The organism is Streptomyces sp. NPDC096079 (assembly GCF_040303145.1).
GTDB lineage: Bacteria > Actinomycetota > Actinomycetes > Streptomycetales > Streptomycetaceae > Streptomyces.
This window is the reverse complement of the sequence record NZ_JBEOST010000015.1, coordinates 105,219-158,572: the sequence shown is the minus strand read 5'-3', so window position 1 is coordinate 158,572 and position 53,354 is coordinate 105,219. Positions and strand designations below refer to the sequence as shown.

Annotated in this window: 60 protein-coding genes and 2 pseudogenes (1 of these 62 only partly in view); 29 read left to right on the top strand and 33 right to left on the bottom strand. The window is 71.8% G+C overall.

Annotation, left to right across the window (positions count from 1 at the left end; translation table 11 throughout):
- The 11 genes from pstB to mshD form a co-directional block, all read right to left on the bottom strand.
- Nucleotides 1–532, bottom strand: the 5' portion of a protein-coding gene (gene pstB / locus ABTY59_RS27080; protein WP_352021645.1) for a phosphate ABC transporter ATP-binding protein PstB. 245 nt of this gene lie to the left of the window's left edge; only the first 532 of its 777 coding nucleotides appear in the window; its start codon is at nucleotides 530–532; the stop codon falls past the left edge of the window.
- 26 nt (nucleotides 533–558) lie between these two features.
- Nucleotides 559–1,632, bottom strand: a complete 1,074-nt coding sequence (gene pstA / locus ABTY59_RS27075; protein ID WP_352021644.1) for a phosphate ABC transporter permease PstA — start codon at nucleotides 1,630–1,632, stop codon at nucleotides 559–561.
- Nucleotides 1,629–2,603, bottom strand: coding sequence for a phosphate ABC transporter permease subunit PstC (gene pstC, locus ABTY59_RS27070; protein ID WP_352021643.1), 975 nt, complete (start codon nucleotides 2,601–2,603; stop codon nucleotides 1,629–1,631). Before pstC ends, pstA begins: the two co-directional genes overlap by 4 nt.
- Before the next feature lie 123 nt (nucleotides 2,604–2,726).
- On the bottom strand, nucleotides 2,727–3,869 hold the full coding sequence (gene pstS / locus ABTY59_RS27065) for a phosphate ABC transporter substrate-binding protein PstS (RefSeq protein WP_352021642.1): 1,143 nt from the start codon (nucleotides 3,867–3,869) through the stop codon (nucleotides 2,727–2,729).
- A gap of 318 nt (nucleotides 3,870–4,187) precedes the next feature.
- The gene (locus ABTY59_RS27060) at nucleotides 4,188–4,595 is read right to left on the bottom strand and encodes an NUDIX hydrolase (RefSeq protein WP_352021641.1); all 408 of its coding nucleotides are present in this window, start codon (nucleotides 4,593–4,595) and stop codon (nucleotides 4,188–4,190) included.
- The gene (locus tag ABTY59_RS27055; protein WP_352021640.1) at nucleotides 4,592–5,584 is read right to left on the bottom strand and encodes a CHAD domain-containing protein; all 993 of its coding nucleotides are present in this window, start codon (nucleotides 5,582–5,584) and stop codon (nucleotides 4,592–4,594) included. The genes ABTY59_RS27060 and ABTY59_RS27055 overlap by 4 nt, the downstream gene beginning before the upstream one ends.
- A complete protein-coding gene (locus tag ABTY59_RS27050) occupies nucleotides 5,571–7,826 on the bottom strand; it encodes an RNA degradosome polyphosphate kinase (RefSeq protein WP_352021639.1) in 2,256 nt (751 codons plus the stop codon). Before ABTY59_RS27050 ends, ABTY59_RS27055 begins: the two co-directional genes overlap by 14 nt.
- Before the next feature lie 211 nt (nucleotides 7,827–8,037).
- Nucleotides 8,038–8,967, bottom strand: coding sequence for an ABC-2 membrane transporter-related protein (locus tag ABTY59_RS27045; protein ID WP_352021638.1), 930 nt, complete (start codon nucleotides 8,965–8,967; stop codon nucleotides 8,038–8,040).
- Nucleotides 8,964–9,800: an ABC transporter ATP-binding protein gene (locus ABTY59_RS27040; protein WP_352021637.1), complete on the bottom strand. Its 837-nt coding sequence runs from the start codon at nucleotides 9,798–9,800 to the stop codon at nucleotides 8,964–8,966. The genes ABTY59_RS27045 and ABTY59_RS27040 overlap by 4 nt, the downstream gene beginning before the upstream one ends.
- Entirely contained in the window at nucleotides 9,797–10,180 is a 384-nt protein-coding gene (locus ABTY59_RS27035) for a GntR family transcriptional regulator (RefSeq protein ID WP_352021636.1), read from the bottom strand. Before ABTY59_RS27035 ends, ABTY59_RS27040 begins: the two co-directional genes overlap by 4 nt.
- Before the next feature lie 88 nt (nucleotides 10,181–10,268).
- Complete coding sequence (gene mshD, locus ABTY59_RS27030) at nucleotides 10,269–11,195, bottom strand: mycothiol synthase (RefSeq protein WP_352021635.1); 927 nt, start codon at nucleotides 11,193–11,195, stop codon at nucleotides 10,269–10,271.
- A 152-nt stretch (nucleotides 11,196–11,347) separates the two neighbouring features.
- Here mshD and ABTY59_RS27025 point away from each other — a divergent pair, with 152 nt between their 5' ends.
- Nucleotides 11,348–13,180: a bifunctional metallophosphatase/5'-nucleotidase gene (locus tag ABTY59_RS27025; protein WP_352021634.1), complete on the top strand. Its 1,833-nt coding sequence runs from the start codon at nucleotides 11,348–11,350 to the stop codon at nucleotides 13,178–13,180.
- A 152-nt stretch (nucleotides 13,181–13,332) separates the two neighbouring features.
- Entirely contained in the window at nucleotides 13,333–14,196 is an 864-nt protein-coding gene (locus ABTY59_RS27020) for a phosphatidylinositol-specific phospholipase C (RefSeq protein ID WP_352021633.1), read from the top strand.
- An 11-nt stretch (nucleotides 14,197–14,207) separates the two neighbouring features.
- On the opposite strand, the gene ABTY59_RS27015 is transcribed toward ABTY59_RS27020, so the two are convergent.
- The 5 genes from ABTY59_RS27015 to ABTY59_RS26995 form a co-directional block, all read right to left on the bottom strand.
- A complete protein-coding gene (locus ABTY59_RS27015; RefSeq protein ID WP_352021632.1) occupies nucleotides 14,208–15,602 on the bottom strand; it encodes a sensor histidine kinase in 1,395 nt (464 codons plus the stop codon).
- On the bottom strand, nucleotides 15,599–16,324 hold the full coding sequence (locus ABTY59_RS27010) for a response regulator transcription factor (protein ID WP_352021631.1): 726 nt from the start codon (nucleotides 16,322–16,324) through the stop codon (nucleotides 15,599–15,601). Before ABTY59_RS27010 ends, ABTY59_RS27015 begins: the two co-directional genes overlap by 4 nt.
- A 20-nt stretch (nucleotides 16,325–16,344) precedes the next feature.
- Nucleotides 16,345–17,436 (bottom strand): S1C family serine protease, encoded by a 1,092-nt coding sequence (locus tag ABTY59_RS27005; protein WP_352021630.1) that lies wholly within the window; start codon nucleotides 17,434–17,436, stop codon nucleotides 16,345–16,347.
- 118 nt (nucleotides 17,437–17,554) lie between these two features.
- A complete protein-coding gene (locus ABTY59_RS27000) occupies nucleotides 17,555–18,583 on the bottom strand; it encodes a LacI family DNA-binding transcriptional regulator (protein WP_352021629.1) in 1,029 nt (342 codons plus the stop codon).
- Between the two features lie 24 nt (nucleotides 18,584–18,607).
- The gene (locus ABTY59_RS26995) at nucleotides 18,608–19,417 is read right to left on the bottom strand and encodes a response regulator transcription factor (protein WP_352021628.1); all 810 of its coding nucleotides are present in this window, start codon (nucleotides 19,415–19,417) and stop codon (nucleotides 18,608–18,610) included.
- A gap of 237 nt (nucleotides 19,418–19,654) precedes the next feature.
- On the opposite strand from ABTY59_RS26995, the gene ABTY59_RS26990 reads away from it, so the two are divergent.
- The 8 genes from ABTY59_RS26990 to ABTY59_RS26955 all read left to right on the top strand — a co-directional run bounded on the left by ABTY59_RS26990 (nucleotide 19,655) and on the right by ABTY59_RS26955 (nucleotide 24,799).
- Nucleotides 19,655–20,500 (top strand): alpha/beta hydrolase, encoded by an 846-nt coding sequence (locus ABTY59_RS26990; protein ID WP_352021627.1) that lies wholly within the window; start codon nucleotides 19,655–19,657, stop codon nucleotides 20,498–20,500.
- Between the two features lie 45 nt (nucleotides 20,501–20,545).
- Nucleotides 20,546–20,800 (top strand): MoaD/ThiS family protein, encoded by a 255-nt coding sequence (locus ABTY59_RS26985; protein WP_041130403.1) that lies wholly within the window; start codon nucleotides 20,546–20,548, stop codon nucleotides 20,798–20,800.
- A gap of 10 nt (nucleotides 20,801–20,810) precedes the next feature.
- A complete protein-coding gene (locus ABTY59_RS26980) occupies nucleotides 20,811–22,001 on the top strand; it encodes a hypothetical protein (protein ID WP_352021626.1) in 1,191 nt (396 codons plus the stop codon).
- A 107-nt stretch (nucleotides 22,002–22,108) separates the two neighbouring features.
- Nucleotides 22,109–22,795 carry an LmeA family phospholipid-binding protein gene (locus tag ABTY59_RS26975; protein WP_352021625.1) on the top strand — a complete coding sequence of 229 codons (687 nt, stop codon included), beginning with the start codon at nucleotides 22,109–22,111 and terminating at the stop codon, nucleotides 22,793–22,795.
- A gap of 194 nt (nucleotides 22,796–22,989) precedes the next feature.
- Nucleotides 22,990–23,070 carry an Ms5788A family Cys-rich leader peptide gene (locus ABTY59_RS26970; protein ID WP_352021666.1) on the top strand — a complete coding sequence of 27 codons (81 nt, stop codon included), beginning with the start codon at nucleotides 22,990–22,992 and terminating at the stop codon, nucleotides 23,068–23,070.
- 167 nt (nucleotides 23,071–23,237) lie between these two features.
- A complete protein-coding gene (locus tag ABTY59_RS26965; protein ID WP_352021624.1) occupies nucleotides 23,238–24,077 on the top strand; it encodes a sulfurtransferase in 840 nt (279 codons plus the stop codon).
- Between the two features lie 52 nt (nucleotides 24,078–24,129).
- Nucleotides 24,130–24,417: a DUF1416 domain-containing protein gene (locus tag ABTY59_RS26960; RefSeq protein ID WP_017242395.1), complete on the top strand. Its 288-nt coding sequence runs from the start codon at nucleotides 24,130–24,132 to the stop codon at nucleotides 24,415–24,417.
- Nucleotides 24,418–24,499: 82 nt separating this feature from the next.
- Entirely contained in the window at nucleotides 24,500–24,799 is a 300-nt protein-coding gene (locus ABTY59_RS26955; RefSeq protein ID WP_403540832.1) for a DUF3099 domain-containing protein, read from the top strand.
- A 144-nt stretch (nucleotides 24,800–24,943) separates the two neighbouring features.
- Here the strand turns inward: ABTY59_RS26955 and ABTY59_RS26950 are convergent, their stop codons facing one another.
- Complete coding sequence (locus ABTY59_RS26950; RefSeq protein ID WP_352021623.1) at nucleotides 24,944–25,306, bottom strand: DsrE family protein; 363 nt, start codon at nucleotides 25,304–25,306, stop codon at nucleotides 24,944–24,946.
- A 203-nt stretch (nucleotides 25,307–25,509) separates the two neighbouring features.
- Here ABTY59_RS26950 and ABTY59_RS26945 point away from each other — a divergent pair, with 203 nt between their 5' ends.
- From ABTY59_RS26945 to ygfZ, 6 genes are all read left to right on the top strand, one after another.
- On the top strand, nucleotides 25,510–26,214 hold the full coding sequence (locus tag ABTY59_RS26945) for a hypothetical protein (protein WP_352021622.1): 705 nt from the start codon (nucleotides 25,510–25,512) through the stop codon (nucleotides 26,212–26,214).
- On the top strand, nucleotides 26,211–27,002 hold the full coding sequence (locus ABTY59_RS26940; RefSeq protein WP_352021621.1) for a hypothetical protein: 792 nt from the start codon (nucleotides 26,211–26,213) through the stop codon (nucleotides 27,000–27,002). The genes ABTY59_RS26945 and ABTY59_RS26940 overlap by 4 nt, the downstream gene beginning before the upstream one ends.
- Nucleotides 26,999–27,838, top strand: coding sequence for a hypothetical protein (locus ABTY59_RS26935; RefSeq protein ID WP_352021620.1), 840 nt, complete (start codon nucleotides 26,999–27,001; stop codon nucleotides 27,836–27,838). Before ABTY59_RS26940 ends, ABTY59_RS26935 begins: the two co-directional genes overlap by 4 nt.
- Before the next feature lie 225 nt (nucleotides 27,839–28,063).
- A complete protein-coding gene (locus ABTY59_RS26930; RefSeq protein ID WP_352021619.1) occupies nucleotides 28,064–28,636 on the top strand; it encodes a heme-binding beta-barrel domain-containing protein in 573 nt (190 codons plus the stop codon).
- 40 nt (nucleotides 28,637–28,676) lie between these two features.
- Entirely contained in the window at nucleotides 28,677–29,114 is a 438-nt protein-coding gene (locus ABTY59_RS26925) for a Fur family transcriptional regulator (protein WP_352021618.1), read from the top strand.
- A 10-nt stretch (nucleotides 29,115–29,124) separates the two neighbouring features.
- On the top strand, nucleotides 29,125–30,090 hold the full coding sequence (gene ygfZ, locus ABTY59_RS26920) for a CAF17-like 4Fe-4S cluster assembly/insertion protein YgfZ (protein ID WP_352021617.1): 966 nt from the start codon (nucleotides 29,125–29,127) through the stop codon (nucleotides 30,088–30,090).
- Here ygfZ and dtd read toward each other — a convergent pair whose 3' ends face one another.
- Nucleotides 30,091–30,516: a D-aminoacyl-tRNA deacylase gene (dtd, locus tag ABTY59_RS26915; RefSeq protein WP_352021616.1), complete on the bottom strand. Its 426-nt coding sequence runs from the start codon at nucleotides 30,514–30,516 to the stop codon at nucleotides 30,091–30,093.
- A gap of 138 nt (nucleotides 30,517–30,654) precedes the next feature.
- On the opposite strand from dtd, the gene ABTY59_RS26910 reads away from it, so the two are divergent.
- The 4 genes from ABTY59_RS26910 (at nucleotide 30,655) to ABTY59_RS26895 (ending at nucleotide 35,393) form a co-directional block, all read left to right on the top strand.
- Nucleotides 30,655–31,287 (top strand): RsiG family protein, encoded by a 633-nt coding sequence (locus tag ABTY59_RS26910; RefSeq protein WP_352021615.1) that lies wholly within the window; start codon nucleotides 30,655–30,657, stop codon nucleotides 31,285–31,287.
- Nucleotides 31,288–31,425: 138 nt separating this feature from the next.
- The gene (locus ABTY59_RS26905) at nucleotides 31,426–32,670 is read left to right on the top strand and encodes a GNAT family N-acetyltransferase (RefSeq protein WP_352021614.1); all 1,245 of its coding nucleotides are present in this window, start codon (nucleotides 31,426–31,428) and stop codon (nucleotides 32,668–32,670) included.
- Between the two features lie 18 nt (nucleotides 32,671–32,688).
- Nucleotides 32,689–33,339 carry a TetR/AcrR family transcriptional regulator gene (locus ABTY59_RS26900; protein ID WP_403540748.1) on the top strand — a complete coding sequence of 217 codons (651 nt, stop codon included), beginning with the start codon at nucleotides 32,689–32,691 and terminating at the stop codon, nucleotides 33,337–33,339.
- A 68-nt stretch (nucleotides 33,340–33,407) separates the two neighbouring features.
- Nucleotides 33,408–35,393: a HelD family protein gene (locus ABTY59_RS26895; RefSeq protein WP_352021612.1), complete on the top strand. Its 1,986-nt coding sequence runs from the start codon at nucleotides 33,408–33,410 to the stop codon at nucleotides 35,391–35,393.
- Between the two features lie 144 nt (nucleotides 35,394–35,537).
- Here ABTY59_RS26895 and ABTY59_RS26890 read toward each other — a convergent pair whose 3' ends face one another.
- From ABTY59_RS26890 to ABTY59_RS26870, 5 genes are all read right to left on the bottom strand, one after another.
- The gene (locus tag ABTY59_RS26890) at nucleotides 35,538–36,965 is read right to left on the bottom strand and encodes an MFS transporter (protein ID WP_352021611.1); all 1,428 of its coding nucleotides are present in this window, start codon (nucleotides 36,963–36,965) and stop codon (nucleotides 35,538–35,540) included.
- Between the two features lie 88 nt (nucleotides 36,966–37,053).
- A complete protein-coding gene (locus ABTY59_RS26885) occupies nucleotides 37,054–37,539 on the bottom strand; it encodes a MarR family winged helix-turn-helix transcriptional regulator (RefSeq protein ID WP_352021610.1) in 486 nt (161 codons plus the stop codon).
- A 128-nt stretch (nucleotides 37,540–37,667) separates the two neighbouring features.
- The gene (locus ABTY59_RS26880) at nucleotides 37,668–38,270 is read right to left on the bottom strand and encodes a DinB family protein (protein WP_403540758.1); all 603 of its coding nucleotides are present in this window, start codon (nucleotides 38,268–38,270) and stop codon (nucleotides 37,668–37,670) included.
- 55 nt (nucleotides 38,271–38,325) lie between these two features.
- Nucleotides 38,326–38,742 (bottom strand): VOC family protein, encoded by a 417-nt coding sequence (locus tag ABTY59_RS26875; protein WP_352021609.1) that lies wholly within the window; start codon nucleotides 38,740–38,742, stop codon nucleotides 38,326–38,328.
- Between the two features lie 10 nt (nucleotides 38,743–38,752).
- Nucleotides 38,753–39,214 carry a helix-turn-helix domain-containing protein gene (locus tag ABTY59_RS26870; protein WP_352021608.1) on the bottom strand — a complete coding sequence of 154 codons (462 nt, stop codon included), beginning with the start codon at nucleotides 39,212–39,214 and terminating at the stop codon, nucleotides 38,753–38,755.
- A gap of 92 nt (nucleotides 39,215–39,306) precedes the next feature.
- On the opposite strand from ABTY59_RS26870, the gene ABTY59_RS26865 reads away from it, so the two are divergent.
- The 3 genes from ABTY59_RS26865 to ABTY59_RS26855 all read left to right on the top strand — a co-directional run bounded on the left by ABTY59_RS26865 (nucleotide 39,307) and on the right by ABTY59_RS26855 (nucleotide 40,741).
- Nucleotides 39,307–39,705, top strand: a complete 399-nt coding sequence (locus ABTY59_RS26865) for a helix-turn-helix domain-containing protein (RefSeq protein ID WP_352021607.1) — start codon at nucleotides 39,307–39,309, stop codon at nucleotides 39,703–39,705.
- A gap of 31 nt (nucleotides 39,706–39,736) precedes the next feature.
- Nucleotides 39,737–40,306 carry a hypothetical protein gene (locus ABTY59_RS26860; protein ID WP_352021606.1) on the top strand — a complete coding sequence of 190 codons (570 nt, stop codon included), beginning with the start codon at nucleotides 39,737–39,739 and terminating at the stop codon, nucleotides 40,304–40,306.
- Between the two features lie 90 nt (nucleotides 40,307–40,396).
- Entirely contained in the window at nucleotides 40,397–40,741 is a 345-nt protein-coding gene (locus tag ABTY59_RS26855; RefSeq protein WP_352021605.1) for a DUF2516 family protein, read from the top strand.
- 51 nt (nucleotides 40,742–40,792) lie between these two features.
- Here ABTY59_RS26855 and ABTY59_RS26850 read toward each other — a convergent pair whose 3' ends face one another.
- The 3 genes from ABTY59_RS26850 to ABTY59_RS26840 all read right to left on the bottom strand — a co-directional run bounded on the left by ABTY59_RS26850 (nucleotide 40,793) and on the right by ABTY59_RS26840 (nucleotide 44,700).
- Nucleotides 40,793–42,028: a PP2C family protein-serine/threonine phosphatase gene (locus tag ABTY59_RS26850; RefSeq protein ID WP_352021604.1), complete on the bottom strand. Its 1,236-nt coding sequence runs from the start codon at nucleotides 42,026–42,028 to the stop codon at nucleotides 40,793–40,795.
- A 497-nt stretch (nucleotides 42,029–42,525) separates the two neighbouring features.
- Nucleotides 42,526–43,575, bottom strand: coding sequence for a C40 family peptidase (locus tag ABTY59_RS26845; protein ID WP_352021603.1), 1,050 nt, complete (start codon nucleotides 43,573–43,575; stop codon nucleotides 42,526–42,528).
- Nucleotides 43,576–43,905: 330 nt separating this feature from the next.
- A complete protein-coding gene (locus ABTY59_RS26840; RefSeq protein WP_352021602.1) occupies nucleotides 43,906–44,700 on the bottom strand; it encodes a class I SAM-dependent methyltransferase in 795 nt (264 codons plus the stop codon).
- Nucleotides 44,701–44,831: 131 nt separating this feature from the next.
- Here ABTY59_RS26840 and ABTY59_RS26835 point away from each other — a divergent pair, with 131 nt between their 5' ends.
- The 3 genes from ABTY59_RS26835 to ABTY59_RS26825 are packed head-to-tail and all read left to right on the top strand — an operon-like array spanning nucleotide 44,832 to nucleotide 46,814.
- On the top strand, nucleotides 44,832–44,957 hold the full coding sequence (locus ABTY59_RS26835; RefSeq protein ID WP_352021601.1) for a hypothetical protein: 126 nt from the start codon (nucleotides 44,832–44,834) through the stop codon (nucleotides 44,955–44,957).
- A complete protein-coding gene (gene mshA, locus ABTY59_RS26830; RefSeq protein ID WP_352021599.1) occupies nucleotides 44,954–46,321 on the top strand; it encodes a D-inositol-3-phosphate glycosyltransferase in 1,368 nt (455 codons plus the stop codon). Before ABTY59_RS26835 ends, mshA begins: the two co-directional genes overlap by 4 nt.
- Nucleotides 46,314–46,814, top strand: coding sequence for a type III secretion system chaperone family protein (locus ABTY59_RS26825; protein WP_352021598.1), 501 nt, complete (start codon nucleotides 46,314–46,316; stop codon nucleotides 46,812–46,814). The genes mshA and ABTY59_RS26825 overlap by 8 nt, the downstream gene beginning before the upstream one ends.
- Before the next feature lie 45 nt (nucleotides 46,815–46,859).
- On the opposite strand, the gene ABTY59_RS26820 is transcribed toward ABTY59_RS26825, so the two are convergent.
- Entirely contained in the window at nucleotides 46,860–48,206 is a 1,347-nt protein-coding gene (locus ABTY59_RS26820; protein WP_352021597.1) for an MDR family MFS transporter, read from the bottom strand.
- A gap of 125 nt (nucleotides 48,207–48,331) precedes the next feature.
- Here ABTY59_RS26820 and ABTY59_RS26815 point away from each other — a divergent pair, with 125 nt between their 5' ends.
- On the top strand, nucleotides 48,332–49,093 hold the full coding sequence (locus ABTY59_RS26815; protein ID WP_352021596.1) for a phosphoglyceromutase: 762 nt from the start codon (nucleotides 48,332–48,334) through the stop codon (nucleotides 49,091–49,093).
- A gap of 78 nt (nucleotides 49,094–49,171) precedes the next feature.
- On the opposite strand, the pseudogene ABTY59_RS26810 reads toward ABTY59_RS26815, so the two are convergent.
- Nucleotides 49,172–49,603: pseudogene (locus ABTY59_RS26810) on the bottom strand (tyrosine-type recombinase/integrase); the annotation flags it as partial.
- A gap of 189 nt (nucleotides 49,604–49,792) precedes the next feature.
- Between ABTY59_RS26810 and ABTY59_RS26805 the strand changes: the two are divergent.
- Nucleotides 49,793–50,287, top strand: a complete 495-nt coding sequence (locus tag ABTY59_RS26805) for a hypothetical protein (protein WP_352021595.1) — start codon at nucleotides 49,793–49,795, stop codon at nucleotides 50,285–50,287.
- A gap of 149 nt (nucleotides 50,288–50,436) precedes the next feature.
- On the opposite strand, the gene ABTY59_RS26800 is transcribed toward ABTY59_RS26805, so the two are convergent.
- From ABTY59_RS26800 to ABTY59_RS26780, 5 genes and pseudogenes are all read right to left on the bottom strand, one after another.
- Nucleotides 50,437–51,102, bottom strand: coding sequence for a hypothetical protein (locus ABTY59_RS26800; RefSeq protein ID WP_352021594.1), 666 nt, complete (start codon nucleotides 51,100–51,102; stop codon nucleotides 50,437–50,439).
- A 270-nt stretch (nucleotides 51,103–51,372) separates the two neighbouring features.
- Entirely contained in the window at nucleotides 51,373–51,573 is a 201-nt protein-coding gene (locus ABTY59_RS26795) for a hypothetical protein (protein WP_352021593.1), read from the bottom strand.
- Nucleotides 51,574–51,596: 23 nt separating this feature from the next.
- Nucleotides 51,597–51,800 (bottom strand): annotated as a pseudogene (locus ABTY59_RS26790) (site-specific integrase); the annotation flags it as partial.
- 56 nt (nucleotides 51,801–51,856) lie between these two features.
- A complete protein-coding gene (locus ABTY59_RS26785) occupies nucleotides 51,857–52,303 on the bottom strand; it encodes a hypothetical protein (RefSeq protein ID WP_352021592.1) in 447 nt (148 codons plus the stop codon).
- Between the two features lie 40 nt (nucleotides 52,304–52,343).
- On the bottom strand, nucleotides 52,344–52,658 hold the full coding sequence (locus ABTY59_RS26780) for an SCO4225 family membrane protein (protein ID WP_352021591.1): 315 nt from the start codon (nucleotides 52,656–52,658) through the stop codon (nucleotides 52,344–52,346).
- Between the two features lie 231 nt (nucleotides 52,659–52,889).
- Between ABTY59_RS26780 and ABTY59_RS26775 the strand changes: the two genes are divergently transcribed.
- Nucleotides 52,890–53,354: tachylectin-related carbohydrate-binding protein (locus tag ABTY59_RS26775; RefSeq protein ID WP_352021590.1), on the top strand; the 465-nt coding region annotated here is incomplete at its 3' end.

The following is a 53,354-nucleotide window of genomic DNA, read 5'->3' as shown; positions in this document are numbered from 1 at the left end:
CCGAGCAGGGCTCGTCCATCAGCAGGACGTCGGGCTCGACCGCGATGGCGCGGGCGATGCACAGACGCTGCTGCTGACCGCCGGAGAGGCCGGAGCCCGGCTTGTTGAGGCGGTCCTTGACCTCGTTCCAGAGGTTGGCGCCCTTGAGCGACCGCTCGACGATCTCGTTGAGCTGGGACTTCTTGTACGAGCCGTTGAGCCGCAGGCCCGCCGCCACGTTGTCGAAGATCGACATGGTGGGGAAGGGGTTCGGGCGCTGGAAGACCATGCCGACCGTGCGGCGCACGGCGACCGGGTCGACGTTCGTCCCGTACAGGTTCTCGTCGTCCAGCATCACCTTGCCCTCGACGCGGCCACCGGGGGTGACCTCGTGCATGCGGTTCAGGGTGCGCAGGAAGGTGGACTTGCCGCAGCCGGAGGGGCCGATGAAGGCCGTCACGGAGCGGGGCTCGACGGTCATCGAGATGTCGTCGATCGCCTTGTGGGCGCCGTAGTAGGCCGAGAGGCCGCTGACGTCGATTCGCTTGGCCATGTGAATCACTTCCAGGGTAGCCGCGGTCAGCGGCTGGTCTTCGGGGCCTTCCAGCGGGCGATGCCGCGGGCCACCAGGTTGAGGATCATGACGAAGGCGATCAGGACGAGCGCGGCGGCCCAGGCGCGGGCCACGGCGGCGTCGGTGCCGACCGCGTACTGCTCGTACACGTAGAGCGGCAGGGAGGACTGGGCGCCTTCGAAGGGGTTCGGGTTGATGAGCTTCGTACCGAACACGAGGAGCAGGACCGGGGCCGTCTCACCGGTGATGCGGGCGACCGCGAGCATGACGCCCGTGGTGATGCCGCCGATCGCGGTGGGCAGGACCACCTTCAGGATGGTGCGCCACTTGGGGATGCCGAGGGCGAGGGAGGCCTCGCGGAGCTCGTTCGGGACGAGCTTGAGCATCTCCTCGGTGGAGCGGACCACGACCGGCATCATCAGGATGGCGAGGGCCATCGCGCCGGCGAAACCGGAGGGGCCGAAGCCCAGCATCAGGTTCCAGGTGGCGAGGATGAAGAGGCCGGCGACGATCGACGGGATGCCCGTCATGACGTCGACGAAGAAGGTGACGGCCTGGGCGAGCTTCCCGCCGCCGTACTCGACGAGGTAGACGGCGGTGAGGAGGCCGATCGGCGCGGCGATCAGGGTCGCGATGCCGACCTGCTCGATGGTGCCGAGCAGCGCGTGGTAGACGCCGCCGCCGGCCTCGGCGTCGAGGACGCCGTTCATCGAGTGGCTCAGGAAGTAGCCGTCGAGGACGTCGAGGCCCTTGCTGATCGTGACCCAGGCCAGGGAGAGCAGCGGGACCACGGCGAGGACGAACGAGACCCAGATCAGGCTGGTGGCGACGCGGTCCTTGGCCTGGCGGCGGCCCTCGACCTTGGTGGTCACGGCGAAGGTGACGAGGACGAAGAGCAGCGCGGCGATCAGGCCCCACTGGACCTTGCTGTGCCAGCCGGCGCCGAGGCCGATGCCGATTCCTCCGGCGATGGAGCCGGCGGCGATGGCGGCCGGGGTCCAGCGGGGGAGCCGGGCGTGCGAGAGCGATCCGCGGCGCGGGGCCGCCGTGACCGGACGATCCTGTATGGCGTGGCTCATGCCGCGGCCCCCGAGTACTCCTTGCGGCGGCCGATGATCCAGCGGGCGGCGCCGTTGACCAGCAGGGTGATGACGAAGAGGACGAGACCGGAGGCGATCAGGGCGTCACGGCCGAACTCGTTGGCCTCGTTGAACTTCGCGGCGATGTTCTGCGCGAACGTGCCGCCGCCCGGGTCGAGCAGGTGGCCCGAGAGGACGAAGCTGGGGGAGAGGACGACGGCGACGGCCATGGTCTCGCCGAGTGCGCGGCCGAGGCCCAGCATGGAGGCGGAGATGATGCCGGAGCGGCCGAAGGGCAGCACCGACATGCGGATGACCTCCCAGCGCGTGGCGCCGAGGGCGAGGGCGGCTTCCTCGTGCATCCGGGGGACCTGGAGGAAGACCTCGCGGGTCACGTTGGTGATGATCGGAAGGATCATGATCGCCAGGAGGATGCCCACGGTGAAGAGGTTGCGGGCGACGCCGTCCTGGGCCTTGTCGAAGATGTACGTCCAGCCGAAGTACTCGTCGAGCCACTGGTTGAGGCCGTCGAGGTACGGGACGAGGAAGATCGCGCCCCAGAGGCCGTAGATGATGCTGGGCACGGCGGCGAGCAGGTCGACGACGTACGCGAGCGGCTTGGCCAGCCTGCGCGGGGCGTAGTGCGAGATGAAGAGGGCGATCCCGATCGCGACGGGCACGGCGATGAGCATCGCGATGATCGACGAGACGACCGTGCCGAAGGCGAGGACGGCGATGCCGAAGACCGGCGGGTTGTTCGCCGGGTTCCACTCGAAGGTGGTGAAGAAGTTGGTGCTGTCCTTCGAGATGGCGAGGACGGCACGGTAGGTCAGGAAGACCGCGATCGCGGCCATGATCACGAGGAGGGTGATGCCGGAGCCTCGGGACAGACCGCTGAAGATGCGGTCACCGGGGCGGGTCGCGCTCTTGGCGCGCCGGTTCCTCTGTATGTCTGGTGTGGTGGTAGCCATCTGTTCTTCTCCGGTCTGCGGGTCCCGTACGTCCCTTGCGGGGTGACGGGGCCCTGGCGGCGGTGCACCGGATGCCGGGGCCGGCCCCTCCACGGGAGGTGAGGGGCCGGACCCGGCCGGGGGTCAGGACAGGGTGGGGACGATCGCGCGGACCTTGGCCGCGATCTCGGCCGGGAGCGGGGCGTAGCCGGCGTCGGCGAGGACCTTCTGGCCCTCCTCGCTGGCGGTGTAGGTGAGGAACGCCTTCAGGGTCGGCAGGGTGTCCGCCTTGTTGCCCTTGTCGCAGGCGATCTCGTAGGTGACGAGGGTGAGCGGGTAGGCGCCCTCGGCCTTGGTGGTGTAGTCGAGCGAGAGGGCCAGGTCGCTGCCGGTGCCCTTGACCTTGGCGGCGGCGATGGCCTTGGAGGCGTTCTCCGTGGTGGCGGCGACCGGGGCGGCGGCACCGGTGTTGATGCTGACCGTGGAGATCTTGTTGGCCGTGGCGTAGGAGAGCTCGAAGTAGCCGATGGAGCCCTCGGCGTCCTTGACCGCGGTGGCGACACCGGAGGAGCCGTTGGCGGCCTGGCCACCCGGGGCGGGCCACGACTTCGTCTTCGGGTCGTACTTCCAGTCGGCCTTCGCGGTGGCCGAGAGGTACTTGCCCAGGTTCTGGGTGGTGCCCGACTCGTCCGAGCGGTGGAAGGCCTGGATGGTGGTGTCGGGGAGCTTCGCGCCCGGGTTCAGCTTGGCGATCGCCGGGTCGTTCCACTTGGTGATCTTCGTGTCGAAGATCTTGGCGAGGGTGGGGGCGTCCAGGACCAGGTTGTCCACGCCGTCCAGCTTGTAGCCGATGGCGATGGGGCCGCCGACCATGGGCAGGTTGACGCCCTTGCCGCCCTTGCAGATCTTCTGCGACTCGGCGACCTCTTCGTCCTTGAGGGCGGAGTCGGAGCCGGCGAAGGTGACCTGGCCCTGGTTGAACTTGGTGATGCCGCCGCCGGAGCCGATGGCCTGGTAGTTGACCTCGACGCCGGAGCACGCGGCCTGGAAGTTCTTGACCCACAGGTCCATCGCGTTCTTCTGCGCGCTGGAGCCGGCGGCGAGGAGCTGGCCCTTGGCGCCGTCGCACGCGATGTTCGACGCGGCGGCGGAGGTCTTCGTGCCGCTGTCCTTGGTCGGCGTCTCCGTGTTGTTGTCCGACCCACACGCCGAGAGGACGAGCGCACCGGAGACGACGAGGGCACCGATCGCGGAGGCGCGAAGCCCGTTCTTGCGCGAAAGCTTCACTTTCGGGTGTTCCTTCCAGAAGCCGCCTTGTCGCGGACCGTGTGTCCTGAACGTTCTACGGCGGCGTGTGTCGGTTGGTGGGTGCATCGCTGTGCTCCGTGCACCGTGTAAGGCCGAAATTAGGCAGAACAGGTGAAGCCGTCGACGGGGGAGGGTGAACGGGAAGTGAACCGTGCCGGAAGCCACGGTGCGGGGCGTTGCCGTTTCGTTGTGAACGTCGCCCCCGGCCCGCGGGGGCCCGGGCCCCGCCCGCGACGGGCCGGGCGCGGGTCCGCGGCGGTTCAGGGTGAAAGGGTCGTCAGGGCGGTTCAGGGCGGTTCAGGGCGACAGGGTCGTCAGGGCCGTGTCCAGGAGGGTGCGGTCCCGGGGCTGGGTGAGGCGGTGGCGGGCCGCCGTCGGGGGGAGCCAGAGCAGCGCGTCGATCTCCCGCGTGGGGACGAAGCCGCCGTCCAGGGCCCGGGCCCACCAGTAGGCGACCTCCTTGGGGCGGCCGGCCACCCAGTAGTGCGCCGTGGGCAGGCGGGCGCCGAGCTCGCAGCGCCGCCCCGTCTCCTCCAGGACCTCGCGGACCGCGCAGGCCTCCGCCGTCTCCCCGCGCTTGCGCTTGCCCTTGGGGTGCGACCAGTCGTCCCACTTCGGCCGGTGCACCAGGGCGATCTCGATGCCCTGGCCGGAAATCGCCGGTCTCCACAGGACGCAGCCCGCCGCGAGGATCGGGGTGGTCATGGGACCGGGGCCGTCGTCCGGCGCCAGGCCCGCTGGAAGGCGAAGCGGGCCGCCTCCACCTCGTGGCGCTGGTCTGCGTGCAGGACGCCCAGCGCGTAGGCCGTGGCCGGGGCGATGCGGGGCGTGCGGGCCGCGGTGGCCGCCGCCGTCGCGGCCTCGGCGGCGTCGCGGTGCCGGTCCAGGGCCCTGGCCGCCTCGTACAGGTCGGAGTCGGGTTCGCCGCCGGTGCGCAGGGCCTCGGTGGCGTACCGGTGCAGCCGCAGCAGGGCCCGGGTGTGGTGCCAGGGCGCGTCCTGGGTCTCGCCGGTGGCGAGTTCGAGGGCCTCCGCGTTGTACGGGTGGGCGGCCCTGGTGAGGGGGAGCGCCGCGACCGCGTCGAGGAGCCGCCGCTCGGCGACCGCCGCGGGCGCGTCGATGACCTCGACGGCCGGGGCGGCGCCCGCCGGGCCGAGCGGCACCTCGGAGGCCAGCAGGGCGACGGCGTCGGCGATCGCGTGGAAGCGGGCGGAGCCGAGGGCCTGGAGGGAGGCCGAGTGGGCGCGCGTACGGGCCAGGGTCAGCTGGCGGTCGAGGAGGGCGCCCGCCCGGGCCGCGCCGACCGTGAGGCCCGTGCCGCCTTCCGTGCCCCTGGCCGCCGGCACCGGACCCGCGCCGCTCGACAGCCGGGACAGGGCGTCCACCAGGCGGATGAGGCGGGACGTGCAGGCCTGCTCCAGGGCCAGCGTCCCGGAGAGCCAGGCGAGCTCCGTGCGCAGCTGGTCGGCCCAGGCGGGGTCGAGCAGCGGCCGGAAGGTGTGGAGGGTGCCGCTGATCCGGCGGGCCGCGCCCCGCAGCGTGCGGGCGGCCTCCTCCGCTCCTGCCGTGTCGGAGCCGCTCTCGCGGTGGAGGCGCAGGCCGCGGAGGAAGTCCGCGGCGCGCGCGTGCAGGTACGGGGCGAGGACCTCTCCTGCCGTGGCGTCCTGCGGGTGCGAGTGGTCAGGGTTGTGCACGCCGGCGCCTCCGCGCGTCGATGAGCATCTCCTGGACGTGCCGCAGGGGCCGGCCCTCGGGGTCGGTCGCGTGCCGCGTCCAGTTCCCGTCGGGGCCGAGGTGCCAGGAGGAGGTGGTGTCGGACATTCCGGTCTCCAGGAGCCGGGTGAGCGCTGCCCGGTGCGCCGGGTCGGAGACCCGTACGAGGGCCTCGATCCGGCGGTCCAGGTTGCGGTGCATCATGTCGGCGCTGCCGAGCCAGACCTCGGGTTCGCCGCCGTTGCCGAAGGCGAAGACCCGGGAGTGCTCCAGGAAGCGGCCGAGGACCGAGCGGACCCGGATGTTCTCCGAGAGGCCGGTGACGCCGGGGCGCACGGCGCAGATGCCGCGGACCCAGATGTCGACGGGGACGCCGGCCCGCGAGGCCTGGTAGCAGGCGTCGATGACCGCTTCGTCGACCATCGAGTTGACCTTGATGCGGACGTATGCCGGGCGGCCCGCGCGGTGGTGCGCGATCTCCTTGGTGATCCGGGAGACCAGTCCGTCGCGGAGCGACTTCGGGGCGGTGAGCAGGCGCCGGTAGGTCTCGCGGCGGGAGTAGCCGGAGAGCCGGTTGAACAGGTCGGACAGGTCCGCGCCGACCTGCGGGTCGGCGGTGAGCAGGCCCAGGTCCTCGTAGAGCCGGGCGGTCTTCGGGTGGTAGTTGCCGGTGCCGACGTGCGAGTAGCGGCGCAGGAGCTCGCCCTCCTGGCGTACGACGAGCGACAGCTTGCAGTGGGTCTTCAGGCCGACGAGGCCGTAGACGACGTGGCAGCCGGCCTCCTCCAGCTTGCGGGCCCACTTGATGTTGGCCTGCTCGTCGAAGCGGGCCTTGATCTCGACGAGGACGAGGACCTGCTTGCCGGACTCGGCGGCGTCGATGAGGGCGTCCACTATCGGGGAGTCGCCGGAGGTCCGGTACAGCGTCTGCTTGATCGCGAGGACGTCCGGGTCGGCCGCCGCCTGCTCCAGGAAGGCCTGGACGGAGGTGGAGAAGGAGTCGTACGGGTGGTGGAGCAGCACGTCGCGCTCGCGCAGCGCCGCGAAGATGTCGGGCGCGGACGCCGACTCGACCTCGGCGAGGTCACGGTGGGTGCCGGCGACGAACTTCGGGTACTTCAGCTCGGGCCGGTCCTGTCCGGCGATCCCGAAGAGGCCGGTGAGGTCGAGCGGGCCGGGCAGCGGGTAGACCTCGGCGTCGGAGATCTTCAGCTCGCGGACCAGCAGGTCGAGGACGTAGGGGTCGATGGACTCCTCGACCTCCAGGCGCACCGGGGGCCCGAAGCGGCGGCGCATGAGTTCCTTCTCCAGGGCCTGGAGCAGGTTCTCCGCGTCGTCCTCCTCGACCTCCAGGTCCTCGTTCCTGGTCACCCGGAACATGTGGTGGGCGAGCACCTCCATGCCGGGGAACAGCTCCTCCAGGTGTGCCGCGATCACGTCCTCCAGGGGGACGTACCGCTGCGGGGAGGCCTCCAGGAAGCGGGAGAGCAGCGGCGGCACCTTGACGCGCGCGAAGTGGCGGTGGCCGCTGACCGGGTTGCGGACGACCACGGCGAGGTTGAGGCTCAGGCCGGAGATGTACGGGAAGGGGTGCGCGGGGTCCACGGCGAGCGGGGTGAGGACCGGGAAGATCTGCTGCCGGAAGAGGGTGAAGAGCCGGGCCTGCTCCTTCTCGGTGAGCTCGGGCCAGCGGATCAGGTGGATGCCCTCGTCGGCGAGGGCCGGGGCGACGTCCTGCTGGTAGCAGGCGGCGTGCCGGGCCATGAGTTCGCGCGAGCGCGTCCAGATCAGGTCCAGGACCTCGCGCGGCTGGAGGCCGGAGGCGGACCGGGTGGCGACGCCGGTGGCGATGCGGCGCTTGAGGCCGGCGACGCGGACCATGAAGAACTCGTCGAGGTTCGAGGCGAAGATCGCGAGGAAGTTCGCCCGTTCGAGGAGGGGGGTCGTCGGGTCCTCGGCGAGTTCGAGGACGCGTTCGTTGAACGCGAGCCAGCTGCGCTCCCGGTCGAGGAAGCGTCCCTGCGGCAGCTCGTCGCCGTGTGTGCCGTCGTCCTCGTACGTGTCGGGATCGGCGTCGAGTTCGGCGTCGATGTCGGTCACGACGGCGCCGTTCACCACGTGGGCGCGGTGCGGCGCTATGGAGCCGAGGGACGACGTCCCGGACGGCGGTTCGGACGGCGTGGCGGAGGACTGGACCGGGACCTCGGCGGGCTGCTTGCTCATGGCCCCATTCTTCCGCGCGAAGGGGTGGTCGGGCGCGTCGGAGCGGGCCGTGGGGGAGGGAAGTCTCCCTTTGGGGAGGGCGGACACGGAGCGCTTCATTGCGTGAGCGTCGCAAGCGCGTCTGAATGGCCGGTAACGACGACATGTCGTACGGGAATCGGGGGCGGGGCCCTTGTCAGGTCCCCGCCCCCTGTCGGTCTACGCGTGTCCGCTACGGGTGCCGGGCGCGCAGGACCCGGAAGGCGGCGAGGGCCGTGAGGGCGGCGAGGGCGAGGACGATGCCGGACTCGATGAGCTGCGTGGGCCAGAAATGGGCGAAGGGGTGGTAGTCGAGGTACTGGGCGCTGATCGCCTCGTCGGAGCGGCAGCCGCCGCCGGGGACGTCCGAGCCGTAGCAGTAGTAGCCGGGGAGCCGCCGCCCGTCGGCCGTGATGAGCCCCTGGTCCACGGCCAGACCGCTCCCGGGCGTCTGGAGTGCGTACACGTTCTGGTACGCCTTGCCGGTGATCGTCCGTACCGGCAGGAAGTCCCAGCGGAAGGAGCCGAGGACGAGCAGGACCAGGCCGACCGCTCCGCCGGTGACGGCCATGGCCACGAGGGTGCGGCGGACCAGCTGGCCGACGAGGGCGCCGACGGCGACCGCGAGCAGGACGTACGAGGTGAGGACGGTGCCGGTGGCCTCGTACGGGCCGCGCTCGGCCCAGTGGAGGCCGTAGCTGCCGGAGACCCGCTGCCAGCCGATCAGGTAGACCGCCGTGAGGGCGAGGGTGGTCGCGAGGGAGGCGGCGGTCGCGGTGAGGAGCTTGGCACGGAGCCAGGCGGCGGGGGTGATCGACTGGGTGAGGGACAGCCTGTACGTCCCCGACTCGAACTCGCGGGCGATCAGCGGGCCCGCGACGAAGGCCCCGACGAGCAGGGGCAGTGCGAGCATGCCGTGGGAGAGCTGCTCCATGGCGCCGCGCAGCAGGTCGTAGCCCCGGCCCCATCGGTCGGGGAGTTCGGCGTCCGCGCTCGCGTCCCAGATCCGCAGCCCTCCGATCACGGCCAGGGACACTCCCACCGCCGCGGCTGCCAGCCACAGCGTCCGGCGGTACTGGCGGACCGTCACCCAGGTGGGGCCCTTCAGGGCGAGCGTGCTCATGCCGGGGCTCCTTCGGTGGTGCGCAGGTGGGCGAGGAGGAGGTCCTCCAGGGAGGGGGCCGTGGTGTCCCAGGGGCCTTCGACGGGGCCCTCGTGGCGCACCAGGGCGGTGAGCTGACGGCCCGTCGTGCGGGATTCGACGACCGTGTGCGGGGCGAGGTCGGCGATGGGGCCGGTGAGCAGGGTGTGGGCGGCCAGGAGCGCCTCGACGGGTCCGTCGAGGCGGACCCTGCCGCCGTGGAGCAGGAGGAGGTGGTCGCAGGCGCCCTCCAGCTCGGCGAGGATGTGCGAGGACATGACGACGCTGGTGCCGTGTTCGGCGGCGTCGGCCATGAGGAGGCCCATCAGCTGGTGGCGGGCGAGGGGGTCGAGGTCGGCCATCGGCTCGTCGAGCAGCAGCAGTTCGGGCCGTTTGCCGAGGGCGAGCGCGAGGGCGACGCGGGTGCGCCGGCCGCCGGAGAGGTCCCGTACGAGGGAGTCCGGATCGAGTTCGTCGGCGATCACCCGCCGGGCGGCGGCCTCGTCCCAGCGTCCGGGGTTGAGTTCGCGGCCCATGCGGAGGGTGTCGGCGACGCTGAGCCGGGGGTGGAGCGGCTTGTCCTGGGCGACGTACGCGAGGTGCTCGCGGGCCGGGGCGTGGATCGTGCCCTCGGTGGGACGGAGCAGGCCGGCGGCGAGGGCGAGGAGGGTGGACTTGCCGGCGCCGTTGGGGCCGACGAGGGCGCAGATCCGTCCGGCGGGGAGGGCGAAGTCGCAGCCCCGCAGGGCCCAGCCTCCGTGTCGCCTCCGGTAGCGCATGCCGAGGCCTTCGGCCTCGATGACCGTCTCGGTCATTCGTCCCCCTCGAATTGTTCCTTCAGTACGGATGTGAAGAGCGCTGCCACGTCCTCGCGTTCGAGGCCGGCGGCGCGTGCCCGGCGGGCCCAGTCGGCGAGTTCGCCGCGCAGCGGCGAGTCGGCGGGGCCGGTGCCGAGGGTGGCGCGGACGAAGGTGCCGAGGCCGCGGCGGGCCTCGACGAGTCCTTCGCGTTCGAGCTCCCGGTAGGCCTTGAGGACCGTGTTCGGGTTGATGGCCGTCGCTTCGACGACCTCGCGTGCGGTGGGCAGTCGGTCGCCGGGTTCCAGGAGGCCCATCCGGAGGGCCTGCTTCGTCTGCTGGACGATCTGGAGGTAGGTGGCGACACCACTGCGCCGGTCGATGCGGTACTCGACCACGTCCCTTCCACCACCCTTTCACTAATCAAGTAGTGAAAGGGTGGTGCAAAGAAGGGGGCGGTGTCAACCGCCCCCTCCCCCAGAGGACTTACGACTCCGTGCGGTACATCAGGTCCACCTCGTGCGTCGTGAACCCCAGCCGCTCGTACACCGTCACCGCGGCCGTGTTGTCCGCGTCCACGTACAGCATCGCCGTCGGCAGCCCCTGCGCCGCCAGGTGCCGCAGGCCGATCGCGGTCAGCGCCTTGCCGAGGCCGCCGCCCTGGGCGTCCGGCAGGATGCCCACCACGTACACCTCGCCCAGCTGCTCCTCGGCGTGCGTCTTCGTCCAGTGGAAGCCGACCAGGCGCCCGTCCCTCTCCGCGAGGAAGAAGCCCTTCGGGTCGAACCACGGCTCGGCCATCCGGTCCTCCAGGTCCCGCTGCGTGAGCGAGCCCTGCTCCGGGTGGTGCGCGAAGGCGGCGGCGTTGACGGCGAGCCAGGCCGCGTCGTCCGCACCGGGCGTGAAGGTCCGCACGGTGACGCCCTCGGGCAGCACCGGCTCCGGGATGTCGAGCGGCACCAGGGCGCGGCGCAGCTGGCGCAGCTCGCGGAAGAGCGTCAGGCCGAGGACCTGGGCGAGGTGCCGGGCCGCCGACTTGCCGCCGTGCGCCCAGACGCGCAGCCGCTTGCCGGAGGCGTTGAGCAGGGCGGTGCCGAGCGCCCGGCCGTGGCCGCGGCCCCGGTGGGAGGGGTGGACGACCAGCTCGGCGGCGGGGGCCTCGATCGGGTCGGTCTCCTCCAGCTGCGCGTAACCGTAGAGGTGGGGGCCGACGGTGAGGAGGAAGTGGCGTACCCCTTCGCGCCGGCCGTGCCGCAGGTAGAGCCGCCCCTGCTCGGACACGGCGTGCAGGCCGTCGGTGTGGTCGGCGGCCTCAAGGAGATCCAGTACGTCCTGGATCTGCTCGGGCGTGAGCTCGTCATACGTGTGGATCTGCCGTCCCGGTTCGAGGGCCGGCGCCGTGTCGGAAGTCATGGTGACGAGCCTACGGCGACACTTCGTCAGCCAAGGGCAACTGTCTTGTAACCCACTCCCCCCTGTTGCGCTACGCGCGTTGACTCTAGGCTGCACGCGCAACGGGGGAGTAGATCAACGCCGCGAAACGGGGCAAGGGGCCTAGGGGAGAGATGGCAGCGACACAGAGGAAGAACAAGACGGTACGGCGCGTTCTCGCCGCCGGCGCGGGGCTCGCCACCGTCGGCGCGCTCGTCGCCGCGATGCCGTCGGCCGGGGCGGCCGGGGACGCGTACGCCGCCGGGCATGGGACGAACGGCAAGGGGTGGGGGCGGATGGTCGACGTCCAGCTCCTCTCCTTCAACGACCTGCACGGCAACCTGGAGCCGCCGGCCGGCTCGTCCGGGCAGGTCACCCGGACCAAGGCGGACGGCACGACGGAGAAGATCGACGCCGGCGGTGTCGAGTACCTGGCGACCCACCTGCGCCAGGCCCGTCAGGGGAATCGTTACTCCATCACGGCCGCGGCCGGTGACCTGATCGGCGCCTCGCCGCTGCTGTCGGGCCTCTTCCACGACGAGCCCACCATCGGCGCGCTCAACAAGCTGGACCTGGACGTCACCTCGGTCGGCAACCACGAGTTCGACGAGGGCGCGCGCGAGCTGGCCCGGATGCAGAACGGCGGCTGTCACCCGACCGCCGGCTGCTTCGTCCAGGGCAAGAAGTTCAGGGGTGCCGACTTCCCGTACCTCACGGCGAACGTGACGGACGAGAAGACCGGCAAGCCGCTGCTCGACCCGTACTTCATCTGGGAGAAGGACGGCGTCAGGATCGGCTTCATCGGCGTGACCCTGGAGGGCACCCCGAACGTTGTCACCGCCGAGGGCGTCAAGGGCCTGAAGTTCGGCGACGAAGTCGAGACGATCAACAAGTACACGAAGATCCTGGAGCGCAAGGGCGTCAAGTCCATCGTCGCCCTGGTCCACGAGGGCGGCATGCCGGCCTCGCAGTCCGTGAACTACAACTGCGACGGTGACGGCGACGGTGAGGGCGAGGGCGTCTCCGGCGCGATCGTCGACATCGCGAAGAACGTGTCGCCGCAGGTCGACGCGCTGGTCACCGGCCACACGCACCAGGCGTACGTGTGCAGCATCCCGGACCCGTCGGGCAAGCCGCGTCTGGTCACCTCGGCGTCGTCGTTCGGCAAGCTGTACACGGACACCACGCTGACCTACGACCGCCGCACCAAGGACATCGTCCGCACCGCGGTCGCCTCGGCCAACCACGTCGTCACGCGTGACGTCCCGAAGGCCGCGGACCTCACCAAGCTGATCGAGGACTGGAAGACGATCGCCGCCCCGGTCGCGAACCGCCCGCAGGGCTGGATCGCCGCCGACATCAACGGCCGCGGCTCCACGGCGTACGAGAAGCCGCTCGGCGACGTGATCGCCGACGCGCAGCTGGAGGGCCTGGCCCCGGCGGACAAGGGCGGCGCGCAGCTGGCCCTGATGAACCCGGGCGGCATCCGCTCGGACCTCGTCTTCAAGGCGTCCGGCGCCGAGGGCGACGGCGTGGTGACGTACGGGGAGTCCTTCACCGTGCAGCCCTTCACCAACATGATGAACGTGGTCGACCTGTCCGGTGCGAACCTCATCGCCGCGCTGAAGCAGCAGGTCAGCGGCTCGAACCAGACCTCGATCAAGATCCTCCAGGTCTCGAAGGGCCTCACCTACACGCTCGACATGACGAAGACGGGCGCCGACCGCGTCGTCGACGGCACGATCAAGCTGAACGGCGAGGCGATCGACCCGTCGAAGACCTACCGCGTCGCGATGAACGAGTTCCTCGCGGGCGGCGGCGACGGCTTCGCGGCCCTGGCCACCGGCACCAACAAGCTGGTGGGCGCCTCGGACCTCGACGTCTTCAACGCCTACCTGGCGGCCCACTCCTCGGCGGCGGCCCCGCTTCAGGTGCCGGCCGCGGACCGCATCACGGTCGTGCAGTAGCAGGAGCAGGAGCAGGAGCAGGAGCAGTACCAGTCCTCGCGGACCTCTGAGGGGGCGGCGAACCGTTGCGACGGCTCGCCGCCCCCTCGGCGTACCGGAGGCGTACCGGAGGCACTCTGGTGGTGTTGTCGTGAACCTGCCATAGTCCGGGCATGGAGCGACGACGTCTACTCATCGGGGCCCTCGGGGCCGGAGCCGCACTGGTCGTCGGCGCGCCCGCCGCGTCGGCCGCGTCCGCCGCGGACACGCGCGCGTGGATGGGCGCACACGGCGACGGGACCGATCTGCGGCGGCTCACCATCCCCGGGACGCACGACTCGGGCGCCCGGTTCGGCGGTCCCTGGAGCGAGTGCCAGAACACCACCATCGCCCAGCAGCTGGACAGCGGCGTCCGGTTCCTGGACGTGCGGTGCCGGGTGACCGGCGGGTCCCTCGCCATCCACCACGGCGCCTCCTACCAGAACATGATGTTCGGCGACGTCCTCGTCGCCTGCCGCGACTTCCTCGCCGCGCACCCCTCCGAGACCGTCCTCATGCGCGTCAAGCAGGAGTACTCCGAGGAGTCCGACGCCGTCTTCCGTTCCGTCTTCGACGACTGCCTCGACGGGCGCGGGTGGCGCTCCCTCTTCCGCATCGGGGACTCCCTGCCGCTCCTCGGCGAGGCGCGCGGGAAGGTCGTCCTGCTCGCCGACAACGGCGGGCTCCCCGGACTCCGCTGGGCGGACCCCGGCGTCTTCGCCGTCCAGGACGACTGGAACGCCCTGCCCGATGCCAAGTACCCCAAGGTCCAGGCCCACTTCCGCGCCGCCGTCGCCCAGCCCGGCCGGCTCTACGTGAACTTCGTCAGCACCTCCGCCTACCTCCCGCCCCGCTGGAACTCCGACCGGCTGAACCCCTGGGTCCACGGCTTCCTGGACAGCGCCGAGCTCGCCGGACGCGTCGGACTCGGGATCGTGCCCCTGGACTTCCCGAACACCCGGGCGGGACTCGTGGAGGCCCTGCTGCGGCACAACTAGCGCCGCGGCCCTCACAGCTCCGGCGGAGGTGTCGGCGCCCCCGGCAGCCGGAGGGTCGCCGTCGTGCCGCCGCCCTCCGCCGGCGCCAGGGAGACCGTGCCGCCCGCCTGCTGGACCGTGCGCGCCACGATCGACAGGCCCAGGCCCGAGCCCGGCAGGCTGCGGGCCGACGGGGAGCGCCAGAAGCGGTCGAAGACGTGCGGGAGCTCCTCCGGAGGGATGCCGGGGCCCTGGTCGCGGACGGTCAGCTCGCCCCGCATCAGGGTCACCTCGACCGTGCCCCGCGGCGGGGAGAACTTCACCGCGTTGTCCAGCACGTTCACCAGGGCCCGTTCGAGCGACGGTGCCTCGGCCCGCACGTACCAGGGCGCCAGGTCCGTCACGAAGACGATCTCGGGGCCGCGCAGCCGCGCCCGGTCCAGGGCCGTCCGCAGGATCGTGTGGAGCGGGACCACTTCGAGCGGGCCCGGCTGGACCGCGTCCGGGCGGGCCAGCTCCTGGAGGTCGCCGATCAGCGAGGCCAGCTCCGTCATCTGCGCCTTCACGGAGGCCATCAGGGCCCGTCGGTCGTCCGGCGGCAGCGCCCGGCCGGTCTCCTCGCTGCGCGCGAGCAGCTCCACGTTCGTACGGAGGGAGGTCAGCGGCGTCCGCAGCTCGTGGCCCGCGTCCGCGATCAGCTGCGCCTGCCGGTCCCGGGAGCTCGCGAGCGCCGCCGTCATCGCGTTGAAGGAACGGGACAGACGGGCGATCTCGTCCTCGCCCTCCACCGGGATGCGGACCGTCAGGTCCTCGGTCGCGGCGACGTGCTCGACCGCGTCCGTCAGCCGGTTCACCGGTTCGAGGCCGGTCCGCGCGACCCACAGGCCGGCCGCGCCCGCGCCGACGACGCCGATCCCGGAGACCAGGAGCAGCACCCAGCCGAGCGTGGACATCGAGTTGTCGATCTCGGAGAGCGGCCGGGCGACGGAGACCGCGAGCCCGACGGGGCCCTCCTGCGGGTAGGTGTAGACCCGCATCTCACGCCCGGCCTCGTCCTTCACGGTGTGCAGGGCGTACGCCAGCTGCCCGCGCGCCACCGCGAGGTCGGCGGTCCCGGCGGGGATCGCGGCCTCCCCCGAGGTGCACACGCCGCCGTTGCCGAGGATGACCTGCACGGTGTACGAGCCCGCCACCGGCGGGGGCGTGTCGCCCTGGCGGCACATCGCGAGCAGGGTCTGCACACCGTTCGCGTCCAGGCGGGTGCCGCGCAGCGAGGAGTCCATCTCGTTCTCCAGCTGCGCCCGCGTCAGGATCCAGCAGGCCAGCGACACCGCCGCGACGGCGACCGCGACCGCGAGCGCGGTGAGCAGCGCGAGCCGCGAGCGCAGCGGCCGCGAGCGGAACCAGTTCCTCAGGGGGACCGTCACTCCCCTCCTCCTCCGCGCAGCGCGTAGCCCACGCCCCGTACGGTGTGGACGAGGCGCGGCTCGCCGCCGGCCTCGGTCTTGCGCCGCAGATACATCACGTACACGTCCAGCGAGTTGGAACTGGGCTCGAAGTCGAAGCCCCACACGGCCTTCAGGATCTGCTCCCGGGTGAGGACCTGGCGCGGGTGCGCCAGGAACATCTCCAGGAGGGTGAACTCGGTCCGGGTCAGCTCCACGGTCCGCCCGCCGCGGGTCACCTCGCGCGTGGCCAGGTTCATCCGCAGGTCCTCGAAGGCCAGGACGTCGTCCTCGGCGGGGGCGGCGGACGGCGCGGCGTAGGAGCTGCGGCGGAGCAGGGCCCGGATGCGGGCGAACAGCTCGTCCAGCTCGAAGGGCTTCACCAGGTAGTCGTCCGCGCCGGCGTCGAGGCCGGTGACCCGGTCGCCGACCGTGTCCCGGGCGGTGAGCATGAGGATCGGCACCGTCGAGCCGGCGGCCCGGATGCGGCGGGCCGCCGTCAGCCCGTCCATGCGGGGCATCTGGACGTCGAGGACGACGAGGTCGGGGGCGTACGACTCCATCGCGGCGAGCGCGTCGAGGCCGTCGACGGCGTCGAGCGTCGCGTACCCCTCGAAGGCGAGGCTGCGGCGCAGGGCCTCCCGCACCGCGGGCTCGTCGTCGACGATGAGGATGCGCTCGGCTTCGTTCTGCTGTCCCGTCATGGGGTCAGCGTCCCATGTGCTCAGTTGCCGCCGCCCGAGCGGAGACTGTCCAGGTCGGCCTTCACCGTGTCGACCGGGATCGCGAATCCGAGGCCGACGCTTCCGGCGGTGGAGCCGCTCGAAGAACTGGGCGAATACATGGCCGAATTGATTCCGATGATCTCGCCGTTCATATTGATCAAGGCGCCGCCGGAATTCCCGGGATTGAGCGAGGCGTCGGTCTGGATCGCCTTGTACGTGGTCTTCGACGAGCCCGTGTCGCCGTTGAACTGCTGTCCGCCGAACTCGAACGGCCAGCCCTGCCGCGGGTCCCACTGCTGCCCGCCCTGCTGCTGCTCCTGGCCGCCGCCGTCCTCGTCCTTGGCGACGGTCACGTCCCGGTCGAGGGCGGAGACGATGCCGCTGGTGACCGTGCCCGTCAGGCCCTCGGGGGAGCCGATCGCGACGACCTCGTCGCCGACCTTCAGCCGCGAGGAGTCGCCGAGCGTGGCGGCCTTCAGCCCGGAGGCGCCCTGGAGCTTGATGAGGGCGAGGTCCTTGTCGGGGTCCGTGCCGACGACCTCCGCCTGGTACGTCTTGCCGTTGCTGAGCTGCACGGTGACGGAGGACGCGCCGGAGATCACGTGGTTGTTGGTGACGATCTCGCCGTCGGAGGTGATGATCACGCCCGAGCCGGTGGACTTGCCGGAGTTCGAGGTCGCCGAGATCTCCACGATGGAGGGGGAGACCGCCTCGGCGACCCCGGCGACGGTGCCCTTGCTGCCGGAGGAGACGTTGGTGCCGCTGACGACGGGGGCGGAGGCGCTCACGGAGCCCTGGTCGGAGGTGAGGTTCTGGAGCAGCGTCGCCGTGCCGCCGCCGACCGCGGCGGCGGCGATGGCCACGGCCGCCATGAGCCCGACGCCCCGCTTGGCACGGCGGCGGGGCGAGGGGGCCGGGGCGGGGACGGCGGCGACGAGCGGCGGGTCCACCGGCGGCGGCACGTGGCCGCCCGAGGGCCAGATGGTCGTGCCCGGCTCGGTGCTGAGGGGCTGCGTCGGCTCGTACGGGGGCCTCGGCGGCTGCGGCGGGTAGTACGGCTGCTGAGGCTGCTGCTCCTGGAAGTCCGTCATGGCCAACACTCTCGGAGCTGTTCATGAGAGCCGTCTGAGGAGCGGCTGAGAAGCCCGACAGAAGCCTGTATGCCCGATATAAAGGCTCCTGCGGGACCCGCTCGGCCGGTCGGTCCGGTCAGGCGTCGGCGCAGCCGCAGGAGCGGCGGACCACCAGGGCCGACGGGAAGAGCTTCACCCGCTCGCGGCGCGAGCCCGAGACCCGCACCGAGTCGTCCAGGACCAGGTCCACGGCCGCCCGGGCCATCGCGGGCCGGTCCGAGGAGACCGTGGTCAGCGGCGGATCGGTGAGCGCCGCCTCCTTCACGTCGTCGAAGCCCGCGACGGCCAGCTCCGTCGGCACCTCGATGCGCAGCTCACGGGCGGCCCGCAGGACGCCGAAGGCCTGGTCGTCGGTGGAGCAGAAGATGGCCGGCGGCCGGTCGGGGCCGGCCAGCAGCTTCAGCGCGACCTGGTAGGCGTCGTAACGGTTGTACGGCGCCTGGAAGAGGCGGCCCTCGATCGAGAGGCCGGCCTCCAGCATGGCCCGCCGCCAGCCCTCCTCGTGGTCCGCGACGGGGTCGCCGACGGCCGGGGTGTTCGGGACGCCGCCGAGGCACGCCACGTACGGGTGGCCGTGCTCCAGGAGGTGGCGGGTGGCGAGCTGGGCGCCGCCGATGTCGTCGGTCACGACGGCCACGTCGTCGATCGCCTCGGGCCGCTCGTGCAGCAGCACCACGCGCGCGTCCCAGGCCTCGATCTCGCTCGCGGCCTGCTCGCTCATGCCCTGGCTGACCAGGATCAGTCCGGAGACCCGCATGCCGAGGAAGGCCCGCAGATAGTGGACCTCGCGCTCGGTGCGGTAGTCGGAGTTGCCGACGAGGACCATCTTCCCGCGCTCGGCGGCGGCCTGCTCGACCGCGTGCGCCATCTCCGCGAAGAACGGCTGCCGCGCGTCCGGGACGATCATGCCTATGAGGTCGGTGCGCCGCGAGGCCATCGCCTGGGCCACCCGGTCGGGCCGGTAGCCCAGCTCCTTGATGGCGGCGAGGACACGCTCGCGCGTGGCCGGGGCGACCGGCCGGGGTCCGTTGTTGATGACGTAGCTCACGACGGCGGTAGAAGTACCCGCAAGTCGCGCTACGTCATCCCGCGTCACCTTGGCCACGCGCGGCAGTCTACGCGGGGTGACCTACCTACCGGCAGGTCGCATTGTGGCATCCGCCACGTTCCTGTCCTCCGAGGGGGTGATCTCCTCCGTGGCTCCCTTGACGCGGGCGCCCGCGCGGGCCTCCTCCTTGGCGCGGGCCTCCTCCGCCGCCCGCTCGACCTTCTCGGGCGTGACGAAGCGGTAGCCGACGTTCCGGACGGTGCCGATGAGCGACTCGTGCTCGGGGCCCAGCTTCGCCCGCAGTCGCCGCACGTGGACGTCGACCGTACGGGTGCCGCCGAAGTAGTCGTACCCCCACACCTCCTGGAGGAGCTGGGCGCGGGTGAAGACCCGGCCCGGGTGCTGCGCGAGGTACTTGAGCAGCTCGAACTCCTTGAAGGTGAGGTCCAGGACCCGGCCCTTCAGCTTCGCGCTGTACGTCGCCTCGTCGACCGACAGGTCGCCGTTGCGGATCTCCATCGGGGAGTCGTCGGCGACGATCTGCTGACGGCCCATGGCGAGCCGCAGCCGCGCCTCGACCTCGGCCGGTCCCGCCGTGTCCAGGAGGACGTCGTCGATGCCCCAGTCGGCGGTGACGGCCGCGAGACCGCCCTCCGTGACGACGAGGATCAGCGGACAGCCGGGCCCGGTGGAGCGCAGCAGCTGGCAGAGCGAACGCACCTGGGGGAGGTCGCGCCGGCCGTCGACGAGGATCACGTCCGCGCCGGGGGTGTCCACGAGCGCGGGGCCCTCGGCGGGGGCCACGCGCACGTTGTGCAGCAGCAGGCCGAGTGCGGGGAGCACCTCGGTCGACGGCTGGAGGGCGTTCGTCAGGAGCAGCAGAGAACTCATCGCGCCGCACCTTCTTCGGTCGTCGTCGATCCGTCGGTCGTCGATCCGTCGTGCGTCGTCGTTCGCTCGTCCATGACGTCGGTTCCTCCTCGGTCCCTGCGAGGACGTCTATGTGTGCTCACGTGTGGCTCTCGCGCCCTGAGAGCTCTTGTTCATCCGTCCGTAACAACGGTCGGAAAACACAAAAGGACCCGGGGGCTGCGTTGCCCGGATCCTCTGGCAAGCAGAATAGCCCACATGAGTTCCGAGGCAGAGGGTCGATTTCACATCCTGGATGTTTCCTCGCTCACTTCCGTCCACCGCGGCATGACCCGGCGCGCAATGCTGCGTACCGATGACGGTGTCCGGATCGAGGCGGTTTACGAACCCTCACGGGCAAGTGTCACCGATACGGCCGTCGTCCTCGCCCACGGCTTCACCGGGTCGGCCGACCGGCCCGCCGTCCGGCGCGCCGCCGGCGTCCTCGCGGAGCGCGGCGCGGCCGTCGTCACCTTCTCCTTCCGCGGTCACGGCCGCTCCGGCGGCCGCTCCACGGTCGGCGACCGGGAGGTCCTCGACCTGTCCGCCGCCGTCCGCTGGGCCCGTGAGCTCGGCCACGCGCGCGTGGCGACCCTCGGCTTCTCCATGGGCGGCTCGGTGGTGCTGCGCCACGCGGCCCTGGAGCGGGGCACGCGGGGCAGCGCCGACGCGGTGGCCGCCGTGTCCGCGCCGGCCCGCTGGTACTACCGGGGGACGGCCCCGATGCGCCGCGTCCACTGGGTGGTCACCCGGCCCGCGGGCCGCCTCGTCGGACGGTACGGATTCGGCACCCGGATCGACAGCCGGACCTGGGACCCCGTGCCGCTGTCCCCGGTGGAGGCGGTGCCGCTGATCGCGCCGACCCCCCTGCTGATCGTGCACGGCGACCGGGACGCGTACTTCCCGCTCGACCACCCGCGCACGCTGGCCGCCGCCGGCGACGCGGAGCTCTGGCTGGAGCGGGGCATGGGCCACGCGGAGAACGCCGCCGGAGAGGAGCTGCTCAGCCGGCTCGGGGACTGGCTCACGCGCGCGCGGCCCGGGACCGGGTCCCCGCGCGCATAGCCCATCATGGGGGGCGGCGCGCACACGAATGAAGGGAGCGCCGCTATGGCAGCGGGAACCATCCGCTACTGGGCCGCGGCCAAGGCCGCCGCCGGAGTCGCCGAGGAGCCGTACACCGCCGGGACCCTGGCGGAGGCCCTCGACGCGGTCCGCGCGAAGCACCCGGGCGAGCTCGCCCAGGTCCTCAAGAGGTGCTCGTTCCTGGTCGACGGGGACCCCGTCGGGACCAGGAGCCATGAGACGGTACGGCTTGCCGAGGGCGGCACCGTCGAGGTGCTCCCCCCGTTCGCAGGAGGGTGAACCCCAGAGCATGAGCAACGACCACTACTACGGCGGGCAGCAGCACGACCCGTACGCGAACGGGCCGCAGGACCCCGCCGAGGTCACGCAGACCTGGGAGGGCCAGACCTGGGACACCCAGTACCAGCCGGCCGTCTCGTACGAGCAGGTCCGGGCCGCCCGGTCCGCGCAGACCCCCCTGCCGCAGGAGGCGTACCCGCAGCAGCCGTACGAGGGGCAGGGCTACGACGGGCAGGGGTACGAGCAGCAGGCGTACACCTCGCAGGGCGGGACCGCCGGGTACTACGCGGAGCCCGTCGCCGAGCCGGTGGCCGCCGTGCCCGAGCCCCTCGTCCCCGGCGCCGAGCCGGTGGCCGCCGTGGCCGAGCCGGTGCCCGCCCCGCCCGCCGCCGTGGCCCACGAGGGGCCCGCCTACTCCTCGCCCACCACCTCGGGGAACACCCGCGTCACCGACGCCCAGCGCGCCCGCGCCGAGGGCCGGTCGCCGATCATCGACCCCGGCATGCGGCCCGCCGCCCTCACCGCCGTCCTCGGCCTGCTCCTCGCGGGCGGCGCCTCCCTCGGCACGTACGGACTGCTCGTCCCGCTCGTCCTGCTCCAGGGCCTCACCGCCGCCGGCTGGTTCCGGCTCAACGGCATGTGGCCCGCCCGCCAGGGCATCGCCCTCGCCTTCCTCGGCGGCCTCGTCGCCGACGCCGCCCTCCTCGCCGCCGGCCGGGAGCAAGCCGCCGCCGCGATCCTCGGCACCCTGGGCGTCTGGGTGCTGCTCTGCCTCGTCCTCCAGCTGCGCAGCCATGCCGACCCCGACGAGCGCATGTACGGCCTGATGGCCACCATCGCCTCCGCCGCCCTGACGGTCGTCGCCACCGGACACCTCGGCGCCGCCCCGGACGCGGTGGTCGTCGGCGGGACCGCGGTCGCCGCCGCCGTCCTCGCCCGGGCGCTGCCGCTGCCCGGGCCGGTCTCCGCCGTCGCCGCCCTGCTCGCCGCGGCGGGCGCCGGGATCGCGGCCGGCGGCTTCACCGACCTCGGCACCTCCGGGGCCCTGCTCGGTCTCGGCGCCGGCGTCTGCGCGCTGATCGGTCTGCGGGTGGCCGCCTACGACTACCCGTCGCGCTTCGTCCACATGACCGCGGGCGTCGCGCTGCCGCTCACCGCCGCCGCGCCCGCCGTCTACCTGCTGGGCCGGGCGCTCGCCTGACCGGCGGTCCCTCCGGCCACGGGAACCAACCGGCCCCCTGACACGTCGATCTTCGTGTCGGGGGGCCGGAACTGTTAAGGGACGCACAACGGGGGGACGCTCAGCCCATGCGAGCACTGCGGATTCTGTTGATCGTGGCCGTCGTGCTGGGCGGGATCCTCGTCGGGATCGACCGGCTGGCCCTGTCGTACGCCGAATCGGAGGCGTCGAGCCGGGTGCGGCTCTCGGGTGCGCCCGCGCGGTCCATCGAGGTCGACATCAAGGGCTTCCCCTTCCTCACCCAGGTCGCGGACAAGCGGTTCGACGAGGTCGACGTGAAGGCGACCGGGGTCACGGCGACGGCCGGCGACAAGCGCATCGAGGTCGGCGAGCTGACCGTGGCCCTGCGGGACGTGACCGTCACCGGCGACTGGGCGGGCGCGAAGGCCGGCTCCGCGACCGGCACGGCCCTCATCTCGTACGCGGACCTGACCGCCGCCTCCGACCGCGAGGCCACCGTGGCCTACGGCGGCGACGGCAAGGTGAAGGTCACCGGCAGCGTCCGCATCCTGGGCCGCAGCCTGACCCGTACGGTCCTGTCCACGGTGACCGTCGTGAACGGCGACACGATCAAGGTCCGCGCCGACGAGGTGCCGGGCTCCGGCATCCCGGGCGTGGAGGACCTGGTCCGCGCGCGCACCGACTTCGAGCGCCCGATCGGGATGATCGGCGGCATGAAGGTGGAGAAGGTCGAGCCGCGCCCGGACGGCCTGGCGGTCACCGTGACGGGCAAGGACGTCGTCCTCGCGGGCTGAGGAGCCCCGGGGGAGCGCATTTTTCACATGCTGAGACACCCCCGTCCGATCCGCAGAAAGCACAACGGACACCTCGGTGCGGAGGCGTCCGGAGCCGACGCGCGCCGTGATCACGTCTCGCATCTCGGACGATCGCGTCTCAAAATACGACACACCGGTGACACGGCCGCCTGTCCGTCCCTACGATCGAGGGCATGAAGCGACAGGCGGAACTCACGAAGCGGCGGGCAGTAGACCTGTGCCGCGTCGCCGCCATGCTCTGTCGCTCAGTCTGAGCGGGACGCCGGATCCCGTATCCCTCAGGCCCTTCGACCGAGGTCGGGGCCGCCCTGTGCAGAGCCGTACGCACGTCCGATGTCCGTACGCACGCGACGACGCGTACCGCACCACACACCCGCACCACCGCAGCACGCCCCCGCACACTGCCCCGGAGGAGAACAGCATGGCTCGCAGCGACGTCCTGGTCGACGCGGACTGGGTCGAGGCCAACCTCGACAACCCGCAGGTCGCCATCGTCGAGGTCGACGAGGACACCTCGGCCTACGAGAAGAACCACATCCGCAACGCCATCCGGATCGACTGGACCAAGGACCTGCAGGACCCGGTCCGCCGCGACTTCATCGACCAGGAGGGCTTCGAGAAGCTCCTCTCGGCGAAGGGCATCGCGAACGACACCACGGTCGTCCTCTACGGCGGCAACAACAACTGGTTCGCCTCCTACGCCTACTGGTACTTCAAGCTCTACGGCCACCAGGACGTCAAGCTCCTCGACGGCGGCCGCAAGAAGTGGGAGCTCGACTCCCGCGACCTCGTCGCCGAGGTGCCGGCCCGCCCGGCCACCGAGTACAAGGCCAAGGCCCAGGACGCCTCGATCCGCGCCTTCCGCGACGACGTCGTGGCCGCGATCGGCGCCCAGAACCTGGTCGACGTCCGCTCGCCCGACGAGTTCTCCGGCAAGCTGCTCGCCCCGGCGCACCTCCCGCAGGAGCAGTCGCAGCGCCCCGGCCACGTGCCGAGCGCCCGCAACATCCCGTGGTCGAAGAACGCCAACGACGACGGCACGTTCAAGTCGGACGAGGAGCTCAAGGCCCTCTACGAGGACGAGCAGGTCGACCTGGCGAAGGACACCATCGCCTACTGCCGCATCGGCGAGCGCTCCGCGCTGACCTGGTTCGTCCTGCACGAGCTGCTTGAGGTCCCGAACGTCAAGAACTACGACGGTTCCTGGACCGAGTACGGCTCCCTCGTCGGCGTCCCGATCGAGCTCGGCGCCAACAAGTAGTCCCCGGACACCTCCCCTTCTCCGGACCCCTCGACCGTAAGGACAGAACGACATGTGTGGAGCGCAGCCCGGCGGCCCCGACGCCTCGACGATCAAGCCCGGTGAGACCACCATCCAGGGCTTCGTGACCAAGGACGGCGAGCCCGTCACCGGTTACGTCCGCCTCCTGGACTCGACCGGCGAGTTCACGGCCGAGGTCCCGACCTCCGCCACCGGCCAGTTCCGTTTCTACGCGGCCGAGGGCACCTGGACCGTCCGCGCCCTGGTCCCCGGCGGCACCGCCGACCGCCAGGTCGTGGCCCAGAAGGGCGGCCTGGCCGAGGTCGCCATCGCGGTCTGACCCGCGACTTCCGAACGGCCGGAGGGCCGTGCCTCCTGGGGGGTTGGACGCCATTCCAGGACCTGAGGCACGGCCCTCCGGTCTGTCCGCGTACGGGGCGCGGTCGTACGCTGAAGGTGTGTACGCGCGACGTCGTCACGTCTACTTCTGGATGATGGGCGCCTGCCTGGTTCTGTTCGTGGGCGCGTGGGCCGTCGTCCGGCTCTTCTCCATGCCGGTCGCGATCGGCATGTGCGTCGTCGCCATGGTCATCCCCCCGGTCGCCGCGATGGTCGCGAACCGCCGGGGCCCGGAGGACCGCTGGTGGGACGATCCGTCGGGGGACCCGCAGTCGGACGAGTGGTGGGACGAACTCGACGGGAAGAAGCGCCGCGAGCGGTGACGGTACCGGGGTGAGGGCAAGAGCCCCGCGAGCGGTGACGGTACCGGGGTGGCCGGGAGTCGGCGGACGGAGTCCGGCGCAGCGGTCCGATGCCCGTGAGGCGCCCCGGCGCCGAGCGGTGTGAGGGGCGCGTCGGGGGTGGGGTCAGTAAACGAGGGCCTGGGTCTCGTCGGCCATCGCCTCCTGGACGAAGACCTGGGCACCCGCGATGCGGATGCCCTTCAGGACGTCAGCCTCCGTGATCTCGCGGCGGGCCGCGCACTGCGTGCAGAGGGTGATGCCGCCGGCCGCCAGGATCGAGTCGATCAGGTCCGGCAGCGGTGCGGCGTGCGGGAGGTCGAACTCCGCCGCACGGCCCGGGAGGGCGAACCAGGAGGACTCGCCGGTCAGCCAGAGCGAGACCTCGACACCGCTGGCGACGGCGACGGCGGCCACCGTGAAGGCCTGGGAGCAGCGTTCGGGGGCGTCGGCCCCTGCGGTCACCTTGATCACGAGCTTCTTCGCCATATGCCGAACTGTAATGCGCGGCACTGCAACCTCATGCGCCCCTCGCGTGTCAGCTGTGTGCGCGGATGAACGGAATCCGCGCTTCAGGTCTCGTGGGGGGACTCTTGAGCATCGAAGAAAGCATCCGAAGTACGGATACGAGCGCACCACCCGAGCCGGAGACGGCCGCGGAAACCGCGCCTCCGGTCCGACCGCCGCGCCGAGTGCTCCGTACCGCCGGGCTCATCGCCCTCGCCGCCGTCATCGGCCTCGTCGCCGGCACCGCCGTCGGCTACGGCATCCAGGCCGACCGCGAACCCACCGCGCTCCCGCCGCTGAACCAGCCCGGCCTCGCCTACCCGGCGAAGCCGCTCCCGAAGGGCCAGGAGCCGGCGCCGCTGTCGGCGAAGGAGGACCACCAGGCGAAGGCCCAGGGCGACCTGCGGAAGCTGCTGGTGCCCAGGCCCGCGGGGGCGGAGCCCGCCGGCGAGGACGGGTGGCAGTCGCTGTCCGGGTACGTCAACGGCTTCACGCGGCCCGACAGGGCGCTGGAGTTCCAGCTGGACCAGGGCATCCGGCGGATCGCCACGCGCGGGTGGCGGGTGGGCGAGTACCGGAGGGTCGAGATCAGTCTGGTCCAGTACCGCTCCACCTCCGGGAACGGCGCCCTGGAGCACACGACGGGCCAGCAGGGCTACGCCATCTCGGACGGGAGGTCCGGTTCGTTCGGGCAGCCGGTGAAGGGCTCCGGGAACGGCCGCTACTTCGTCTACCCGGTGGAACGGGAGGCGGGATACATGGACTCCTACGTGGCCCGCGCGTTCATCCAGCGCGGCGACATCGCGATCACGATCCTCATGTCCGACACGAAGAAGATCGCCGAGAGCGAGATCCGCTCTCTGGCCGAGCGACAGCTGGGGCGCCTGTGAGCGAGGAGAAGTCCGGGGGCCGCACGCGCCGGACCCTGAGGAACGCGCTGACGGGCGTGCTCGTGCTCGGCGTCGTCGGCGGGGGCGTCGCGTACACCGCGGTCACCGTCGACGGTGCCGACCGCTCGGCGCCCACCGTGGCGTGGGCGGAGCCGAGCTCCACCGCCACCCCCGCCGACCCGGCGGCCGGGATCGCCCGGGGCCGGGCGTCCACACCCCTGAGCAAGCTGCTCCTGCCGGTACCGGAGGGGTACGCGCTCGGCGCGGACATCGCCGGATACGGCAACGACGACGAGCTGGAGGCCCGGCGGGCCGCCGCCCTCCTCAAGCAGACGGGCCGGGGCTTCTACGGGAAGAAGCGCCGCGCGTACGAGAAGGAGGTCGACCGGCTCGGCATCCAGGGCATGGCGATGCGTTCGTACGCCTCGGAGGACAGCACCCTCCAGGCCGAGGTGCTCATCCTGCGGATGAAGGACAGGAAGCGGGTCAGGGAGTTCTTCCAGACCCGCAAGCGCATGTCCGAGGTCCTGGAGCTGCGCAAGGGCCCGAAGATCAAGGAGCACGCGAAGAACTCCGCCTGCTACCTGGGGCCCGAGCCCGAGAAGCCCGAGCAGCGCGGGGACGAGGAGCGGACCCCCGACCTGCAGGCCATGATCTGTTCGGCGTACGACGGCGAGGTCATGGTCACCGTCACGGCGTTCGGCGCCGCGCCCTTCGACCAGAAGGCCGTCGCCGGCCTCGTCGAGAAGCAGCTCCGTCACATCGCGTCCCCGGGGGAGTACGTATGACCGAGCAGATGACCGAGCAGACGACGGACGCGGCCGTCGCCGAGACGTCCGCCCCCGCCCCGGCTCCCGCGGCCCGCTCGGCCCGGCGGGTCCTGTGGGCCGTCGCCCGCTGGACGGCCGCCGTCGTCGTGTGCGGCGGTGTCGGCGCGGGCACCGCCATGGGGATCACCGCCCTGGACCGGACCGACGTGCCCGGTCTGGAGACGGAGAGCGACGGCCGCTGGGAGTACCCGGCGCTCCGGCTCCCCGCGCTGCCCGTGGACCGGCCGCGGCCCTTCACCGAGGGCAACGAGGGCGAGGTCCACCACGCCGACGTGCGCGAGCTGCTGCTGCCCGCGCCGGCCGGTGCGACGCCCGACCCGAAGCTGAACGGCGGGTTCGTGCCGACGGAGGCGTACCTCTCCCTCTACGGGAAGGACATCCGCGACGACCTGCGCAAGAGCCTCGCCGACTCCACGCTGCGGCACATCGCCGCCCGGGGGTGGACGACCCCCGACGGCACCCGGACCAGCATCCACCTGCTCCGGTTCAGCTCCGTGGCGTACGCCGAGGAGTACCGCGTCACGGCCCTGGAGGCGGAGGGCGCGGACGGGCTCAAGGCCCTGCCGGACGGGGTGGAGGCCTTCGTCCCCGAGGGCTTCGCGGACGACATCCAGGTCCCGGAGACGGGCGCGTACGCCTTCCGCGAGAAGGAGCCGTACGGACCCGAGCAGGTCCGCTGGGCGTACGTGCAGGCCGGTGACACCCTCGCGCTGATCACCCAGACGCGTGCGGGCGGGGCGCTCGCCGTGCCGTTCCAGCAGACGGTCACCCTGCAGAACCAGCTCCTCGGCTGATCGTCCGCGAGACCCACCTCACCGAGTGGGCCGGACCCCCGCCCACTAAGCTGGGGTCCGGCCCGTTCCGCCTTCACCGCTCAGTCGAGGAGCACCCCGTGATCGTTTTCTTCGAAACCCTCCTGGTCCTGGTCGCCGTCGGCGTGATCGCCTTCGCCGGTCTGACCGTGAAGAAGCTGTACCAGGGCCAGCGGTAACCACTTCTAGAGAACGCCAGAGCTGCTCATGATCGAGATCCCGTCCGACCTCAACCCGGACCTCGTCCCCCTCGCGTTCCTGCTCGGTACGTGGGAGGGCGCGGGTGTCTCCGACTTCCCCGGCGCCGAGAAGTGCAACTTCGGCCAGTCCGTGACGTTCAGCCACGACGGCCGTGACTTCCTCGAGTACACCTCGCACTCCTGGGTCCTGGACAACGAGGGCAACAAGGTCCGTCCGCTGGAGAGCGAGAGCGGCTACTGGCGGATCGACAAGAACCGCAAGGTCGAGGTCGTCATGGTCCGCGACCAGGGCATCGTCGAGATCTGGTACGGCGAGCTCGCCGACCAGAAGCCGCAGATCGACCTCGCGACGGACGCCGTCGCCCGGACCGCGGCCTCGGACGCGTACAGCGGCGGCAAGCGGCTCTACGGCTACGTGAAGAGCGACCTGATGTGGGTGGGCGAGAAGGCGACCCCCGAGGTACCGCTCCGGCCGTACATGTCGGCGCACCTGAAGAAGGTCGTCACGCCGGAGGAGGTCGCGGAGATGGCCCGCAACCTGCCCGACATGCCGGACGACGGCATCGCCTTCTTCCGCTAGACATTCCGGGTGCGCACCGCGCCCTCCTACACTGGTGGGCGTGGTGAGCACCGACTGGAAGAGTGACCTGCGGCAGCGCGGGTACCGGCTGACGCCGCAGCGTCAGCTTGTCCTGGAGGCCGTGGACAAGCTGGAGCACGCGACTCCGGACGACATCCTCGTCGAGGTCCGCAGGACGGCCTCCGGGGTGAACATCTCCACCGTGTACCGGACCCTGGAGCTCCTGGAGGAGCTCGGTCTCGTCAGTCACGCGCATCTGGGGCACGGGGCCCCGACGTATCACCTCGCCGACCGGCACCACCATCTGCACCTGGTCTGCCGGGACTGTTCCGAGGTGATCGAGGCGGACGTGGAGGTGGCCGCCGAGTTCACCGGGAAGCTCCGCGAGACCTTCGGGTTCGAGACGGACATGAAGCACTTCGCGATCTTCGGCCGCTGCCGGGACTGTTCGAACAAGGACGCTGCCGGCGAGTCGTAGGCTCTACAGCATGAAGAGCCCTCTGTTGTCCCTGCCCGGCGCCGTCCCCGCCGAAGGCCGCGACGAAGGCGTCGCCGCGCACTACGGCGATCTGTTCCGCGAGCAGCGTGCCCTGTCCGAAGGCAACGGCTTCGTCGACCTCTCGCACCGGGGCGTCCTCGCCGTCTCCGGTGACGACCGGCTGAGCTGGCTGCACCTGCTCGTCACCCAGCACATGACCGAGCTGCCGCCGGGGCGGGCCACCGAGGCGCTGATCCTCTCCGCGAACGGGCACATCGAGCACGCCCTGTACCTCGTCGACGACGGCGAGACGGTGTGGGCGCACGTCGAGCCGGGGACCCGCGAGGAGCTCCTGGCCTACCTGGAGTCGATGAAGTTCTTCTACCGGGTGGAGGTCGCCGACCGCACCGAGGACGTCGCCGTCGTGCACCTGCCGGCCGGGTCCATCGCCGAGGTCCCCGAGGGCGTCGTCGTACGGGAGACCGCGCACGGCCGCGACCTGTTCCTGCCCCGCGCCGACCTGGAGTCCTTCGCGGCCTCGCACGGACCGGCCGCCGGGATCCTCGCGTACGAGGCGCTGCGGGTCGAGGCGCACCGGCCGCGGCTCGGCTTCGAGACCGACCACCGGACGATCCCGCACGAGGTCGGCCTCATCGGCAGTGCCGTCCACCTCCAGAAGGGCTGCTACCGGGGGCAGGAGACCGTCGCCCGGGTGCAGAACCTGGGGAAGCCGCCGCGCCGCCTGGTCTTCCTGCACCTGGACGGCAGCGAGGTGCTGCTGCCGGGCCACGGCACTCCGGTGCGGCTCGCGGCCGACGGCGAGGAGGGCCGGCAGCTCGGCTTCGTGACGACCGCCGTCCGCCACCACGAGCTGGGGCCGATCGCCCTGGCCCTGGTCAAGCGGAACGTGCCGGTGGACGCTCCGCTGATCGCCGGGACGACGGCCGCCGCGCAGGAGACCGTCGTCGAGCCCTGATCACACCTCCAGGAGCACCGTGAACGGGCCGTTGTTCGTGAGGGAGACGCTCATCTTCGCTCCGAAGCGGCCCGTCTCCACGTGGGCGCCCAGCGCGCGCAGCTGGTGGACGACCTCGTCGACGAGGGGCTCGGCGACCGGGCCGGGCGCGGCGGCGTTCCAGGTGGGGCGGCGGCCCTTGCGGGCGTCTCCGTAGAGGGTGAACTGGGAGATGACGAGCAGCGGCGCGTTCACGTCGGAGCATGACTTCTCGTCGTCCAGTACCCGGACGGACCAGAGCTTTCTCGCCAATTGGGCGGCCTTCTCCGGGGTGTCCTCGTGGGTCACCCCGACCAGGACGCACAGCCCCTCGCCCGTGATCTCACCGACGGTCTCCCCTGCGACGACGACGCTCGCGCCGTCGACCCTCTGCACCACTGCTCGCATGCGCACCAACCTACCGAGCGTGCCGCCGACCGAAGGACGAGGGGCCGAACGGGTGCAGAGCGCCTGCACGGGCCGGTGCAGGAGTGGCACCATGCGGGGAGGCGGTGCGGTTCCGCACCGGTCGAGGGGACGATTCTCATGAGTGCACCTGGCACCGGGCCGACACCGTCCGGCCCCGTACCGCTGATCCGCTCCGGAACCAGGGGCGGAGGACCGGGCGGAGGACCCGTGACGCGCCCACCCGTGCAGCGCACCGCCGAGCCGTCGGACCGGGCACAGCCCGACCCGGCCCGGCAGCCCGATCTCGGCGCCCTGCGGCTGCCCGAGCTGCGCGCGCTGCGCCGGGACGCGCAGAGCGACGAGGCCGACCTGAGCTACGTCCGCCGGATGCTCCAGGGCCGGATCGACATCCTGCGGGCCGAGCTGGCGCGGCGGACCGATCCGGAGGCGCCGGTCCTCGACCGGCTCTCCGAGATCCTCGCCGACGTGCCCTCGCGGCACCGGACCTCGGCGCGGCACGTGACGCTGTCGACGCCGCGCGGCGAGGAGTACCGGCGGCTGGCGACCGAGATGCTGTCGGAGGTCGAGCTGTCGGACCTGACGGCCCGGACGGACGACGAGCTGCACGCGGCGATGGGGCGGCTCGCCGGGTACGAGCAGCAGATCTCGCGGCGTCGGCAGGACCTCCAGCGGACCGCCGACGACTGCAGCGCGGAGATCGCCCGCCGCTACCGCGAGGGCGAGGCCCAGGTCGACGACCTGCTGGCCTGAGCCCGGGGCGCCGGCTGGGGCCTGGGGCTGGGGCCGGCCGCGGCCTGGGGTCCGGGACGTCGGCCCTGGCCTGAGCGCGGGGGCGCCGGCCGGGAAATCCCGGTGCGTGGTCCGTGGCGCCGTGCGTAGGGTCGGGGGATGACTGTCGACGTGCGTGCGGTGACGGAGCCCGAGTTCCACGACTGGCAGCGGGCGCTGCGCACCGGCTTCCTGAGGACGCCGGTGGTGTCCGACGCGGAGGTCGCGGACCGGCTGGCCCACGCGGACCTGGCGCGGACGCTGGGGGCCTTCGACCGGGACCGGATCGTCGCCACCTTCCGTTCCTTCCGGCAGGAGGTCAGCACGGTCGGCGGTGGCAGTCTCACCGCCGACGCGATCACCCAGGTGACGGTCTCGCCCACGCACCGCAGGCGCGGGCTGCTGAGCCGGATGATGGCGGCCGATCTCGCCGCCGCGAAGGAGCGGGGCGACGCGATCGCGACGCTGATCGCCGCCGAGTATCCGATCTACGGGCGGTTCGGCTTCGGTGTGGCGAGCTGGGCCGCCGAGTGGAGCGTGGACGTGCGGCGGGCGGGTCTCGACCCGCGTCGTTCGGGGCGGCCGGAGGACGGCGGCCGGATCGATCTGACGGACGGCGAGGAGATCCGCGCGATCGGCCCGGAGGTGCACCGGCGGCTGGCCGGTGTCCGTGCCGGGGTGACCGACCGGGACAAGCGGGGCTGGGAGCAGGGCACGGGGCTCGGGCACCAGAGCCATCCGTGGCGGGAGCCGTACTACGTGGTGTACCGGTCGGCGTCCGGCGAGGTCGAGGGGTACGCCGCGTACTCCGCCGACGACAAGTGGGACGACGCGAAGCAGCCGCTGAACACGGCGACCGTGCGGGACCTCATCGCCGTCACCCCGGCCGCCGAGCGCGCCCTGTGGCACTACCTGTGCTCGATCGACTGGATCGCGACCGTCCGCTCCGGCTACCGGGCGCCCGACGACCCGCTGCCGCTGCTGCTGCCCGACCCGCGGGCGGCGAGGACGCTGACGTACGTGGACATGCTGTGGGTCCGGGTGCTGGACGTGGTCGGGGTCCTGGAGGGCCGGACGTATCCGGTGGAGGGGAGTCTCGTCCTGGAGGTGCGGGACGCGGACGGTCTGGCCGGCGGACGCTTCCGGCTCGACGCCTCGCCGACGGGCGCCTCCTGTGTCCGGACGACGGAGTCGGCCGATCTCGTCTTCGACGTCGCGGAGGCGGGCACGCTCGCGTTCGGTGACGAGTCGGCGGTGCGGCTGTCCCGGCTGGGGCGGGTCGAGGAGCTGACGCCCGGGGCGGCGGCCCGGGCCGATCTGCTGTTCCGGACGCCGCTGCGGCCGTTCTCGCCCGACATCTTCTGAGGTCCGGTGCTCACTAGGATGGTCGTCTCTCAAAGGAGATGTCCCGTGAAGCCGGAGTACCCGACCGGGTTGCGCGAGCGGAAGAAGGCGCGCACCCGGCAAGCCCTGTCGGACGCGGCGATCGCCCTCTTCATGGAGAAGGGCTTCGACGCGGTCTCCGTCGCGGAGGTGGCCGCCGCGGCCGAGGTCTCGAAGCCGACGCTGTTCCGGTACTTCCCCGCCAAGGAGGACCTGGTCCTCCATCGGTTCGCCGATCACGAGGGCGAGTCGGCGCGTGTGGTGGAGGCCGGGCGGGTCTACGGCACGGCGCCGCTCGACGCGTTGTACGAGCACCTGATCGAGGGACTTGAGCGGCGGGATCCGGTCACCGGGCTGTGTGACGTTCCGGCGGTCCTCGCGTACCACCGGCTCCTGTACGGGACGCCGGCCCTGCTCGCCCGGGTGCACGGCTTCCAGATGAACTCCGAGGTCGCCCTGGCGCGGGCGCTCGGCGGCGATCGCCTGGTGGCGCGGCTCGCGGCCGGGCAGATCGCGGCCGTGCTGCGGATCCTGGCGGACGACAACGTGGCGCGGCTCGCGGCGGGTGATCCGATCGAGGAGGTGGCGCGGGACGCGGTGGCGGCGGCGGAGGAGGCGTTCCGGTCGTTGCGGCAGGGGCTGCCCTGCTGAGCGGCGCACCGCTTAAGAACTCAAGTTAAAAATGTAACCCAGTAACGTTTTCCGCTAGGCTTGTCGGAATGACGTCACTGGACCTTGAGCTCGCCCGTGAACGCTCCCACCACGACGCCTGCCGCGCCGCCCTGATCCGCATGACCGAGGACGTGGCCGAGCAGGTCGTCACCGGTGAGGACGTCGCCGCCTCCGGCGCCGACGCCGAGGCGCTCGGCTACCACCTGCGCAGCCGGGCCAAGGAGATGGGCGAACAGCCGCCCGGACCGCTGTTCTTCGGCCGGCTCGACCGCGAGGACGGCCAGACCCACCACATCGGCCGCCGCCGGATCGCCGAACACCCGGCCGCCCCGCCGCTCGTCGTCGACTGGCGCGCGCCCGTCTCCCGCGCCTACTACCAGGCCGGCGCCCACGACCCGCAGGGCGTCGTCCGCCGCCGCCGCTTCGGCTGGGCCCCGCACAGCCGGGGCGCGACCGAGGACCTGACCGCCCTGGAGGACGAACGCCTCGCGGACGGCGGCACGGGCACGGTCAGCGCCCTCCTCACCGGGGAGATCGAACGCCCCCGGGTGGGCCCCATGCGGGACATCGCCGCCACCATCCAGCCCGAGCAGGACGACCTCGTGCGCTCCGGGCCCACCGCCTCCCTGTGCGTGCAGGGCGCGCCCGGCACCGGCAAGACCGCGGTGGGCCTGCACCGGGCCGCGTACCTCCTGTACACCCATCCGCAGCGGATCCGCCGCACCGGCCTCCTCGTCCTCGGGCCCCACCGGGCCTTCCTCTCGTACATCTCCGAGGTGCTGCCCTCGCTCGGCGAGACCGGGATCCGGCAGGCCACCCTCGACGACGAGATCGCCCGGCACCCGGTCCGGGCCGAGGACGGGGAGGCGGCGGCCCGGGTCAAGCACGACGCCCGGATGGCGGGGGTGCTGCACCGCGCGCTGTACGGCAGGGTCGACCCGGCCCCCGCCGAGGACCTCGCGGTCCCCGACGGCTCCGCCCACTGGCGGCTCCCGGCGGCGGAGCTCGCGGCGATCGTCACGGCCGTACGGGAGGAGGCGCCGCCCTACGCGACCGGCCGCGAGCGGGTCCGCGCCCGGGTCGTCCGGGCACTCCAGCTCCGGGCCGAACGCCGCTCGGGGCCGCTGGGCGCGGCCTGGGCGCGGCGGATCGAGCGGGCGCGGGCGGTGACCGCGTTCCTCGACGCCTGCTGGCCGAAGACCGTCCCCGAGGAGGTCCTCGCGGAGGTCCTCACCGACCCGGCGGACCCGGACCTGACGGAGGCGGAGCGGGCGGCGATCCGCTGGGCGCGGCCGCCGCGCTCGTACCGCTCGGCGCGCTGGACCGCCGCCGACCTCGTCCTCCTCGACGAGCTCGCCGGCCTCGTCGAGCGCCCCGAGAGCTACGGGCACGTGGTCGTCGACGAGGCCCAGGACCTCTCGCCCATGCAGTGCCGGGCCATCGCCCGCCGCACCGCGTTCGGTTCGCTCACCGTCCTCGGGGACCTCGCCCAGGGCACCACCCCCTGGGCGGCCCGCGACTGGGACGAGCAGCTGGCCCACCTGGGCAAGGCCGGGACGGCCGTCGTGCCGCTCACCCTCGGCTACCGCGTGCCGTCGGCGATCGTGGACCTCGCCAACCGGCTGCTGCCCGTGCTCGGTGCCGACGTGCCCGCGGGGCGTTCGGTCCGCCGGGACGGCGAGGTGACGGTCCACCGGACGGCGGACCTGGCCGCCGGGGTCCGCGAGGCCGTGCGGGACGCGCTCGCGGTGGAGGGCTCGGTGGGGGTCATCACGGCCGATCACCTCGTCGGCGCGGTGGCCGCGGTGGCCGCGGCGGTCGACGGGGGCGGGGAGCGGGTGACCGTGCTGCCCGCGTCGCTGGTCAAGGGCCTGGAGTTCGACCACGTCGTGGTCGTCGAGCCGGCCGCGATCGTGGCCGCCGAGCCGCGTGGCGCCAACCGGCTGTACGTGGTGCTCACCCGGGCCGTGTCGCGCCTGGCCCTGGTGCACGAGGGGGAGCTGCCGGAGTTCCTGGAGCCGGCGTCCCCGTGAGGGGAGGGCGGGGCGGTCCCGGAACCGACGCCGTGAGGGAGGAGGGGGCGGTCCTGGAACCGACGCCGTGAGGGAGGAGGGGGCGGTCCTGGAACCGGCCTCCCCGTGAGGCGCGCGCGGCGCCGGTGGTGCGTCGGGCGGCTCTCAGGCCGCCATCGTCAGCTGCCGGGGCTTCGCTCCGGCGGCCCGGCGCAGGACGGTGAGGGCGACGGCCAGGGCGACGAGGAGGAGTCCGGCGCCGAGGCCGAAGGCGAGGTGGTATCCGCCGGTCAGCGCCTCGGGGGTGGGTTTCCCCGCCGCCGTGAGGGTCTCGGTGCGGGCGGATGCCAGGGTGGAGAGGACCGCGACGCCGAGGGCCATGCCGATCTGCTGGGTGGTGTTGAAGAGTCCGGAGGCCAGGCCGGCGTCCGCCTCCTCCGCGCCGGACATGGCGAGTCCGGTGAGGGCGGGGAGCGCGAGCCCGAAGCCGGCGGCGAGCAGCATCACCGGGAGCAGGTCGGTGGCGTACGAGGCGTGGACGGGGACGCGGGCGAGCAGGGCGAGGACGCCGACGAGCAGGACGAGCCCGGCGAGCAGGACGTTCCGCTCGCCGAAGCGGGCGATGAGGGGTGCCGAGACGCCGAGGGAGACGGCGCCGATGACGAGGGCGGCGGGCAGCATCGCCAAGCCGGTCCCGGCGGCTCCGTAGCCGAGGACCTTCTGCAGGTAGAGGGCGACGAGGACCTGGAAGGAGAAGAGCGCGGCGACCATCAGCATCTGGACGGCGTTCGCCCCGGCGACGTTGCGGGAGCGGAGGATCCGCAGCGGCATGAGGGGGTGCGCGGCCCTCGTCTGACGGAGCAGGAATCCGGCGAGGAGGGCGACGGCGAGGGCGCCGAGGCCGAGGGTGTGCGCCGAACCGGCGCCGTACTCCTCGATCTTGACGACGGCGTAGATCCCGGTCATGAGCCCGGCCGTCACGAGCAGCGCGCCGAGGACGTCGGCGCCCGCCTTCAGGCCGAGGCGCCGGTCGGCGGGGAGGGCGCGGACGGCGACGAGGAGGGTGGCGACGCCGATGGGCAGGTTGATGAAGAAGATCCAGTTCCAGGCGAGGGCGTCGGTGAGGACGCCGCCGAGCACCTGGCCGAGGGAGGCGCCGGCGGCGCCGGTGAAGCTGAACACGGCGATGGCGCGGGCGCGTTCGCGGGGCGCGGTGAAGAGGGTGATCAGGATGCCGAGGCCGACGGCGGAGGACATCGCGCTGCCGACGCCCTGGAGGAAGCGGGCGGCGACGAGGACGGCGGGGGAGGCGGCGACGCCGGCGAGCAGGGAGGCGGCGGTGAAGATCCCCGTCCCCGCGAGGAACATCCGCTTGCGGCCGATGAGGTCGCCGAGCCGTCCGGCGAGGAGGAGCAGCGAGCCGAAGGCGATCAGGTAGGCGTTGACGACCCAGCTGAGGCCGACGGGGGTGAAGCCGAGGTCGCCCTGGATGGCGGGCATGGCGACGGTGACGATGCTGCCGTCGAGGACCGTCATCAGCGTGCCGGTGGCGAGGACGCCGAGGGCGAGGTGAGGGCGGGCGGGCGCGGGCATGGGGACCACTCCTGTTCGTCGGAGGCGACAGGAGTGACACTAACAGAAGGTTTTGTTGCAGACTATTTTCTACGGAACGGATTCCGGCTCATCCGCGCTGACGGGCCCGGCGGGCGGGCGTCGGGCTCTCCACGGGGGCCGCGAGATGGCCGGTGGCCAGCCGCTCCAGGGCGCGCAGCAGCACCGTGCGCTCGTCGTCGGGAAGGGCGGCGAGGGCGGCCTCGTGCACGCCGTCGACGATCTCCTGGCTCTGCCGGGCGACCTCGGCACCGGCCTCGGTCACCGCGATGATCCGCGCCCGGCGGTCCGTGCCGGACGGCCTGCGCTCGGCGAGTCCGGCCTTCTCCAGGGCGTCGACGGTCACCACCATCGTGGTCTTGTCCATGTCCCCGATCTCGGCGAGCTGCGCCTGCGTCCGCTCCTCCTCCAGGGCGTGCACGAGGACGCAGTGCATGCGCGCGGTGAGCCCGATGGCGCCGAGCGCGGCGGCCATGTGGGTGCGGAGGGTGTGGCTGGTGTGGTCGAGGAGGTAGGAGAGGTCGGGTTCGGTGCGGGTGGGTGTCATGGCGGTCATGCGGCCAGGGTACGACGACCGGTCCGTAACGGATCGTCCCGAACGAAACGAGCCCCTCCTGGAGCAGGCGTCCCTCCCTCGGTGCGACGACCTCGGGGAGGGGCGCCCGCTCCTGACGGAGGCGGCGGCTACACGCCGCGGGTGCCGTCGATGCGTTCGCGGAGCAGGTCCGCGTGACCGTTGTGCCGCGCGTACTCCTCGATCATGTGGACCAGCACCCACCGCAGCGACACCCGCCCCCGCCACTCGTCCTCGCCCCAGACGTCGAGGTCCGGCGCCTGCGCCGTGAAGCGGTCCGCGTGGGCCACCGCCGCGCGCCACGCCTCCCAGGCCTCCGTCACGGCCTCCGGACCGGCCGCGGCGCCGTCGAAGTCCCCGTCGGGGGAGTCGGGGGAGGAGAACAGGGGGCGGACGTCCTTCCGGCCGGCGAGGATCTCCTGGAACCAGTGCCGCTCGACGTCGGCGAGGTGCCGGACCAGGCCGAGGAGGGACAGGGTCGACGGTTCGGCGGCCCGGTGGGCCAGCTCCTCGCCCAGGCCCGCGCACTTCAGCACCAGCGTCGCCCGCTGGTCCGCCAGGAATCCGGCCAGCATCGGCAGTTCGGCCCCGGTGGCGGGACCGGTGAAGCGCCCCGGCCCCGGGACGGCGCTCTCGTCCAGCACGTCGGCGCGCCGCCTCGGGGCCGCGATGTCCTCCGGCTCGTCCAGCCCGCCCCGCTCGTCAACTGTCATGGTTTCCCTCCCTGTTGGATCTCCATGACATGCTGGCACGAGCGGGGCGGGGCGGTCAGCCCTTGGGCTGGGCGAAGCGGATCATGTTGCCGGCCGGGTCGCGGAAGGCGCAGTCGCGCACGCCGTAGTGCTGGTCGACGGGCTCCTGGAGCACCTCGCCGCCGGCCGCCCGGACGCGCTCGAAGGTGGCGTCGACGTCCGCGGTGGAGAAGATCACGCCCCGCAGGTGGCCCTTGGCGAGGAGGTCCGTGACCGCCTTCCGGTCGGCCTCCGAGGCGCTGGGGTCGGGGAGCGGCGTCTCCAGGACGACGGCCACGTCCGGCTGCCCGGGCGATCCGAGGGTCACCCAGCGCATCCCCTCGTAGCCGACGTCGTTGCGTACCTCCAGGCCGAGCGCGTCCCGGTAGAAACCGAGCGCCTTGTCGGCGTCGTCGACGGTGATGAAGCACTGTGAGAGCTTGATGTCGTCCATGTCCCCGACGCTACGGCGAGGCGCTCGTTCCCGCTTCTCCGATCCTGACCGGTTCGGCGGGGCCGCCGTTCCGTACGGGCCGGGTGAGCACCTTGGCGACGCAGGCGGGGATCTCGGCGCCCTCCCCGTGGCCGCCCTCCTCGTGCCCGCGGGCCCGGTAGGCGCTGGGCGTCTCGCCGACGAGTTCGGTGAAGCGTGAGCTGAACGAGCCCAGCGACGTACAGCCCACCTCGAAGCAGACCTCGGTCACGCTGAGGTCGCCCCGGCGGAGCAGCGCTTTCGCGCGCTCGACGCGCCGGGTCATCAGATAGCTGTACGGCGTCTCGCCGAAGGCGGTGCGGAAGCTGCGGGCGAAGTGGCCCGTGGACATCAGGGCGACCTTCGCGAGCGCCGGGACGTCCAGCGGCGAGGCGTAGTCGCGGTCCATGGTGTCGCGCGCGCGGCGCAGTCGTTTCAGGTCCTCCAGATCCACGTCCCCAGCATGGCACGGGGTGGCGCGCCCGGGGTGCGACTCTTGCAAACAGTGTGCTTGCAATAGTTAGCAATGGCTGGCATGGTCGGGGCATGGCATCGCTCAACGTCGGCAACCTCGGCGAGTACCTCCGCGAGCAGCGGCGGACCGCGCAGCTCTCCCTGCGGCAGCTCGCCGACGCCGCCGGGGTGTCGAACCCGTACCTCAGCCAGATCGAGCGCGGGCTCCGCAAGCCCAGCGCCGAGGTCCTCCAGCAGGTCGCCAAGGCGCTGCGGATCTCCGCCGAGACGCTCTACGTACGGGCCGGGATCCTCGACGAGAAGGAGCGGGAGGAGCTGGAGACGCGCGCCGTCATCCTGGCCGATCCCTCGATCAACGAGCGGCAGAAGCAGGTGCTGCTCCAGATCTACGACTCCTTCCGCAAGGAGAACGCCGCCGAGCAGGCGGCCGCCGCACCCGACGGCGCCGATGCCGCACCGCCTTCGAGCTAGTACGTACGTCATCTCCGGGAGGAACACCAGCATGGCCATCATCGACGAACTGCGTACCCCTCTCTACTTCGCCGCCGGCACCGCCGACCTCGCCGTCCAGCAGGCCAGGAAGGTTCCCGGCCTGATCGAGCAGCTCGCCGCCGAGGCGCCCGCGCGCATCGACGCCGTACGCAAGACCGACCCCAAGGCCGTGCAGGAGAAGGTGACCGCGCAGGCCAAGGAGGCCCAGGCCACCGTGCAGTCGAAGCTCGCCGAGGTCGTCGGCGGCCTCGACACCGACCTCAAGAAGCTCGGCGAGACCGCCCAGGACCTGGCCCTGCGCGGGGTCGGCGTCGCCGCCGAGTACGCGGTCAAGGCGCGCGAGAAGTACGAGGAGGTCGCCGCCCACGGCGAGGACGCCGTCCGTGCCTGGCGCGGCGAGGCCGCCGAGGAGATCACCGAGATCGCCGTGGTCGTCGAGCCGGAGCCGGCGCAGTCGGAGGAGCCCGTCGCCGCGGAGGCCGGGACCGACGGGGCCGAGGCCAAGAAGCCGTCCGCGCGGAAGACCACCGTCCGCAAGGCTCCCGCGAAGAAGACGGCCGTCGCCGCCGAGACGGAGTAGGGCCGGGCACCAATCCGGGTACCCGGGGCGTTGTAACGGGTACCGTGACCGCGAGGCGCTCTCTCTCCCTCACCCAAGGCGGTGCTCAGCATGTTGCGCGCGGGATTCGACTCCCTTCTCTCCCTGGTGATCTTCCTGGTCTTCACCGGCTTCGCCGTCGCCGCGCTCGTCTTCGCCGCCATGGCGCGCGAGGACGCCTACCGCGCCGCCGAGAAGCAGACGAAGAAGTTCTGGCTGATCATCCTGGGCATCAACCTCGCCCTGAACCTGCTGCTGCCGATGCTGTTCCTGCAGATCGCCGGGCTGATCGCCGCCATCGTCTTCATGGTGGACGTGCGCCCCGCGCTCGCGCAGGTCTCCGGCGGAGGCCGGGGCCGCCGCGGCGGCGGCTCCAGCAGCGACGGCCCGTACGGCCCGTACAACGGCGGCAGGTAGCCGCCGAGGAGAACGGGCGTAGAAGACGGATACGACGGACAGGGCCCGGGGTTACCCCCGGGTCCTGTCCCTTTCCAGGGCCAGGACGGCGACGTCGTCCGTCAGCTCGCCGCCGTTCAGGGAGCGGACCTCCGTCACGGCCGCCTCCAGCAGCTCGTCTCCCCGCAGGCCCGCGGACAGCTGCCGGTTGATCATCTCGACCATCCCGTCCTGCCCGAGCCGCGGCGAGCCGGGGCCCGCCGAGCGGCCCTCGATGAGCCCGTCGGTGTACATGAGCAGGCTCCACGCCCCGCCCAGCTCGACCTGGCGGCGCGGCCAGCGGGCGCGCGGCAGCAGTCCGAGGGCCGGGCCGCCGTCCTCGTACGGCAGGAGGCGGGCGGCCCGCCCCTGCCGGGCGATCAGCGGCGAGGGGTGCCCGGCCAGGCAGAGCCCGGCCCGGCGCCCGTCGGGCGCGATGTCGACGGTGCAGAGCGTCGCGAAGATCTCCTCGCTCTCCCGCTCGTGCTCCAGGACCTGCTGCATCGTGGACAGCAGCTCGTCCCCGCAGAGACCCGCGAAGGTCAGGGCCCGCCAGGCGATCCGCAGCTCGACGCCGAGCGCGGCCTCGTCGGGCCCGTGCCCGCAGACGTCGCCGATCATGGCGTGGACGGTGCCGTCGGGGGTGCGGACGACGTCGTAGAAGTCGCCGCCGAGCAGCGCGCGGGACCGGCCGGGCCGGTAGTGGGCGGCGAACCGCAGGTCGGAGCCCTCCAGGAGCGGCGTCGGCAGCAGGCCGCGCTCCAGGCGGGCGTTCTCCTGGGCGCGCAGCCGGGACTCGGCGAGCTTCACCTGGACGGCGTCGGCCCGCTTGCGCTCGACGGCGTACCGGATGGCGCGGCTGAGCAGCCGCCCGTCGAGCTCCTCGCGGAAGAGGTGGTCCTGGGCCCCGACGCGCACCGCCTCGGCCGCCAGCTCGGCGTCCGCGGAGGCCGCGAGCGCGAGGACGGCGTGGCGCGGGGCGAGGCGCAGGATGTGCCGCAGCGGGGCGAGCGGGTCGTCCCCGGCGGCCGCCCGGGGGCCGGGCAGGGAGAGGTCGACGAGGACGCAGTGGACGTCGTCGGTGAGGAGCCGCTCGGCCTCGGTGAGGTTGCGGGCGGTACGGATGCGGACCCGGGTGCCGGCGGCGTCCGCCGCGTCGAGCAGTTCGGGTACGGCAAGGGCACCCGCCGGGTCGTCCTCGACGACCAGGAGAGTGAGATCGGTGCGGTCGGTGCCTGTGACTGTGCCTGTCATGGGAGTGGCGTCCATTGGGGTGGCGTCGCCGGGTCCCGTAGCGGCAGAGACGTTTCTCTGGCGCGGTACGGATACGGGCATCGGTCCGGGTTTCCTTCCCTCCCCCCGAGGGTGCGCGGGCGCCGGGTGGCGGCCCGCCCGTCCCGGACCATAGCGGTAGGGCGGTGCGCAGCGGAATGGTGATCAGCCTGTGAGAGCGCGCGCCGCGCTTGGCATATGCCGCGGAAGGGGAGGTACTTGCCCCCGAACGGTCGGCACGGGGGCTCCGAGCCCATGAGAAAGGTCACGCGGGGGGCGTGGCGGCGATCACGGAGCGGGCGGGGCTGCGATCACGAAGCGGGCGAGGCTGCGATCACGGAGCGGCGTGGCACCGGTCACGGAGCGGCGTGGCACCGGTCACGGAGCGGGCGTGGCACCGGGCACGCCCCCCCGGGGGCGGCAGGGCGCGCCGGGGCGGGCCCGGGTGGGACGGTCCGGTTCACGCCCCCGTGGGCGGCCGTGGACCGGCTCGCTCACGTCGGGCGTACGACTCCCAGGATCTCCATCGAGCCCGCGCCCGCGAGGGTCACGTTCCGGCCGGGGCGCGGCGCGTGCACGATCGCCCCGTTCCCGACGTACATCCCGATGTGGCTCGCGTCCTTGAAGTAGACGATCAGGTCGCCCGGCCGCATGTCCTTGATGTCCACGTGCGGCAGCAGCCGCCACTGCTCCTGCGAGGTGCGCGGGATGCCCAGGCCGGCCGCGCCCCAGGCGCGCTGGGTCAGGCCCGAGCAGTCGTACGACCCCGGCCCCTCCGCCCCCCACACGTACGGCTTGCCGATCTGGGCCGTGGCGAACGCGACGGCCTTCTTGCCCTCCGCCGTCGCACCCTCCTTCAGACCGTCGAGGACGCCGGTGCCGAGCCAGCTCGTCTGGGCCCGGAGCTGGGCCTGCTCCTCCAGGCGGCGCAGTCGCTCGCGCTCCTCGGCGGCGAGTTCGGACTCCAGCTTCTTGGCGGCGTCGATCCGCTCGTTGATCTCCTTCTTCGCCTTGGCCTGCTTGACGCGGTGGGCCTCCAGCTTGGTCCAGTTGGCGCTGGCGTCCTTGGCGTACGTGTCCAACTCGGCCTGGGCGCGGGTCATCTCGCCCAGGAGGTCGGTGGTGGCCTTGGCGCCGGACTTGAGCCGTCCGGCGGCGTCGAGGAAGAGCTGCGGGTCGTTCGTGAGGACGAGCTGGGCGCCGTCCGGCAGCCCGCCGTTGCGGTACTGGGCGCGGGCCTGGGCGCCGGCCTTGGCCTTGAGGTCGTCGATCTTCTCGCGACCCTCCACGATCATCCGGGCGAGCCGGACGATCTCGGCGGACTGCTCCTTGGTCCTCTCCTCCGCGAGGTTGTACGCGTCGGTGGCGACGGCCGCCTTCCGGTACAGGTCGTCGATCTCCTGGCGCACCTCCTCCAGGCTCTTCTTCGGCGGCGGAGGCGGGAGCGGCGCGGCGGCTGCCTGGAGGGTCAGTGCGGGGGAGGCCAGCACGGTCAGGGCGCAGATCACGGTGATCGCGGCAGTGGCGTGTCGGCGTCGGTTCACGAGCTCCCCCTCGAGTGACCCAAAATCTGATTTACCGTCAGTAACTTGATGGTGACCTGGCGATAGTGCCATGCGAAACGGCAAAGCGACAGGGGAAACCGGGGTCTGTCGGGCCGGTTCCCCCCAGGGGTGACGAGTGATGTGCGCGGGACGTTCCCCGCGCACGGGAAATTCAGCGGGAGTTGGGGAAATCGGGGGAACGTAACGCCCGACACACCGTCACGCCGTCGTCCCGGCGCCTCCCGTCACACCGCCACCCCCCCCCGCGGGCCGGCGCCTCCCGTCACACCGTCACCCACCCCCGCGGCGCCGCCGCCTCCCGCCACTCCGTCACCCCCGCGGCGCCAGCGCCTCCCAGCGCACCGTCACCTCGCCCTGGCGCCACCGGCGCGGGCCGTCCGTCAGCGGCCAGTCCGCCGCCAGGTCGCGGACCGAGCGGATCCACCGCTGCCGCGCGCCCAGCGAGGCGTACGGGGCGGCCGCCGCCCAGGCGCGGTCGAAGTCCCGCAGGAAGGCGTGCACCGGCTCGCCCGGCACGTTGCGGTGGATCAGCGCCTTCGGCAGCCGTTCCGCGAGGTCCGAGGGCCGGTCGAGGGAGCCGAGACGGGTCGCGAACGTCACCGTGCGCGGCCCGCCCGCGTCGAGCGCCACCCACACGTGCCGGCGCCCGATCTCGTCGCAGGTCCCCTCCACGAGCAGCCCGCCGGGCGCGAGCCGCCCGCACAGCCGCCCCCAGACGGCCGCGACCTGGTCCTCGTCGTACTGGCGCAGCACGTTCGCGGCCCGGATGAGCGCGACCTGGCCCGGCACCGGGACCTCGAAGCCGCCGTGCACGAAGGAGAGGCCGTCGTGCTCGTACGGCTTCGCGGCCTCGACCCGGGCCGGTTCGATCTCGATGCCGTAGAGCCGGGTGCGGGGCTCGGCGACGCGCAGCCGGGCCAGGAGCTCCACGGCGGTCCAGGGAGCGGCCCCGTAACCGAGGTCGACGGCGAGCGGCGGCTCGGGGAAGCGGCGCAGGGCGGGGCCGTGGACGGCGGCGATCCAGCGGTCCATGCGGCGCAGCCGGTTCGGGTTGGTGGTCCCGCGGGTCGGGGTGCCGACGGGGCGGGTGGTGCGCGGGGCCATGGAACGAGCGTAAGGGGTGGGAAAGGGGGGTCCTTCCCGGCAACGAATTGGCAAAACGCGCGGCCGATGGAAATGAAAGGGACGATTCCGGTGTTGTGGCGGCTGGAGGGCGAGCGCGCCCTCCAGCAGTCATGCCCGACCTGCTCGACCTGCTCGACCCGCTGCACGAAGCCCGACCCTGCTCCACCACGCCCGACAAGCCCGACCGGGCTCGGGCCGCCCAGCTCAGCCCCCGAGCGGAAGGACCGCCGACGTGAGCCAGTACGTGTCCCGGTTCACCGGTACCCGGCACCGGCACCCCGCGCCGGCCAGGCTCCGGCTCCCCGGCCGGCACCGCACCCCCCGGCGCGTGGCCATGCTCAGCGTCCACACCTCGCCGCTGCACCAGCCCGGCACGGGGGACGCGGGCGGCATGAACGTCTACATCGTCGAGCTGGCGAAACGACTCGCCGCGATCGACATCGAGGTGGAGATCTTCACCCGGGCCACGACCGGCGGCCTGCCCCCGGTCGTCGAGCTGACCCCCGGCGTGCTCGTACGGCACGTGGACGCGGGTCCGTACGAGGGCCTGGCCAAGGAGGAGCTGCCGGCGCAGCTCTGCGCCTTCACGCACGGCGTGATGCAGGCGTGGGCGGGTCACCGGCCCGGCCACTACGACCTGGTCCACTCCCACTACTGGCTCTCCGGGCACGTCGGCTGGCTGGCGGCCGAGCGCTGGGGCGTGCCGCTCGTGCACGCCATGCACACCATGGCGAAGGTCAAGAACGCGGCGCTCGCCGAGGGCGACACGCCCGAGCCCGCGGCGCGGGTGATCGGCGAGACGCAGATCGTGTCCGCCGCCGACCGGCTGATCGCCAACACGGCCGAGGAGGCCGACGAGCTGGCCCGCTTCTACGAGGCGGATCCCGGCAAGATCGCCGTCGTGCACCCGGGCGTCAACCTGGACCAGTTCCGCCCCGCCGACGGCCGCGCCGCCGCCCGCGCGCGGCTCGGCCTGCCGCAGGACGCGTTCATCCCCGTGTTCGCCGGCCGGATACAGCCGCTGAAGGCCCCGGACATCCTGCTGCGCGCCGCCGCCCGCCTCCTGGAGCAGGACCCCTCGCTCCGCACCCGCATGGTCGTACCGGTCGTCGGCGGCCCGAGCGGCAGCGGTCTGGCGAAGCCGGAGCAGCTGCAGAAGCTCGCCGCGCGCCTCGGCATCGCGGACATCGTGCGCTTCCACCCGCCGGTGGCGCAGGACCGGCTGGCCGACTGGTTCCGCGCCGCTTCGGTCCTCGTCATGCCCTCGTACAGCGAGTCCTTCGGGCTCGTCGCGATCGAGGCGCAGGCGGCCGGCACGCCCGTCGTCGCGGCGGCGGTCGGGGGTCTGCCCGTGGCCGTACGGGACGACGTGACCGGTTTCCTCGTGCAGGGGCACGACCCGGCGGACTACGCCCGGGCGCTCGGCCGTTTCGTGGCGGACCCGTCGCTGTCGGCGCGGATGGGCGACGCGGCGGCGCTGCACGCCGGTTCGTTCGGCTGGGACACGGCGGCTTCGGGGACGGCGGATGTGTACACGGCGGCCATGCACGACCACCGGCTGAGGGAGAACCGCCGTCGCGTACGCTCGCACCATGGCTGAGACCGAGGTCGTCCGGCGGATCGTCGAGGACGCGTTCAAGGACGCCGAGCTGGACTGGGAGTCCCCGGAGCCCGGCTCGTACGTCGTGAAGCTCCCGGGCACGCGCAAGCTGTTCACCACCCTGTCGCTGCGGGTGGGCCGCCACTCCCTCTCCCTCAACGCCTTCGTGATCCGCCACCCGGACGAGAACGAGGCGGGCGTCCACCGCTGGCTGCTCGAACGCAACCTCAAGCTGTACGGGGTGAGTTACGCGGTCGACGGCCTCGGCGACGTCTACCTCGCCGGCAAGCTCCCGCTGGCCGCCGTCACGCCGGAGGAACTGGACCGGCTGCTGGGCTCGGTCCTGGAGGCGGCGGACGGCGACTTCAACACGCTGCTGGAGCTGGGCTTCGCGTCGGCGATCCGCCGGGAGTACGACTGGCGGGTCGCGCGGGGCGAGTCGACGCGCAACCTGGACGCCTTCAAGAACCTGACCCGGAAGCCCCGCGACTGACACCGGGTTCCGTGGGGTGGGCGGTGCCCACCCCACGGACCGGGGCTACGCCGTGACGGCGGAGGACTCGGCGTCCTCGGCCCTGGCGCCGGGCGCGCCCGGCGCGACGGCGGAGGTCTCCACCGGCTCCACGGGCGCGACCGGCTCGACCGGCGCCACGGGCGCGACCGACTCCGGCTCGTCCGCGAGCGCCTTCCGCAGCCGGGTGAAGTACCCGACCGCCGCGACGACACCGATCGCCGCCGTCGCCGCCCAGAGGACGTCCGGCCCGGGCCCGCCGACGATCGCGCCCGCGCCGATCGGGGCGACGAAGCCGGCGACGGCCCAGGACATGCCCATCACGCCCTGGTAGCGGCCCCGGGCGTGCTCGGGGGCGAGGCGCGCGGTGGCGGCGGCGTTGGTCGGGACGTGGATCATCTCGCCGACCGTCCAGACGACGACGGTCGCGGCGAAGGCGACGGAGGACCCGGCGAGGGCGGTGGCACCGGTGCCGAGGGCGAAGAGGAGGGCGGAGAGGGTCAGCAGGACGACCGGGGAGCGCTTGTCGGTCAGCTTGTTGACGAGCAGCTGGAAGCCGACGATCACGATGCCGTTGACGGCGATGACGACGCCGTACGAGGAGGGGGAGAGGCCCTGGTTCGCCATGGTGAGCGGCAGGCCGATCCAGGGGGCGGTGAAGACGAGGCAGACGAGGAGGTTGAGGAGGACGAGGGTCCGGAAGGGCGCGTCGCGCAGCACGGTGAGCATGCTGACCTTCGCCTCGGCGACCGGCTCGCCCGTCGTGCCGACGGCGGCTTCGGGGCGGGTCTCGGGAAGCCGGAGGAAGACGATGACGGCGCAGAGCGTGGTGGCGACGGCGTCGACGACGAAGAGGGTGCGGTAGCCGAGGAAGGCCGCGGCGCCGCCGCCGATGGAGGCGATGGCGAAGCCGAGGTTGAGGGCCCAGTAGTTGAGGGCGTACGCGCGGCGCACGTCGTGGGCCGGGACCATGTCGGCGATGGTCGCGTTGATGGAGGGGCGGACGGCCTGCATGGCGACGCCCATGAGGAGGACGACGGCGGCGATGGCCCAGGCGCTGGTGACGACGGCGAGGGCGGCGGCGCAGGCGGCGGCCGCGAGGTGCATGGTGACCATGGTGGGGCGGCGGCCCCAGCGGTCGGTGAGGGCACCGCCGAGCGGTGATCCCGCCACGCCTCCCAGTCCGTGGAGGGCGACGACGAGCCCGGCGAACCAGGCGGAGTGCCCGAGCTCCATGGTCAGGTAGAGGGAGAGGAAGGTCAGGACGAAGGCGCCGGTCCGGTTGACCAGGGTGGACAGCCACAACCACCAGAAGCCCGGGGGGAGGCCGGAGACCGTCTCGCGTGCCGATCGTCTGAGCGAATCGATGGACATGTGTGACGGCCCCCTGCTGTACGTAAGCCCTGCTTCCGGCTCTCGTAACTTACGCATCTCATACGTCGGACGCCAGCGAATTGACGGCGCGCGTCAATCGTCAGCGGTCGATTAGGCTCGTACGCATGGCCGACGCACCGTACAAGCTGATCCTCCTCCGCCACGGCGAGAGCGAGTGGAACGAGAAGAATCTGTTCACCGGATGGGTGGACGTGAACCTCACCGCCAAGGGCGAGAAGGAGGCGACGCGCGGCGGCGAGCTGCTCAAGGACGCCGGCCTGCTGCCCGACGTGCTGCACACCTCCCTCCAGAAGCGCGCCATCCGCACGGCGCAGCTCGCGCTGGAGTCCGCGGACCGTCACTGGATCCCGGTCAACCGCTCGTGGCGCCTCAACGAGCGTCACTACGGCGCCCTCCAGGGCAAGGACAAGGCCCAGACGCTCGCCGAGTTCGGCGAGGAGCAGTTCATGCTGTGGCGCCGCTCGTACGACACCCCGCCGCCGGCCCTGTCCGACGACAGCGAGTTCTCGCAGGCCCACGACGCCCGTTACCAGACGATCCCGCCGGAGCTGCGCCCGCAGACCGAGTGCCTCAAGGACGTCGTGGAGCGGATGCTCCCGTACTGGTACGACAACATCGTCCCGGACCTCCTCGCCGGCCGCACGGTCCTGGTCGCCGCCCACGGCAACAGCCTCCGCGCCCTGGTGAAGCACCTGGACGGCATCTCGGACGCCGACATCGCGGGCCTCAACATCCCGACGGGCATCCCGCTCTCGTACGAACTGGACGAGAACTTCAAGCCCCTCAACCCGGGCGGCACCTACCTCGACCCGGAGGCCGCGGCGGCGGCCATCGAGGCGGTCAAGAACCAGGGCAAGAAGAAGTAGGAATAGTGATCATGCCCCTGACCTGCGCACACGGCGCAGATCGGGGGCATTTTCGCGCTCTGGGCCCACCTTGGGCCCTCAGCGCGGAGAGTCGTCCGGCCTCAGGGCCCTGCCGAGTGCCTGCCGCGCGCGGTCCCGGCTGCTCGGCATCAGGTGGGCGTAGACCTTCAGCGTGAGCCCCGGGTCGGAGTGGCCCAGGTACTCGCTGACGGCCTTGATGCTCTCTCCGGCGTCCAGCAGCACCGAGGCGTAGAAGTGCCTCAGGGCGTGCATGCCGTGCTCCCGCGCGGCAGCGTGCTCCCGGCTCTTCGCCGCGGGGATGACGCCCACCTTCGCCAGCGCCGGCTTCCAGTGGTCCTCGTTCAGAGACGTGCGCCAGACGTGCCCGCCCAGCGGGCCGGTGAAGAGCAGTCGCTTGGTCACCGGCGGACCGCCGGCGCGCATCCAGGGCAGCGTGATCTCCACCGGCGGGAAGAGCTTCATGTGGGCCTTGAGCGCGTCCGCCACGGGGACTCTGACCTGGTGTGACGATCTTAGAGAGGAACGGATCCAGCGGACGCCGGAAATTTTGCTTAGCGTCCGCACGGAAAACGCAGGTCAGGAGCGGTGCGGGAAGGGCTGTGGGCGCTGCGGACGCTGTTCCCTCTCAACTCTCTAGTGACCTGAGGAGAAGATTCCTCTCCCTTCTGCGACCAGTTCGTGAGCATCGACGAGACGTGGACGTCGTGGATGCGTGACATCTGCCTTGCCCGCGGCCGGCTCATCGGTCCCCAGGGCTTTCTGTGCAACAAGGGCGCCGCGGGCGTGGCGTATCACTCGACGAGGACCGCGACATCTGGGCAGGGCTCGATATCCCGCCGATCGAAACCAGTGCAGGAATCACGCTCCTCTAGTTTGCGATCCGAGTCGAGAACGCGCGAGGAAAACCGAGGCCTGGTACGGCGGCCCGCCCAGTCCGCTGGCTACTCTGCCCAGAGTTTCGGTCTCGACGGTGGGGGGCCCGATCACGGCCACCGCGACGCCCGGAGCGAGACGACCACCCGCAAGAAGCGGGGGTGCTGGCGTTACGGCATCGATGAACAGGTCGAGGTGATGCTGCGCCTCGCCGCCACACTGTTCGGGCAGAGAATCGCCCTGGAGCACCCCGTCGTCGAGTTCGGCACGGGCGTGACAGAGAGAGTCCGCAGTCGGTAGCGACGGCCCTCGACCCGCTCTCTCGCGCCGGTGCGATCAGCACCGCAACCAAGGTCAAGATGCTGCAAGTGGGACGAAACCACCGTACAGGTGAAGATCGCCGCAATCCTCGCCGAGACCAGCGCCGCCGCACCAGACCCTGTTGGGTCCTATCCACTGCGCTGATTGTCGGTCTCAGGGATGAGGTCCCGATTGATCATTAGGCGCTCGAACCCGTTACGCCGAGCGTGCGGCCAGATACGTCGAAGGATACTTCCGGGCAAGTGATCAGGAGCATCGCCAACCTCTCGGTGCAGGTCATTGCGCATCAGGAAGAAGAGCTGGTTCCTGACGCTTGCCATCCTTGACACCTCGCGACTAATGTCGTCGAACCATTGTTCATCCGTCGCTGTTTGAATGGCATCTGCATGGTCCTGGTGCCAAGCAGTAACACCCGTCACCACGCGACGCACTCTTTTTGCGGCCCCCTTGAGAGCCGTTGCAAGGAAGGCGTCGTGTGGCGCCTCCAGCGACATAACAAACTGAACCTGCTCGAAAGCATGGGCAGCTTCCTGCACCTTTGTTAGGTGCGAGTCGCTGAAGTCGCCATTCTTGAATGATGCCAAGCACTCGTATCCCGTGCGATCGAGCACTTGAAGGGACGTCATCATCTTGGCGTAGGTATCACGACGCGAGGCCCAAAAGGACTGCTCGCGTTGCACAATCGCGGTTCTTCCGACGGTTCGCATAGCGGCCCAAAACGCGAGCCCGCCAACCAGCACTGCGGAACTTGCTCCAATAACTGCGGCCCAAAGAGCGGCTGTTGTCTCCTGCACCAAGGCATCATGCCCCAGGATGTAGTCGTCTCGGGCAGCAGCCCGGGTCCTGATCTGGGCCCTCTCTGGGCCCTCCGAGGGCGACCGGCGACGACCAACAACGACCGCTCGGCTGCAGGTCACTTGGGGTGCGCGACTCTCTGGCCAGGGGCGAAAGGCGGGCCCGCCAGATCCAGGGCAAGAAGTAACCCTGACCCACGAAAGAGCCCCCTCCCCGCGGTTTCTCCGCCGGGAGGGGCTTCTTCGTGGGCTGGGGCCGTGTGTGGGCCGTCAGGGGGATGAGGCCGTGCGCTCCCCGGGCTCCGGCTCCTGCCGCCACTCCGCTTCGGCGCCGGCGCTCCGGAGCACCGAGACGGCGGACCGGGCCTCGTAGTCGCCCAGCCCTTCGAGGACGATGACGGGGGCTTGCCGAGCCAGGACCCGGCTGTGCCACAAGCTCAGTCCGGTCAGCTTGCGCAGCGCCAGGATCACGTCCGTTTGGCGCGGCCCGCAGTCGTGAAGATCAGCTGCTTGGTCAGGTGCTGACCGCGCTGGGCCATCCACGGCAGCGTGATGTCGACGGGTGGGAACGTCGCCAGGTGCGCGCGGAGCGCATCGGCGACGGGCCCGGGCAGAGGTACGTCCCGGAGCTTGCCGCCCTTCGGCGGGGCGATCACCGGCTTGCTGCGACTGAGCTTGAGCCGCTGGACGACGGGCAGCAGTACGGTGACTCGCGCCGCGACGTCTTTCAAGGCCGTGTACGGATCGACGTTCCTCAAGCGTCGAGCGCACCCACGGCCGCGTGGATATGAGCCAGGTCGCGACGCAACCCTTCTCCCGCGCACCACCAGGACAGTCGCTCGCCCGTGTCCTCCCTTGGATGCATGCCCAGGCCATGCTCGGGGCACAGGGGCCACGCCTGCCACAGAAGCTCCATGACGGTCTCCTGCGCGGCATCGGCGACGCTCGCCAGTGCAGAGGCAAGGCTGTCCTGTGAGTTCGGTTCCAAGCAGTTGCCGTGCCACTCGCCGTTGGCCATGGCGACGTAGACGTTCTCCGGCTCCTCCGCGTCGTAGGACGGAAGGGCCAGCAGCTGCAGGGGTTCCAGCCGGGGAAGCGTCACCGCCAGGTCGCGGTTCAGAAGGGCGAGAGCCTGGTCCCACACTGGGTACTCGCCCGGCGAGACGCGGCGAGGCTCAGGGGGGTCGAAAAGAGCGCACATGAGCACCATCCTCCGCCACGCCGGGGACAGCCCCCATCGCTCAACAGGCCTCGCCCCCCTGCGAAGACCGCACGCAGGGGCTGACAACAAGGGCGAACGACTGGGCCAGGGCGCTGATGAGGATCCCGCCGGCCAGGGACCAGAAGGGCGCGTCCATGCCCCAGACGCCTCCGATGACTCCCACCGTCAGCGGAGAGGTGGGGGCGGTGAGGAGGAGCGGCCATACGCCGACGATTCCGGGATCCCCGAGCAGCGCGGCGGCCACCTCGAAAACGACGGACACGCCGACGAGTCCCAGATAGGCGGCGGACGCGGGATTGGCGACGGTCAGACGGAACAGGGCGCGAGCCTTCATCGATTCCCCCCCCGGACTTGTGGTGCTCCCCACGGTTCCGGCGGGCCCGGACTCCGGCGTGAGTACGCGTACTCAGGAGTGCGCTCAGAGGCCCCTCGTATGGCGGCCTGCTCCGTGGGTGCCGCTACCCAGCGTGACGCGGTGCGGGCCTCGCTCGGATGGCTCATCCTGAATAGGGGACGCGAGGAATTCGTGTAGCGGTCAACTTTGAACGGGTGGAGCGGAGTAGTCATGGCGAACAATCCCGCGCTCGTCATCTACGGAATCTCGCCGGACGGGGCGTTGCAGTGGTACCGCCATGACGGCTGGTCAGACGGCACGAACCAGTGGACCGCCGGTGCGGGTGGCGACAACGTCAGTGCCGGCTGGAACATCTACGGCAGGGTGTTCAGCGGGGGCTCCGGAGTGCTCTACGGCATTTATCCAGGTGGGGATCTGCAGTGGTACCGGCATGACGGGTGGACTGACGGGACGAATCGTTGGACTGCCGGTGGGGGTGGCAATAACGTCGGCGGCGGTTGGGGTATTTACAGCACGGTGTTCAGTGGTGGGGGTGGGGTGATTTATGGGATCACGCCTGCCGGGGATTTGCAGTGGTATCGGCATGACGGGTGGACTGACGGGACGAATCGTTGGACTGCCGGTGGGGGTGGCAATAACGTCGGCGGCGGTTGGGGTATTTACAGCACGGTGTTC

What these genes read in the sequence shown, in the direction of transcription:
- pstA (WP_352021644.1), bottom strand. Translation starts at nt 1,632, where the DNA reads ATGAGCCACGCCATACAGGATCGTCCGGTCACGGCGGCCCCGCGCCGC.
- pstC (WP_352021643.1), bottom strand. Translation starts at nt 2,603, where the DNA reads ATGGCTACCACCACACCAGACATACAGAGGAACCGGCGCGCCAAGAGC.
- ABTY59_RS27060 (WP_352021641.1), bottom strand. Translation starts at nt 4,595, where the DNA reads ATGACCACCCCGATCCTCGCGGCGGGCTGCGTCCTGTGGAGACCGGCG.
- ABTY59_RS27050 (WP_352021639.1), bottom strand. Translation starts at nt 7,826, where the DNA reads ATGAGCAAGCAGCCCGCCGAGGTCCCGGTCCAGTCCTCCGCCACGCCG.
- ABTY59_RS27045 (WP_352021638.1), bottom strand. Translation starts at nt 8,967, where the DNA reads ATGAGCACGCTCGCCCTGAAGGGCCCCACCTGGGTGACGGTCCGCCAG.
- ABTY59_RS27040 (WP_352021637.1), bottom strand. Translation starts at nt 9,800, where the DNA reads ATGACCGAGACGGTCATCGAGGCCGAAGGCCTCGGCATGCGCTACCGG.
- mshD (WP_352021635.1), bottom strand. Translation starts at nt 11,195, where the DNA reads ATGACTTCCGACACGGCGCCGGCCCTCGAACCGGGACGGCAGATCCAC.
- ABTY59_RS27025 (WP_352021634.1), top strand. Translation starts at nt 11,348, where the DNA reads ATGGCAGCGACACAGAGGAAGAACAAGACGGTACGGCGCGTTCTCGCC.
- ABTY59_RS27020 (WP_352021633.1), top strand. Translation starts at nt 13,333, where the DNA reads ATGGAGCGACGACGTCTACTCATCGGGGCCCTCGGGGCCGGAGCCGCA.
- ABTY59_RS27010 (WP_352021631.1), bottom strand. Translation starts at nt 16,324, where the DNA reads ATGACGGGACAGCAGAACGAAGCCGAGCGCATCCTCATCGTCGACGAC.
- ABTY59_RS27005 (WP_352021630.1), bottom strand. Translation starts at nt 17,436, where the DNA reads ATGACGGACTTCCAGGAGCAGCAGCCTCAGCAGCCGTACTACCCGCCG.
- ABTY59_RS26995 (WP_352021628.1), bottom strand. Translation starts at nt 19,417, where the DNA reads ATGAGTTCTCTGCTGCTCCTGACGAACGCCCTCCAGCCGTCGACCGAG.
- ABTY59_RS26990 (WP_352021627.1), top strand. Translation starts at nt 19,655, where the DNA reads ATGAGTTCCGAGGCAGAGGGTCGATTTCACATCCTGGATGTTTCCTCG.
- ABTY59_RS26985 (WP_041130403.1), top strand. Translation starts at nt 20,546, where the DNA reads ATGGCAGCGGGAACCATCCGCTACTGGGCCGCGGCCAAGGCCGCCGCC.
- ABTY59_RS26980 (WP_352021626.1), top strand. Translation starts at nt 20,811, where the DNA reads ATGAGCAACGACCACTACTACGGCGGGCAGCAGCACGACCCGTACGCG.
- ABTY59_RS26975 (WP_352021625.1), top strand. Translation starts at nt 22,109, where the DNA reads ATGCGAGCACTGCGGATTCTGTTGATCGTGGCCGTCGTGCTGGGCGGG.
- ABTY59_RS26970 (WP_352021666.1), top strand. Translation starts at nt 22,990, where the DNA reads ATGAAGCGACAGGCGGAACTCACGAAGCGGCGGGCAGTAGACCTGTGC.
- ABTY59_RS26965 (WP_352021624.1), top strand. Translation starts at nt 23,238, where the DNA reads ATGGCTCGCAGCGACGTCCTGGTCGACGCGGACTGGGTCGAGGCCAAC.
- ABTY59_RS26960 (WP_017242395.1), top strand. Translation starts at nt 24,130, where the DNA reads ATGTGTGGAGCGCAGCCCGGCGGCCCCGACGCCTCGACGATCAAGCCC.
- ABTY59_RS26950 (WP_352021623.1), bottom strand. Translation starts at nt 25,306, where the DNA reads ATGGCGAAGAAGCTCGTGATCAAGGTGACCGCAGGGGCCGACGCCCCC.
- ABTY59_RS26935 (WP_352021620.1), top strand. Translation starts at nt 26,999, where the DNA reads ATGACCGAGCAGATGACCGAGCAGACGACGGACGCGGCCGTCGCCGAG.
- ABTY59_RS26930 (WP_352021619.1), top strand. Translation starts at nt 28,064, where the DNA reads ATGATCGAGATCCCGTCCGACCTCAACCCGGACCTCGTCCCCCTCGCG.
- ygfZ (WP_352021617.1), top strand. Translation starts at nt 29,125, where the DNA reads ATGAAGAGCCCTCTGTTGTCCCTGCCCGGCGCCGTCCCCGCCGAAGGC.
- dtd (WP_352021616.1), bottom strand. Translation starts at nt 30,516, where the DNA reads ATGCGAGCAGTGGTGCAGAGGGTCGACGGCGCGAGCGTCGTCGTCGCA.
- ABTY59_RS26910 (WP_352021615.1), top strand. Translation starts at nt 30,655, where the DNA reads ATGAGTGCACCTGGCACCGGGCCGACACCGTCCGGCCCCGTACCGCTG.
- ABTY59_RS26905 (WP_352021614.1), top strand. Translation starts at nt 31,426, where the DNA reads ATGACTGTCGACGTGCGTGCGGTGACGGAGCCCGAGTTCCACGACTGG.
- ABTY59_RS26900 (WP_403540748.1), top strand. Translation starts at nt 32,689, where the DNA reads ATGGTCGTCTCTCAAAGGAGATGTCCCGTGAAGCCGGAGTACCCGACC.
- ABTY59_RS26895 (WP_352021612.1), top strand. Translation starts at nt 33,408, where the DNA reads ATGACGTCACTGGACCTTGAGCTCGCCCGTGAACGCTCCCACCACGAC.
- ABTY59_RS26890 (WP_352021611.1), bottom strand. Translation starts at nt 36,965, where the DNA reads ATGCCCGCGCCCGCCCGCCCTCACCTCGCCCTCGGCGTCCTCGCCACC.
- ABTY59_RS26885 (WP_352021610.1), bottom strand. Translation starts at nt 37,539, where the DNA reads ATGACCGCCATGACACCCACCCGCACCGAACCCGACCTCTCCTACCTC.
- ABTY59_RS26880 (WP_403540758.1), bottom strand. Translation starts at nt 38,270, where the DNA reads ATGACAGTTGACGAGCGGGGCGGGCTGGACGAGCCGGAGGACATCGCG.
- ABTY59_RS26875 (WP_352021609.1), bottom strand. Translation starts at nt 38,742, where the DNA reads ATGGACGACATCAAGCTCTCACAGTGCTTCATCACCGTCGACGACGCC.
- ABTY59_RS26865 (WP_352021607.1), top strand. Translation starts at nt 39,307, where the DNA reads ATGGCATCGCTCAACGTCGGCAACCTCGGCGAGTACCTCCGCGAGCAG.
- ABTY59_RS26860 (WP_352021606.1), top strand. Translation starts at nt 39,737, where the DNA reads ATGGCCATCATCGACGAACTGCGTACCCCTCTCTACTTCGCCGCCGGC.
- ABTY59_RS26855 (WP_352021605.1), top strand. Translation starts at nt 40,397, where the DNA reads ATGTTGCGCGCGGGATTCGACTCCCTTCTCTCCCTGGTGATCTTCCTG.
- ABTY59_RS26850 (WP_352021604.1), bottom strand. Translation starts at nt 42,028, where the DNA reads ATGGACGCCACTCCCATGACAGGCACAGTCACAGGCACCGACCGCACC.
- ABTY59_RS26840 (WP_352021602.1), bottom strand. Translation starts at nt 44,700, where the DNA reads ATGGCCCCGCGCACCACCCGCCCCGTCGGCACCCCGACCCGCGGGACC.
- ABTY59_RS26835 (WP_352021601.1), top strand. Translation starts at nt 44,832, where the DNA reads ATGCCCGACCTGCTCGACCTGCTCGACCCGCTGCACGAAGCCCGACCC.
- ABTY59_RS26825 (WP_352021598.1), top strand. Translation starts at nt 46,314, where the DNA reads ATGGCTGAGACCGAGGTCGTCCGGCGGATCGTCGAGGACGCGTTCAAG.
- ABTY59_RS26820 (WP_352021597.1), bottom strand. Translation starts at nt 48,206, where the DNA reads ATGTCCATCGATTCGCTCAGACGATCGGCACGCGAGACGGTCTCCGGC.
- ABTY59_RS26815 (WP_352021596.1), top strand. Translation starts at nt 48,332, where the DNA reads ATGGCCGACGCACCGTACAAGCTGATCCTCCTCCGCCACGGCGAGAGC.
- ABTY59_RS26785 (WP_352021592.1), bottom strand. Translation starts at nt 52,303, where the DNA reads ATGTGCGCTCTTTTCGACCCCCCTGAGCCTCGCCGCGTCTCGCCGGGC.
- ABTY59_RS26780 (WP_352021591.1), bottom strand. Translation starts at nt 52,658, where the DNA reads ATGAAGGCTCGCGCCCTGTTCCGTCTGACCGTCGCCAATCCCGCGTCC.